Raw genomic sequence first — 57,671 nt, 5'->3', positions numbered from 1 at the left:
ATGTAGATGGTAAATTAAAGACTTCAGGGATTCATTTTAACCGTATTGAAGGAGATCTTGCGATGAAAGCGAAAGTTCGTGTGAGTGCAGATACCGTAACCTTTGATAACCAAGTTAAATTAAATGCTGGCAATAACATCGCAACACCATTTAGAACCAATTTTGCCATGTCGACCAATGGCAATATGCAGAATATCGCATCAATCGCACTGACGGGTGGCATGATTCGTAGCACTTTGGGCATTACACCACGTTAAAATCAGGAAGATATAATAATGAAAAAGAAATTATTAAGTGGTTTAATTTTTGCTGCATTGAATCTAAGCCATTATAGTCATGCAATGATCGTATTAGATGACAGCGAATTGTCGAAAGTTGATGGGCAGGCGTTATTAAATTTAGAAAATAGTTCAGATACTTCTCAAGGCTTAAATTTCCATAAGTTAAGTATTGCAGCATTGATGGAACTGAACGTCAATATTAAATCTCTGCAGCTAGGGTGTGGGGGCACTAACAACAGCATTAAAGTAGGCTGTGATATTGATATTTCCAACATCTCCTTAAGTGGGTTGAATACTGGTACCGATGCAAATGGTAGCCCTACATTTAGTGGTGATGGCCGTGCTGCTACGAGTGCCTCAATCACCAACCCTTTTATTGAATTTGCAATCAAAGGAAATACTGCTGCGACACGTGAAGTTGCCGGCTTCCGTCTAGGTGCACAAAATATTATGGGTCTCCTGACCTTAGGGACTGAAAACGGACAAAATCCAAGTGATGGTATTCAAAGTTTTACCGGCTATATGAAGATGGCGCAAACGGCAGGCGAATCAAAAACTAAAGCCACCAAATTTGGGTTGGCCGAAAATGAAAAAATTTCAGGTAATTTAAAGGCATTAGGGCAAACACGTGAATTTACCAGTAAGCCGATTACAAATGGTCAGCAGACAGAAGGTCATACCGGTATTACCGTACCATCGATGCGCGTAGAGTTTGTCATGCCAGAAACCATTGTGACCGGTTCGCGTATGAAATCGGCAACGGTATCGGGTATTCGTTCAAGTATTGCGAGTATTCCTTTGGCAGCACCGACTGCCACGATGCCTGCAAATGTCATTGGTAACCCGAACTTTACCAATGACCAACTTTTTGTAACCTTTGATCCCTTGATTAGTCTTTTGGGCCTGAATGTAGGTGAACATTCTTTTTTCAAAATGGATACCGGCTCTTCACTTGATAACTTGAACATGGACATTACTTTTGTTCAGGCACTGAGCATGATTCATAATATTCCATTGAACGGTACTGGTGGATATTTGTCTTTACAGAATCAGAACGTGAAATGGCAGGGTACAGATGCAGCCGATATAGCGCGCCCAGGTTGGTGGATGTCATTTAAAGACCCCATTCAATTGGGCTATTTGCAAACACAAGATGAAGTTGATATTTCTTACGTACTGCCGCAAGTTGCTACAGCAATATCAGACTTTTTATTAAGACCTGAAAACTTGATCAATGTGAGTTTGACTGAGGCTTTGGGAACAATTGCCGATGTTCCTGTAGTTAAAAAATTGAACATTAATGTGGGTGGTTTTACCAGCTATGACACTGGTCGACCTGCAAGCTTAACATTGCAGGATAAAATATTGAAAAACCAGACAGTTCCTACAAACTGCTTTGGTGGGCATAAATTCTGTTAATTTCTTTGTCTCATAAAAAATCCCGCCTAAGCGGGATTTTTTATATCAAATCAAAATTATTTTGCGAATTTCGCAAGTAACTCTTCTTTCGAAATATTCACAGATTCTGCATCAGTACGACCTTTATATTCAAAGGTGCCTGCATCCAAACCTTTCTCACCAATCACGATACGATGTGGAATACCGGTTAATTCAAGGTCAGAGAATTTTACCCCTGGACGTTCATTACGATCATCTAAAATAACGTCATAACCCGCAGCTTGAAGTTCAGCATATAGCTCTTCTGCCGCAACTAAAGCACGTGGTGATTTATGCGCGTTCATTGGCACAATTGCAACGTCAAAAGGTGCAATGGCAGCAGGCCAGATAATACCTTTATCATCGAAGTTTTGTTCAATGGCTGATGCAACAACACGTGTTACTCCAATACCGTAACAACCCATCGTTACAACCTGTGGTTTACCATCTTCACCCAGAACTTTACAGTCTAAAGCTTCAGAGTATTTTTTACCGAGTTGGAAAATATGACCGACTTCAATACCACGTTTAATAAGGATAGTACCTTTGCCATCTGGTGATGGATCGCCTTCAACCACATTACGCAAGTCATAAACCTCAGTGAATTTCGCATCACGTTCCCAGTTTACGCCAGTTGCGTGTTTATCTGCTTCGTTAGCACCCGCAACAAAATCAGACAATACAGAAGCTGCACGATCCACAATTACAGTTAAGCCTTTCTCAACTAAACCTTGAGGACCAATGAAACCTGTAGTTAAACCGAGTGCAGAAATTTGTTCTTCGGTTGCAAAAGTTAAAGGCGCAGCAATAGCAGCATGTTTTTCCGCTTTAATTTCATTGAGTTCATGGTCGCCGCGAAGGAATAATGCAACGACTGGAACATGGCCATTTTCGTCTGCGATACCTTGAACCAATAAGGCTTTTACTGAATCTTTGGTTTCAGTTTTAAGGAACGCAGATACGTCAGCAATAGTTTTTTGATTTGGTGTATCTACAAGTTTTAATTCTTGCGTTGCAGCTGCACGTTCACCAACAAGTACTGCTTCAGCCATTTCAACGTTGGCTGCATAGTCAGATTCGGTTGAGAAGGCGATATCATCTTCACCGCTTGAAGCCAGTACGTGGAATTCGTGTGAGCCTGAACCACCAATTGAGCCAGTATCCGCCTGAACTGGACGGAAGTCTAAACCTAAACGAGTAAAGATACGGCAATAGGTATCGTACATCACGTCATAGGTTTCTTGTAATGATGCTTGATCTATATGGAAAGAATAAGCATCTTTCATGATGAATTCACGTGAACGCATTACCCCAAAACGTGGACGAATTTCATCACGGAATTTGGTTTGAATTTGGTAGAAATTGATTGGAAGTTGTTTGTAACTTTTCAATTCGTTACGTGCAAGATCGGTAATCACTTCTTCGTGGGTAGGTCCAAGCACAAAATCGTTGTTATGACGATCTTTGAAACGTAGCAGTTCAGGACCATATTGCACAAAGCGACCTGATTCTTCCCATAAACTTGAAGGTTGAGTCACCGGCATGAACACTTCAAGTGAGCCCGCACGGTTCATTTCTTCACGTACAATCGCTTCAACTTTATTTAGCACACGTACGCCCATCGGCAACCAAGTGTATAAACCCGAAGCCAATTTACGAATCATACCCGCACGTAACATGAGCTGATGTGAAATGACTTCAGCATCGTTTGGGGTTTCTCTTAACGTAGCAAATAAAAAGCGACTCGCGCGCATGGAAGCTGTCCTAAAAATTAAGCCTTGAAAGCCAAGATTATACAATAAAAAATGAGGTGAACATTTCTGAATGTCACCTCATTGTGATGTCATAAATTATGCCATGATTTTTCGTATTTGGCGCGTCATAAAATTCTTAAAGTCATCTAAGTAAGTAAAGATCACCGGTACCACCACTAAGGTTAATAGGGTAGAGGTAATTACACCGCCAATCACGGCATGTGCCATAGGCGCACTTTGTTCACCGCCTTCACCTAAGCCTAATGCCAGGGGAATCATGCCCATCACCATGGCACTGGTGGTCATTAAAATAGGACGTAAGCGGGTTTTACCTGCAGCAATAATGGCATCGTAACGGTCTTCACCTCGATCCATAGCTTTCTTGATGAAGTCGATCAACAGGATGGCATTTTTAGTAACTAATCCCATCAGCATGATAATGCCAATAATGGAAAATAGGTTCATGGTTGAATTAAACAGGAACAATGCAAGAAAGACCCCAATCAGTGAAAGGGGTAGGGAAGCCATAATGGCAGCGGGGTGAATAAAGCTATTGAATTGTGATCCAAGCACAATATAGATAAATACAATGGATAGGGTAATTGCAGTCATGGCATAACCTGCAGATTCAGCCATATCTTTATTTGCGCCTTGGGTGACGAAACTATAACCCGGTGGCAAATCAAAGTTATCTTGAATCTTTTTAAGATCTTGGCCAATATCACCCGCAGGACGACCGGCAGTATTGGCTTTAACCAATACTTCACGGGCTAAATCGCGACGGTTAATTTGTGATGCACCCATACTTTCTTTAAATGATGCGACACTTGCCAGTGGGACTAAAATAGGCTGACCGGAAGCATCGGTTTTTTGTGAACTTAAATAAAGATTTTCGATGTCACTCGGCAAGCTGCGTTTATTTTCGGTCAGGCGAAGATTGACATCATATGTTTCACCTTTTTCATCTTGCCAAGTCGTCACATCATCACCCGCAAGCAATGGGCGAACGACATTGGCAATTTGATTGACTGAAAGACCTAAATCACTCGCCAGTAAGCGATTAATATGAACAGCTAAGGTCGGCTTTGGTTCTTTAAGCGAGCTTTCTAGATCGACAATACCATTCACTTTAGAAATTTCTGCAAGAAAACGATCCGAGATTTTTTGTAACTCATCCAGTTCGGGGCCTTTGATGGAAATAAGAACCGGTTTTTGCCCACCAGAGACGGTTTCATCGGCAGAGGCAACTGAAGTAATGGTAATGCCAGCGACGCTTTGCAAGCGTTGACGAAATTCATTGTTGAGCTGCGTCAGGGTTTTATTACGCTCTAAACGAGGAGTTACGCTGACCCGGATACTGACATGGTTTTTACCCCGATCAGTCACGCCGTTAATAATGCTGTAAGTGCTGAGTACATCCGGGTGTTGGCGAATAATATGCTCAACTTGCAATAACTTGGCTTGTGAATATTCCAACGAGGCATCCACTGGGGTTTCAAACTTAATTCGAATTTCGCTTTTATCAGGAACAGGAACAAATTCTGTACCCACCAGTTTGGATAGTCCTAATGCGCCAAAAAGTGATGCGACTGCAATCATGAGTGTAAGAATGCGGAAACGTAGCGCCAGTTTTAACAGTTTTTCGTAGTAGTGACTTAAATTATCAAGTTTGTTGGAGATCCAGTTAAAAAAGCGTTTGATTTTTCCCGGTTGCTTATTTGGATCATGCTTTTCAGCCCAGTGTGCAGAAAGCATTGGATCGAGGGTGAAGCTGACAAACATTGAAATCAGCACTGCAGCACTGACCGTTACCCCAAATTGATAGAAGAATTTACCAATAATTCCGCCCATAAAAGCAACGGGTAAGAACACCGCCACAATCGTCAACGTTGTGGCTAAAACCGCAAGCCCAATTTCTTTAGTACCATCCAATGCTGCGGTAACGTGGTCTTTGCCCATATCGGCATGGCGAACAATATTTTCCCGAACCACAATCGCATCATCAATCAAAAGACCAATACTCAAAGAAAGCGCTAATAGCGTCATCATGTTGATTGAGAAGCCGAAGGCCCAAATAAAGGTGAGCGTTCCGAGTAAGGCAATGGGAAGGGTTAAGCCGGTAATTATAGTAGAGCGTAATGAACCTAAAAAAAGCAACACAATGAGAACGGCTAAAACAGCCCCTTCAATAATCGTGCGTGCAACATCTTTAATGCTGCCGCGAATACTTTTAGAGCTATCCACCACGACTTTGGCAACGGTGCCTTGAGGTAATTGTTTTTCAATTTTCTCCATGGCTTTATAAGTTGCATCAACCACTTCAATGACATTGGAATCAGAGCTGCGCAAGATATCAATGGCAACGGCTGTTTTACCATTTAAATAGGCGCTTGATTCTAAGTCTGCTTGGCTGTCTTCAATTTTTGCCACTTGTTTTAGGAAAATAGGTGCACCATTTTTATTGGCAATAATTAAATCGCCAAATGATTGTGGGTGAAGCACCTTGGATTTGATTTCAACCACTAGTTCGGATGTTGGTTGTTTCAAAGTTCCGCCGGGAACTTCAATATTTTCACCTTTTAATGTGTTGATGACCTGATCAATCCCAATGCCGAAGCTTTGTAGTTTTTGTGGTTCGACTTCAATACGGATTTGACGTTGTGCATCACCGAGTAAATTGACAGCGCCTACGCCAGTCACAGTTTGCAATTGCGGGACAATACGTTGATCTAAATAGGAACTTAAGTCGCGTAACGGCATCGTTTCGGATTCAAAAACAATCGACATCACCGCATTGGCTGTTGGGTCATAACGCTCCACCACAGGATCCTGAATTTCATCACGAAATCCGGCTGTGACAGTAGAAATTTTATCGCGAATATCCTGTGCTGCGACGGTAGACGAAACATCCAGATTAAACTCGACAATAATGGTCGACAGCCCTTCACTTGACTGTGAAATCACCTGTTTTAAGCCTGAAATGGTGTTGATTCTTTCTTCCAATTTCTTGGTCACTTCAGATTCAATCATTTCCGGGGATGCACCAGGATAGCTGGTATAGACCACCACAAATGGAAAATCAACATCCGGGAATTCTTCAACGCTCATCCGTTGCCAAGACGCGAACCCCAACACCAGTAAACACAACATCATCATGATGGTGAAAACAGGATACTTAACACTAATTCGGGTAAACCACATAACAGCAATCCTGTGCTTATTTTTATTTTTGAGTGATTATGACTTCTTGATGAAGGTCTTGGTCATTAAATTTAATACGGCTGATTTGGTCACCGGGTTGCAGTCCTTGAACCACGGCTAAATTGTCGCGATAGCGCTGTTCTAAAATGACCAGATTTACTTTTTCGATTTTTTTCTGGCGGATCACCCATACATAAGGTTTATCTTTCAGATTCTGGATCACATCCAGCGGAATCAACTGGCCGTTAATTTGTGTAGAGGACAGAATACTGCCTTCGACAAAAGAACCAATACTGAGTGAGTTGATGGTTTCATTCGGCTTGGCAAAGAATTCAATTTGACGACTTGCAGGATCGGCAACAGGGGATATCCGGGTCAATACCGCCGTCAGTTGGGCAGGGTTCCCTTGAATGGTGTATTCAATTTTTTGACCGACTTTTAATGCTGCCTGCATGTCACTGGGTAATTTGCCTTGTATTTCTAAATGATCAGGATCCACGATTTCAAATAGGGTTTGGCCAGCCGCTACCGTTTGCCCAGATTCAACCTCACGTTTGGTGATGACACCCGAGATCGGACTCAAGATGGTTCCATCACGATCTGCTTTTTGAGCAATATTGACATTGGCCTGTTGTGCGCGCACATTTTCAAGTTGCGCTTGATAATCCACCGCTGCCTGTTCATATTCGACTTTGGAAATAAAACCTTGATCCAGTAAGCGCTTTTTTCGCTGCATCATGTTCTTTGCGAGACTGGCTTGTGCCTGAGTCGAACTAAGATTGGCTTGGGCTTGCGCAAGACGTGCAGCATTATCCTGATTATTTAAGCGAACCAAGACCTGACCTTTGGAAACGGCTTGTCCCACTTGTGCATTGACAGCCGTTGCGGTCGCAGTCACTTGAGCCTGTATGCTACTTTGATTCACTGCACGAAGTGTGCCGGTAAATGCTGTTTTAGCCACAGAAGAACCATCCTTGAATAAAACTAAATCTTGTTGAATTAATTCAATTTTATTTGTGGTTTCAACCGGCTGTTTTATTTCATTTTTTTGACAAGCACACAGCAGCAGACTCAAACAGAGGGTGCTATAGGTTAAATATTTCTTGTTGTGGCTTAATTTAGTTGTTTTTATAATACGCTGTCCAAATAGCATGCAGGCAAATCCTTTTTATTTATCGTGGCATAAATTAAGCCGTATTATAACAAATGCAATTTATTCAATAGCTTTTAAACGAGCGATGATTCTGTCGTATTCTAGCTGTGTATTTCGATAGTGCATTTGTAACGACTGAATACTTTCTTTTTTTGCTTCAATATTTTTTTGGTTGTTATCGAGGCTGTTTTTTAAAGTTGTTGGAAGGCTTTCGGCTTTACGTAAATGTTCAATTTGCTGACGTTTAAAGTAGATCCGGTCATTTTGCAGCTGTTTAAGCTGGTCTTGTTGAAAGGCAATTTGTTTTTTAACGTGCCTCAATGCATCATCGCGCTTGGTTGCCGCAATCTGACTGTTGGTATATGCCGTTTTAAGTTTTAAGTCCGCTGCATTTTGTCTTGCTTGTGCAGCACGTAGCGGTGCTTTTTTTATATCTGCTTCGGTGTTGTAGGCACGGTTACGTTGAATCACTTGCATGTTCTGGTCTAAGGCTTCATAACCATGACGAATGTGATTTGGCGTTACATTGGTACTAATATTAGCGACACCTTTACTATCATAGTAACGATACCATGTCGCTTTAGCTGGAGTCGTGGCAAAAATAGCGATCGATTGAAAAAACATCAAAACTAGAAACATGAATTTTCTAGTCATTTTTTTTTGCGCAATGAAAGCAAGTTTTTGTTTAAACTGACTTTGCATTGTAACCCCCAATTTAAAGTTGACTAAATTACTTATTTTTAAGTAATAAAAATGCTATATTAGACTCAAAATCATGAATAAAAAACCTCTCTTAGTCAAAAAAAAATCATTGGTCGACGGAAAGTGTGAAGCTGTTGTTGAAAACCTTGGAAAATGAGTCTTTGGGCAGAAAATGCGCATTGAAAACGCAAGTAAAGATATGTTAAAAATGTTTGTAACTTGTAATCAAACTTTCTACTCAAATTGTTTGTACATTCTAAAAATGGGAAGGGTCATTAAATGGACGATAAATTCCAAAATCTAAAAGTGATGGTGATTGATGATTCAAAAACCATTCGTCGTACAGCAGAGACATTACTCCAGCGTGAAGGTTGTGAAGTCGTAACCGCAGTAGATGGTTTTGAAGCATTGGCAAAAATTGCTGAAGCAAATCCAGATATCGTGTTTGTCGATATTATGATGCCGCGTCTGGATGGTTATCAAACTTGTGCCTTAATTAAAAACTCTCAAAATTATCAAAATATCCCGGTCATTATGCTGTCAAGTAAAGATGGTCTATTTGATCAGGCCAAAGGTCGTGTTGTCGGTTCAGATGAATATTTAACTAAACCTTTTAGTAAAGATGAATTGTTAAACGCAATCCGTAATCACGTAACAGCATAAGTTTATTTTTTGGGGAAAAGAAAGCATGTCACGTATCCTTATTGTTGATGATTCACCAACAGAAACATTTCGTTTTAAAGAGATTTTAACTAAACACGGCTTCGATGTTATTGAAGCAGCGAATGGAGCTGATGGTGTCACAATGGCACAAGCAGAGTTGCCGGATCTTGTGTTAATGGATGTGGTGATGCCTGGGGTAAATGGTTTCCAAGCAACACGTCAAATTGCACGTGGCGCTACGACAAAACACATTCCGATTGTGATTGTCAGCACCAAAGATCAAGCAACTGACCGAGTTTGGGGGAAACGTCAAGGGGCAAGTGATTATTTAACAAAACCTGTAGACGAAAAACAATTAATTGATGTGATTAAACAACACCTCAATGCAGGATAAGCTCTATGGCAGCTAATGGATTTATCGAATTACTTCGGCTTGCTAAACGTGGTAACAAAAACTACGTTTCAACTGAAAATGAAGTAAACCGATGGTCAGGCATTGCTTTTGAGATGATGGGGCAATACTTTGTTGCCCCCTTAGGTGAAGTATCTGAAGTGATTTATCCACCTAAATATACGCCGGTTCCGAATACTCAATCATGGGTGATGGGGCTGGCTAATATTCGGGGGCGGTTACTTTCAGTGGCTGATTTGGCTCAATATGTTTCCGGGCATCGAAGTCAGTTTTCACCCACTCAAAAAGTACTGTGTATTAGTCATAATGACCATTATGTCGGTTTGGTTGTAGATCAAGTTTTGGGGATTCAACACTTTAATAAGAAAAGTTTCTTTTCTAAACACAGTGAATTAGACAGCAATTTACAAGAATATTGTCAGGGATATTTTTATCAACATAATCAACACTGGCATGTTTTCTTATTTAGTCGTTTATTGCAAAACCCAAAATACATGAATGCATCTATAAAATTTATAAACTAATAGTCGCGCGCTGAAGAATGATGGCGAAAGTCGGGGAGAGGCTGGATGGGCTTTAAACTTAAAAAGAAAAATACAAGTGAAGGCAGCAACCGTAAGGTTGGTAATGCTTTATTGGCAAAGATTCAATCACAAACTGATCAATTATCACGTGTATTTGGTGACAGTGAGAAGTCCAAACCCTTAATTTTGGGCGCAGCATTCTGTCTGGTCGTCGCACTATTCCTATTGCTGTACTTATTCTATAGCGTGCCGCGTAACAATGAATTAACCCGTAGTGTGGGTGATTTACGTCTTTTATCACAGACGATTTCTCGTCAGGCAACCGAAGCAACAGCTTCAGGGACCAAAGAATCAATTGAGAAGTTAATAGAATCTCAAAAAGGTTTTACGGAAAACCTTGAAACAGTGAAGGATATTCATCCGCATACTCTAGCGTTGGATGAAGTTGAAAAGCAATGGAAAATGGTATCAGACGGTATTGATTTAATTTCCTCTCAACAAAAAATGATTAACCAGCTTTATGATACCAATATTGCCATTGGTGAAACGATTCCTGGGATTCAGGCTGAATATAACTTGATGGTTGACCAAATGGCCCGTCAAGATATGCCAAGTAACCAGGTGGTGATTGCGAAAAACCAGGTATTCATTGCAGAACGTATTCTTCGTTCAATCAGCTCGGTATTAACGGGTAGTGATAACTCTCGTGAGTCAGCAGATGACTTTAGTGCGGATACTGAAACATTTGGTTCTTATCTTGAAGCACAGTTGAATGGTAGTGCCGAACTTGGTGTGGAGCGTATTGCTGATCCAGCATTACGTGAGTCTCTAGAAGGCATTAAAGCGGAATATGATGATGTATTAAAATCAGCGTCCGCAACGATTCTTAAAAACTCGACTCAAATTGTAAAAGTACGTCAAGCCTCATCTTCAATTTTTGCGCAATCAGATGAATTGTTGGCCAACCTGAATAAGTTATCTGTCGGGTCAAGTTTGTCTATTGCTATTCCTGCACTATTTTTAATCTTGTGTTTAGTTGGTTTCTTGGTTTGTGTATTCAGATTACTGGGTTTACGTGGTCAGACAGATAAACAGCGTGTAGCCAGCCTACAAGAAGAGTATGACCGTAACCAGAATGCGATTTTACGTTTACTGGACGAGATTGCTGACTTGGCAGACGGTGACTTACGTTCATACGCGACAGTATCGGAAGACTTTACCGGTGCGATTGCCGACTCGATTAACTTCGCGATTGACCAATTACGTGACCTGGTATCGCGTATTACCGAAACTTCTCAAGAAGTTGCGCAATATACTGCGAACACGCAGGGCATTACCAACCAGCTTGCTGAAGCATCTGAACATCAGGCGCAAGAAATTGCCGGGGCATCTGCCGCAATTAACGAAATGGCAATGTCGATTGACCAGGTATCTTCGAATGCAACAGAATCTGCGGTCGTTGCGGAGCGTTCAGTAAAAATTGCTGCCAATGGTGCTGACGTTGTACACCGTTCAATTGAAGGTATGGACACGATTCGTGAACAGATTCAGGAAACCTCGAAACGTATTAAACGTCTGGGTGAATCTTCGCAAGAAATTGGTAACATCGTTGCCTTGATTAACGATATTGCCGACCAGACCAACATCTTGGCATTAAACGCTGCAATTCAGGCGTCGATGGCAGGTGAAGCCGGTCGTGGTTTCGCCGTGGTAGCCGATGAGGTACAGCGTCTTGCTGAACGTTCAGCATCTGCAACCAAACAGATTGAAGGCTTGGTAAAAACCATTCAGACGGATACCAACGAAGCTGTAATCTCGATGGAACAAACCACTTCCGAGGTTGTACGTGGTGCGAACTTGTCTAAAGATGCAGGTGTTGCACTGGATGAAATTCAAAACGTATCTACTAACTTGGCGAAATTGATTGCCAACATTTCGGATGCTGCAAAACTACAGTCTGCTTCTGCAGGTCATATTGCAACAACGATGAATGTTGTACAGGAAATTACTTCACAAACCACAACAGCAACGTTTGATACCGCACGTTCAGTATCTGAATTGGCAAATATGGCCGAATCGTTACGTGAATCTGTAACTGACTTTAAATTACCTGACTAAGGTAATACGAAAGCTTTGGGATGATGTGCCTTACTTTAGGGTAAGGCACATCAATAAATCACAGATAAAGCATCGACAAGATGAACTTAACCTCAAAGTTAGGTCTCGCGTGATGGTGACAATTAAGTTTGAGCGCCCTTCTTGGTGGCAGATAAACGTAAGAAGCCTAAGCTATGAAAGAAATATTAAAAAATTTAGTTGAAACGACTACGCTTCCTGAAGATAGTTATCTTGATCAAGATGCAGAAATTCTAGAAATTTTTGTTGAAGAAATCGAGGAAATCTTCGTTGAATTAAGTACTTTATTTCCAACTTGGTTTGCAAATCCCAATGACCAAGAAATTTTGAACACCATTCGCCGTCATTTCCATACGCTTAAAGGCTCTGGACGCATGGTAGGGGCGAAATCTGCCGGTGAAGTGGCTTGGGCAGTTGAAGACACTTTAAATCGTGTCATTTCAGGCGCTATGCCATTAGATACAACGGTTCAACGCTTCGCGCAAACTGTATTTAAAATTTATCAATATAAGTTATATCCAATTTTTAAAACTGTTCAGCTTACTGATATTGATTTGCGTCCTTTGGTTTTACTGGGTCAGCAAATACAGCAAAGATTAAGTTTAGAACCTGCTCTGGAAGAATTACTGGCGCTTTCTACCAGCTTGACTGCTGAAGATGGTGTGACTGGTTTAGAGTTGAATGATGAAGTATCAACTCAACTAGACACAGAAGTGGAAGTAGACACTGAAACAGAAGCAAATAATGATATCGAAGAAACTGTTGCTATCTTTATTGAAGAAGCTGAAGAGCATTTAGCAACTATTGATCAGTTCTTGAAAAATGAGCATGAAAATAAACAAGATTATAATGCTCTCATTCGTGCTTTACATACCTTGCGTGGCAGTTCATCAATGGCTCAAATCGAGCAGATTTTTGAAGCCAGTACCAAGGCAGAGCATTTATTTAAAACATTATTGCAAGAAGAAATTGTTTCGACCTCTAAGCAAACGGCTTTGCTGATTCAGTATGCCGAATTTGTGCGTGATTATTTGCATACCCTTAGACAAGGTGAAATGCAGAAACTTGATGCGATTTATGAAACCTTTAATACTGCATGGAATAACTATGGCTTCACTTCAGCTGAAGTAGATGAAGATGTTAATCCGCAAGGACTGGTTTCCAAGCTGATCGCATTGAATATTGATTTGTTATTAGATGCTGAATTCGAATTTGAAAAACGCGCCAAAGTTGAGTATCCAGAATATATTCAGGCCTTGAGTGAACAGGCTCAACAGTTATTGGATCATACTGATAATCGTGCTGCGGTGGGTATTCACCAGTTTACCAATGAATTAAAGTCAAGTTATGAAGCGCTGGTATTAAAGCCAGAGTTACTCAATATTGATTATGCATATGAGTTGTTTGGACAAGCACACCAAGAGTTTATTCATTTGTTTGATACTTTGGCCGCAGGGCAACGTGTCATATTAACCGATGAAGTTCAGAAAATATTGAGTGATCTTTCTGCCTTTGTTCAGCAAGACCTTGAACAGTTTGAAAATAGTAAATCTGTCGTTGAAGAACTGCTTGAAACAATACCAAATACAGCATCTACGACGGTTGATCTTGCACAGATTTCACAAAGAATGCGTTCTGATCGTGCTCAAATGCATGCAGCTGATGCAAACAGTGATTTCGATGCTGATTTACTTGGTATCTTCCTGGAAGAAGCAGAGGAGTTGTTGGGGGGGATTGACCAAGATTTAAATACTTGGAGCAAAGATCCAGCCAATACCACTGCACTGAATAATTTAATGCGTTATTTGCATACCTTGAAAGGGGGTGCAAATATGATTCAAGCGACTCATATCGGCTTAATTTCACATGAATTAGAGTCGATTTATGAGCGCGTGATTCGTCAACAAATTACAGTTACGCCACAGCTGATTAGTATTATCCGTTTAGTCCAAGATGACGTATCAGATCGAATTCAAACCATTCGTGAAGATAATATTGACTACTCTGGTGCTGAATCGATTGAGATTTTGCGTAATATCCAAGAGATTGCGCAAGGCACGTTTGCAAGTGCTGCTGTGGTTGAAAATGTTGCTGCTGAAATCGAGGGTCATGAATTAGCAGAACCAGTAGCTGAGATATTCGCTTCAGAAGTTGAAACAGAACAAAAATTTGAAACAGAACAAGAAGCTGTTTCACAAAATGTAGCAACGGTTGAGGATCCTGAGGATAGTATTCGCTTAATTGCAGAAGAAACCTTCCTAGAAGAAGCGGAAGAGATTCTGGAAGCTACCGATAATTTATTAAAACAATGGTTTGATCAACGAAGCGATCGTAGCTTGCTGCTTCAATTACAACGTGCCACCCACAGCTTGAAAGGTGGTGCGCGTATGGTTGAAAATGAACCTGTAGCTGCCATTTCCTATCAATTGGAAACCACCTTCGAGCAGTTCGCGGTCCATCACTTTAATTCAAATGCATACGACTTATTACTACAAACCACGTTTGCATGGTTAAAACAGGCCATCTTCGAACGCGATTATAGTAATTTTGATAGTCTAAAATTAAGTTTAGCGTCGATTGGATTTGTTGATGTAACCGTTCAATTGCCAAATCGTGTGACGCAATCCGATCTATTAACTACACCGAAAACCTTTGAATTTGTTCAAGGTGATGGTGCTGAACCACCTGCAATGCTGGGTGAGTGGGACTTAAGTTCGCAACAAGATAACAGCAATGAAATGATCCGTATTTCTGCCGACCTGGTAGAGAAGATGATCGATTTGTCTGGTGAAAATTCAATTAACCGTTCGCGTATCGAAATGGACTTGGGTCAACTCGGTAATACCTTGAACGAGATGGAATTGGCGATGAAGCGTTTAGCTGACCAATTACGTCGAATGGAAGGTGAGCTAGAATCACACATTATTGCAAAACATGGTTCGGAAAATTCGCGTTATGCCGATTTTGACCCATTAGAGATGGACCAATATTCATCTTTGAACCAATTGTCAAAATCTTTGGCGGAATCTGCATCCGACTTGGTTGACTTTAAAACAACGTTGGCCGATAAAATTCGTGATACAGAAGGTTTACTGTTACAACAATCACGTATTCAAGCCGAGATTCAAGAAAGCCTGATGCGTACGCGTCTGGTACCATTCGATCGCCTATTGCCACGTTTACAACGTATCGTGCGTCAAACATCGTCGACATTGAACCGTCCAGCAGAGTTGATTGTTCAAAATACTGAAGGTGAATTGGATCGTACCATTCTTGAGCGTTTGGTGACGCCATTTGAACATATGCTTCGTAACGCGATTGACCATGGTCTGGAAGATACTCAAGTACGACAAGAAGTACAGAAGCCTGAAGTAGGACGAATCGTCTTAAATATCAGCAGCCAAGGTACGGACGTACTGGTATCGTTTAGTGATGATGGTAAAGGGATTGATGAGTCGAAGATTAAAGAGAAGGCTTTAAACTTAGGTTTAATTAAGGCTGATCAATTCCTCGATAAACAGGAAATCCTGCAACTGATTTTCCATCCGGGATTCAGTACTGCGAAAGAAATTACCCAAATTTCTGGTCGTGGCGTAGGTTTGGACGTGGTTCAGAGTGAAATTAAAGCCCTCGGTGGGCATGTCTCTGTAGATTCAGAGCTGGGCAAAGGAACAACCTTTACCATTCGTGTACCAACTACAGTAGCGGTAAGTGATGCCTTGATGGTGAAAGCGGGCGATCAGCAATTTGCGATTTCACTGGCACAAATTGAACGTATTGTCCGAATTGCACCTTCTACCTTGGAAGAGTATTTCAATAGTAAAGATGACTTCTTCAAAATTGATAATACCAACTACAAACTGCGTTACTTATCCGAGTTTGTTTCAAACCAACCATTACCGCGTTTAAGTAATATTGCGCATTCTTTACCGGTGTTGCTCATTAAAGGCAATAGTGGTCAAACCATCGCATTATTGGTGGATCAGTTGATTGGTTCACGTGCACAAATTGTAGTGAAACCGATTGGTCAGCAATTCTCTAGCGTAGGTGTCGTTGCCGGAGCAACCATTTTAGGTGATGGTCAGGTCTGTCTGATTCTGGATGGTCAAAATATTGCTCGACAAATTCAAACCACGCAGCGCATTAAACACGTATCAGATCAGCGTGAGCTGTCGCGTCATAATAATGCACGTCGTTTAATTATGATTGTGGATGACTCGGTCACTGTACGTAAGGTGACATCACGTTTACTTGAACGTCATGGTTATGACATTGTGACGGCAAAAGATGGTGTCGATGCGATGGAACAACTGGAAAATGTGAAACCGGACTTGATGTTGCTGGATATTGAAATGCCGCGTATGGATGGCTTTGAAGTAACGAATTTGGTTCGTCACCATGAAGTGCATCGCGATTTACCAATTATCATGATTACTTCAAGAACGGGTGAGAAGCATCGTGAACGTGCATTCAGTCTGGGTGTCAGCCACTATATGGGTAAACCGTTCCAGGAAGCAGAATTGGTGAGCAATGTTGAAAACTTGTTAGAGACCAGTCAGGGGTAAATAAATGAGCCAAAATAGCATTTCAAACTCTGCTGCACATCAAATGACGCAACAAGAGTTACATCACCTTATTACCGTGTCGACTGGATTTATCGATGCTTATATTATCGATTGTTACGGTAAAGAGGCGATGTTGTTACCACAGAATATCGTCTTGTCAGCACTGGACAGTGCCACGCAAGTCCCATTTGTAGAATGGCATGAACTCAAGCTACCTGTCTATGCAGTGAATAACCCAGAACAGAAAGCAGGAGTGGCTTTGGTGATTGAAGGCGATGACGTGAGTCAGCGTTTTGCCCTGATGTGCAATGAGATGCCGAAAACCATTCGTCTACGTATTTCGGAAGTAGTCGATGAAGAACAGGCTTTAAATGATCCGGCTGTATTTCAATACGTGCGCATGGCCGATCAAGTTTTTCATATCCCTAATCTGGCGCAAATTCAATCCTCATTAGGATTATGATTTTAGCAATAGCTCAAATATGAGTGATAAAAAAAGGAACTTAAATAAGTTCCTTTTTTTTATTTGTTGGAGTTTTAGTTAGCCAATAAGCCTTCTAAAATCTGTTCGTAAATTTCAGCAAGCGGCTCTAAATCAGCCACATTTACATGTTCATCAATTTGATGAATGCTGGCATTTAAAACGCCCAACTCAAGCACTTGCGCACCGGTAGGAGCAATAAAACGGCCATCTGAAGTACCACCACTGGTCGAAAGTTCAGTTTCAATACCTGTCACATTACGAATCGCATTTTTTGCAGCATTGACCAGTTCACCGACTGGTGTAAGAAATGGTAAGCCTGAAAGCGTCCATGAAATGTCATATTCCACATTGTGACGGTCAAGAATTTCTAAAGTACGTGCCTTGAGTTCTTCTGCCGTGACTTCAGTTGAATAGCGGAAGTTAAACAACACGTTCATTGTGCCAGGAACAACGTTGGTTGCACCAGTACCGGCATTGATATTTGAAATTTGGAAAGAAGTTGCAGGGAAATATTCATTGCCATTGTCCCAAACTGTATCGCAAAGTTCAGCTAAGGCTTTAGAAGCGGTATGAATCGGGTTAATCGCAAGGTGAGGATAGGCTACATGCCCCTGTTTGCCTTTAACGGTCAAATTGGCATTTAACGACCCACGACGACCATTTTTAACAATGTCACCGAGTTGATTGGTGCTTGATGGCTCACCAACGAGACACCAGGTCATTTTCTCATTACGTGCTTCTAAAGCTTCAACCACTTTTACGGTTCCGTTAATCGACGGACCTTCTTCATCAGAAGTAATCAGAAACGCAATAGAGCCTTTATGATTTGGATGCTTTGCAACGAAGCGTTCAGATGAAACTACCATGGCTGCAAGTGCAGTTTTCATGTCAGCACTACCACGACCGTAGAGCTTACCATCTCGAATTTCGGGTACAAATGGGTCGGAGTTCCAGTCGTCTAAACTGCCTGTTGGGACAACATCGGTATGACCTGCAAAACATAAAACAGGCGCTTCAGTTCCTTTCCGTGCCCATAAATTATCGACATCTTCGAAACGCATCGATTCAATGTTAAAACCAATTTTTTCTAAACGATCCGCCATAATGTTTTGGCAGCTATGATCAATAGGTGTTACAGAAGGCTGACGTAACAGTTGCAGGCTTAAATCAAGGGTAGCGGAAGATGTCATGCGATTTTCATCAGTCGATAAATTTGTCAGCACTATAATAGGCGAATATGCCCTTGAATGTGAATGACTGCTATAAAATTGCCATAAAAAAACCCTATCTTATATAGGGTTCTGTGTGCATTAAAGACTAACTATCTTTTGTGGATTTCTTCAGAAGTTTTTTCTGCAGTATCGGTTACGGCATCTCCAGCTTTGGATACATCTTTACCCATGCCTTTAAATGTATTACAGCCAGTTAAAACAAATGCCATAATGAGGGAAGCAGCTAGAATTTTATTCATCATCATCTCCAAGTATTTCATTATTTTGATGTGGATTCAGGTTAAATAATACCCAGCGTAAAAAATATGAGTTTTTGATGGTAGAAAAGTAATCAATTGTTATAAAAGTAGACATTTCTCATAAAGTTAAGCATTCACCCTTTGAGAAAGGAGTGGGGCATTCCGGTACATATAGAAATTGGACTTATCTTTTTGCAGGTATAAACCATTGCCCCACCAATGTGCAGTTTCACTACTCAGATGGGATGCAGGGCATATCCATTCTTGTCGTTGTAAACGATAAAAATGTGCATTTTGAGGAGGAACATGGCTTCCCCAATAACCTAAACGCCGCTTGAGATTCACCCAAGCCGGAATAACTTGCTGGGTATGTTCAACAGGAAGATAGAGTTGACCTTTTAATATGGCGAAACGCTGATCAATTTGATGATCAAGTGCTTCCTCAAATTGAAACTGTTTTTGACTAAAGTGATTTAATTTTCGAATTAAGGTGTCGCTACGGTTTAAGCCATACCAATAGGCTAAAGAAAAATCCCGTTCAGCCAAATAATATTTTAAAGCAACTTCCCAGTGTTCAATTTTATTGGTTTCAGTATTGAGTAATAGAAAATCGAGTTCACCCAAGGTTTTAGGGCCAGCGATTTTCTGAATACTATGACCGAGTAATTCATAAGGATGATAATTTTGATCGAGCAGCCAAAACCAGATAAACATTTCAAAGCGCAAACCTAAACGGGTACTTTTCAGCTGTTGTAAAAAGATTTCCAGTTCTTGAGGATGTTGATCTAAATAAAGCAGTCTTGAATGATAATTCTGAAAATGCCTTGCCCATGTTTCGTTGGAATGTAATTGAAAAGAATGCTTGAGTACCAGTTCTGGTGGAATCGTTGCTAAAATATTCGGACTGGATACACAAAATGCCAGTTGTCGAACCAGTAAATTTTTAAATTGAAGCCAAGGTTCGTCAAGATCAGAGGCTTGATTTAAAGCAAACATAGAAACACCCAGCGCAAAATTAAAAGTGCAGAATTACAACGGATAATAGGTAAAAACGCTTTATACTACCGCAATTAGTCGTGTAGGGCAGTGCTATGAAGATGTTGTTTTGGCGAAGTTTGGTGATGATTTTCGTCATCCTGGGCTTTATCGGAGCACTTATACCGGGTATGCCAACAACAGTATTTCTTATTTTAGCCGCCTGGTCCGCCTCTAAAGGTTGGCCGCAAATGGATGCATGGTTACTTAATCATCCTAAATATGGGGCGACCTTGCGATCATGGCGTGAAAACGGCACTGTACCGCGTAAAGCGAAATGGTTCGCCAGTATCATGATGCTGATCAGCGCTATGATTATGCTTTTTACCTATGCGCCGTTATTGGTCAAGGTATTTACCGACTTGACCATGCTTTCAGTTTCAATCTGGCTGTGGCTACGTCCTGAACCCTCGACTGAACAGATAAAAGAAGCAGAGTGATACCCATCATGTCATATGCCTTAGAACAAGCAGATGTCTGGATTGATTTGGCTGAACAAAGCTTAACTTTGCCAAAGCATAATAAGTTTTATGTGATTTCTTCAGGTAAGAATGGTATTGGCGAGCAGGAAAATTCAGGCAAGACCCCTAGAGGCTGGCACAAGGTTGCACTCAAGTTTGGTCACAGTGCACCTGAAAATGCAGTTTTCAAAGCAAGACAGGAAACTGGCGAAGTCTATGATGAAGCATTAGCGGCACAGTTTCCTGAACGCGATTGGATACTCTCACGCATTCTCTGGTTAAGTGGTTTGGAAGAGAACTTTAATCAGGGTGAGGGCTGCGACACATTTAAACGTTATATCTATATTCATGGCACACCCGATACCGAACCTATGGGTATCCCGATGTCACATGGCTGTATTCGTATGCGTAATGATGATGTGGTTGAATTGTTCAACCTTATTCCTGAACAAGCATTGGTTTATATTTCTGAACACAGTTTGAATTTAATTGACGGAAAAATAAGCACAAACATTTAAAGCAACATCTTAATAGATGAAAAGTGAAAACTCCGCTATCGATGTTGGCTAAAAAATAGCATTATTTCCCGATTGTTCAAAAAACATGAAAGTTTTTGAGTCAAAACTACAGTATGAATTTGTAGTTTTTTGCATAAAATTCTAAATAAATTACAGAAATTGTTTGTTTTTATAGCGATTAACCTATTTTTTAATCACTCAAACGTAAAAAACCAAAAACAGGCAGAAAAGCGTTTGACAGGCTGCATAGATTCTCTATAATGCACCACACAAACGATGAAGTCGTAAAGGGCGCTTAGCTCAGTTGGTAGAGCGTCTGCCTTACAAGCAGAATGTCGGCGGTTCGATCCCGTCAGCGCCCACCAAGCCTTTACGTTAAATGTTTTAAGTGCAGCGGTAGTTCAGTTGGTTAGAATATCGGCCTGTCACGCCGAGGGTCGCGGGTTCGAGTCCCGTCCGCTGCGCCACTTAATTCAGATAACAAGTTGTTTGTACCACAATAGAGACATTGTGTAGATGCAGCGGTAGTTCAGTTGGTTAGAATATCGGCCTGTCACGCCGAGGGTCGCGGGTTCGAGTCCCGTCCGCTGCGCCATTTACATGATAGACCTTTTGAGGGCGCTTAGCTCAGTTGGTAGAGCGTCTGCCTTACAAGCAGAATGTCGGCGGTTCGATCCCGTCAGCGCCCACCAGATTTTTTGTGATGCAGCGGTAGTTCAGTTGGTTAGAATATCGGCCTGTCACGCCGAGGGTCGCGGGTTCGAGTCCCGTCCGCTGCGCCATCCCTAAAATCGAAAATGTAACACCCTTTAAGGGCGCTTAGCTCAGTTGGTAGAGCGTCTGCCTTACAAGCAGAATGTCGGCGGTTCGATCCCGTCAGCGCCCACCATATCTTCGGATATGAAACTTATTTATAAGTTTGCCGTGCAGCGGTAGTTCAGTTGGTTAGAATATCGGCCTGTCACGCCGAGGGTCGCGGGTTCGAGTCCCGTCCGCTGCGCCATTTTCTAGATTCCTTGTTCTAGATCATGGTTACATCCAGCAAGATTTCTTTCTTGCGTCATAAAAATGGCCATGCTATTTTTATTCCTCAAGGGCGCTTAGCTCAGTTGGTAGAGCGTCTGCCTTACAAGCAGAATGTCGGCGGTTCGATCCCGTCAGCGCCCACCATATATTCTCCTTGCTCAAATCCTGTTTTTTTCATAGAATCTCAAGACTATAATAATTTTAAATATTGAAAAACGATGAGAAATCCATATCAACGCAAAGCTGCGTCCAAAAATCTAAATAATACCTATAATGCTCAAGATATTTATAAACAATTCATTGAAACCATTGTTGCTCAAGGTTCTATTAGTGCTTTATATGATGACGGTTGGGCTTTATGTGCAACTCCTACAGGTCAGCGCGCTTTTGCAGTTTGGCAACATAAAAGTCTGGCAAAATTGCTAATAAAAGATAATTGGGAACATTATCAAATTCAGGATATTTCACTCAAAGATTTTGTTGAAAAAGTCATCCCTTTTTTACGCCAAGAAAATACCTGTGTGTCGATGGATTTAACGCCTGAAGGGCAGAATGTTCTGGTTGCCCCTGAAAAATTATTATTAGACATCAAAAATTATCTGTACCAGATCTATTTGCAAAAACCAGAATTATTTAAAGACACCAAGTTACCTATGCCACGTAGCATTCGTTTGAATTAGTTTGCCAGATCAATTATTTTTAAAGTTGTGCATCAGTTTAATATTCATTAAGTAGCCATCCACTCATAAAGGCAAAGTATTCTCTCAACCAAGAGTTATAGCGAATATATAAAGGAGTCGGGGCACTTATAGGGAGGATCTGCTGGTAGCCTTGATGTTTGGCGATGGCTTTGGCACGTAAAATATGAAAATCACTGGTGGCAATAACAATAGGTTGGTTCAGGCTAATCTGATGTTCTTTGAGTAAGGGTTGCACATTAAGCAGATTTTCTTCAGTACTGGTACTTTGATCTTCTAATAAAATTCGTGATTGATCTATTTGATGTTGTTTTTGCAGATAAGTGGACATCACCTCTGCTTCAGTCATTTGTTCTCTAAACTCTAAACCTCCAGTCATGATCAGGATAGCTTCCGGATATTGCTTGGCATAGGCTGCCCCGACATCTAAACGCTGTTTTAAAGTTGGAGAGGGCTGACCATTTTCTATGCCACTGCCCAGTACAATAATTGCGACTGCCGGTTGTGTTGTCGTGTTCTGCTGAATCGTATATTGCAGATAAGCGAAAAAAATCAACAATGTGCTGAGCCATAGAAAGAATGCTGCCCAAGCACAACGCCATAAAGTCTGTCGTAGCTTACTGGCTTGGATAAATTTTTGAATCCACTTAAAACATAGGGCATACAGGATTAACCCGATACCGATAATCACTGGAAGAATAATGCCTAAATGGATTTTATCAAGTGAAAGTAACCATAAGCCAACTAGTGCCAATAAACTGCCTATGATAAAACTGAAGCTGCGTTTTAGAGGGTCCGACATAAGCTGACTCTGGGTGAATGTTGCTGTTAGTTTAAACAATTTATATGTTTTAAGTATAAAAAACCGAGCGCTAAGGCTCGGTTTTTTATTGGCTTTAATATTTAGTACCTTAATATTTAGTAAACATCACGACGGTAACGACCTTGTTGACGAAGCTGATCGACTGTTGTCTCATCAAGAATATCAATTAGGGCTTGATCAACATCACTCGCCATGCCATTGATACTACCGCAAACATAAATCACAGCGCCATTATCGACCCAGGCTTTAAGTTCTTGGGCTTGCTCGCGTAGTTTATGGTGCACATAGACTTTTTCTTCTTGATCACGTGAGAAGGCTAAATCAAGGCGTTGCAGCATGCCTGTGGTTTGCCAAGCTTCAATCGTGCTTTGATAGAAGAAGTCATGTTCACGTTGACGTTCCCCAAAGATGAGCCAGTTTTGCGTATAGTTTTGACGGGTACGCGCATGTAACAAGCTCATTAATCCGGCAAGACCGGTACCGTTACCAATACAAATCACCGGACGGTTGTCATCAATCAGATGGAAAGATTCATTGGTGCGGATACGTAATGCAATCTGGCTATTTAATGCGGCATGTTGAGTTAGCCAGCCCGAACCTAAACCTAAGTGCCCTTGAGCATCCGATTGTTGACGCACCACTAAACGCAGCACTTGTTGTGATGGAATGCTGGCAATTGAATATTCACGCGAAGGCAGCGTATTTAGCTGTTCCAGTAAATGTTCTATATTGGCAAAAGGTTCAACTTCAACGGTTAAATCTTTATCCCACAATGCTTGCTCAATACTCACTTGTAACGAATCCACTTGCGTATGCGCAGGAATTTGATGCTTTTGCATAAAGGCTGCAATACGTTCAGCACTATTGCCCGGTTGAATCTCTGCAATATCACCGGCTTGCCAAATCACTTCATGTGTTGGCTTTAATTCGATATTAAAGGCAGGTGCACCTAAGCTATTTGGATTGAGCACATCACGTTTTGTGAGTGTCCAGGTATCGAATGTTTTTTCGATATTCATGATTTGTAACTCAAGTTTGGTCACTTTGGCTAAAGCACTATTCCAGGCCTGAATCTGTTGATTATTGGCATTATCCACCTCAATGGTGGCAAACAATTGTTGCGCGCCATTTTTCTTTAACCAGGCATCAATTCCATGCCCAAAACTACAGAAGGTGTCTGGATATTCGCTAGAACCCAAGGCTAAAACAGCATAGTGTAGATGGCTTAAATCAGCTTTTGTTGAAAGCACTTTCTTGGCAAAACTTGAAGCTAAATCTGGCGCTTCACCCGTGCCGTAAGTACTTGCGACAAACAAGACTTGGTCGGTATTTTTTAAATCATTCAAGCTTAAATGTTGTACGGATTTCACCGTTACAGGCTGATGAGCTTCTTGCAAGCTGGTTGCTGTACGCCAAGCCAGTTGTTCAGAAGTGCCGGTTTGGGTCGCATAAGCAATCAGCCAAGGTTTTTTATTTGGATCAATACTGACAGCAGTTAAGCTATTCCGCGCAGCTTGTGTGAGTTTCTTTTGTTTACGGCGTTTAAGATACAGCATCCAGCCCGTTACAAAGAACAATGGCATAGTCAGAGCGGCCAACATGGCCAGGAATTGGTACACGGGACCAAAGAAGCTACCGCGGTGAACCGGCAACATACTGCTCATGATTTTTTCATTTAACTTTTTATCTTCGTAAATTTCCATGTCTTTAATGGCTGAAGTTTTATAGTCAAATGTGGCTTTATTACGTGCACGTTCATGTTGTGGAACAGCATCTACAAAACTCAGTTCAACTTCACCATTGGCTTTTTTCGGCAAATTGACGGTCAGGCTTGAATAATCACGACCGACTTTTGCATTAAATCCAGCCCAGGTTTGGCTTAGGGCAAGATTGATTTGCTCAGGGCTTAGACCTGGTTTATCGCCACTTTCGCCACGAGAACCCTGTTTAGAACCTTCTCGATCTTTGTTACCTGATTGTGCCTGTTCAGCGCCACCACGTCCTTCACCGCTTGGGGCATTTCCGCGACTTTCTCCAGCGCCACGCTGTGGAGCTTCACCTTTTGATTCTTTTTGTTGTTCGACGCCCATCACGGTATACAGACCGCTACGCCACCAGCCATAAGACCAAGTTAAGCCGGTACATGCGATAATCAGGAAGAAAATAACCACCCAAGTACCCACCACTGCATGCAAGTCCCAAAGGAAATTACGGCCTTTCAGTTGCGGTTTAATCATCAACCATTGTTTGAAAGAGTGTTTTTTAGGCCAACGCAGGTATAAACCACTCAACACAAAGAACAGCAGCATGAGGGTACATGCGCCAGTAATCTGCTTGCCAACAGGACCAATGGTTAAGTTGCGATGTAACTGTTGGATAAACTGGAAGAACTCTCGACCCTTGATTTCTGGCAAAACTTCGGCCGTGTAGGGGTTAATCATCATGTTATAGCCCTTGCGTGCACCTTCTTTGACAATATTTAGGCTAGAAGATGCAGTGGGGTCTTTGGCAACAGTGATGCTATTAATTTTCATCTCTGGAGCAGCTTTATTAAAGTGCTGATACAGTTCTGCAGGTGTTAATTTGCCACGATTTTCTGCTTGTACGGTATAACTATCTGGATTCAGCCATTTTTGAATCGGTTGTTCATATGAATAAATGGCACCGGTAACCCCCATAATCGAGAGGATTAACCCAGCGCTAATCCCGAGGAACCAATGGATCTGAAAAAAGATTTTTTTTAACATAGCTGAAAAAAGATGCGGGAGGTGAATGGTATTAGCGCAAATTATAACTGAATTTTTGGCAAATCATATGGATTTTGCAGGTAATATTCATTCTCATTATCATTTATAGTTGTTTTATTAAAAAACCCCCAAAATTCTGGAGGTTTTTTATGCCAATTTTTTTGATTACAGCAGGGCTTAAACCTGTTTAGCTTCGCCCACTGTTTCAGTTAAATGCTTACGAATGGTGTTGAATGGAAAATTCTTTGAATCCATACGTTTTGGCAGAATATAAGCACCTTGCTGACCTTTCACTTTGAAATTAATCAACATAAAGTCAGGTGTATTATACCATTCATAAATATCTTTCCAGCCGATTGAACCAACACCTTCTTGCGCACCCATTTTTTGACGCATAATAATGCCGTGTGGCTGTACGCCTAAACGAATGCCTTTGATTTCCTGTACCGGGAATTCATTCATTTTACGTTTAACGTACCATTCCAGGCCGAATTTACGGATTAAGAAGTACGCCACGACGCAGACTAATGCAACCCAACAAAAAATAGTCGAATAGTTCTTTAATAAGATAATACCAACAATAGATAGAGCAGCCACGACAGCCATGATCGCCCATGTTTTAGTGCCGATTTTGTTGGTACTACGCCAGATAGCAAGTTGAGCTTGACGTTGTTCAGCCTCTGAAATTTCATAGTTCACAGGCTGTAGGGTATAAGCGTATAAATTTTTCGTGGTCATAGTGAATTAACAAATTTAGAACTGTAAAAAGTTTAGCATTATTTATACCAATTCAGTGAGTATATTGTTCCAAAATCATTCGAATTATAACGAAGCTAATTCGGTGGCTTTCTCATCACGGTCATGACTTAAACTTTGCTTTAACTGACTGAGTTGATTGAGAATACTTAACATCAAGGAGAGTTGCTGCAAAACAATCAGCGATTTCTGATCATCTTCATTATTGTGGGTTAAGCGTTGACGAATTGTATTCAACATATTTTGTGCTGTCAGATCCGGAACTTCATCTTTTAATAAAGAACCTTGAATATCCTCTAAAGCCAAGTCCAAAAGCTTTAACACTTCTTGATCTTGGATTTTTTCACGGTGCGCACCGAGCGCGGCAATATAGCTGAGCAGGGTGTGATTCAAACATAAGAATTCAAAGGCTAAAGTTTTTTGGGTCGGATCGAAATCAGGCTCAGTAGCTAGAGTTGAAATCAGGGAGGCAACTTCAGCATCATTATTATGTGCGGCACGACGAACCACACGATATTTCAAACCGTTATTACGACCTTGTTTATATTGTTCAATCACTTCGGTCAAATAGTCACATTGTGCCGTGAGAGAGCGATTAATGGTGCGCGACAGGCGACGGAATTTCCAGTCTGGGAAAATAAAACTGACTCCAAACCACGCCAAAGCACAGCCAATTAAAGTATCAATCATGCGTGGTAATGCTGCTTCAAAGCCCATCCCATCCAGATTAAAGTTAATCAGCGCAAGAATGGTAATAAACGCGGTGGCTTGCGCATATTGTTTACTGCGCAATTCAAAGAACAGCACACCACTGAACACCAATAATAATAATTGTCCTTCAATCGATGGGATAAAGTACAAAACGGCATAACCCAGAATAATACCGACTAAAGTGCCGACAATACGCAGGCGTAAACGACGTTTGGTGGCATTAAAGTTGGGTTGGCTAACAAAAAGAGCTGTCAATAAAATCCAGTAACCATATTCAATATTGGTCACTTGGACAAAAATATAGCCAATCAGCAAGACAATCGAGACACGGATCGCATGTCTAAACAGCACAGATTCCGGGGTTAAGTGCTGTTTGATGCGGATCACCACATCATTCCAACCTTTTAAGTCATCATCTTTCAGCTGGTTTTCAATATGTTTGGCTTTATCAAATTTGATATGACGTTCTGTTTCTACATTGCGTAGTTGCGCATCAATCGACTTTAAATTTTGATACAGGGAAAACAGGGCATTGACCCAGACTGGGTCATATTGTTGTTCAGCACGTAATTTCTCTAAAGAGAGTTTTAAATTGGCAAAAGTAGGCTTAAAGCGCTTGTTATGCTGATAGGTTTCGCGGTGCAAAATGCTGTAACTTAAATCTTTACAGGCTTTTGCTTGAAGGTATAAAACCCGTTGGAAGCGAAATAAAATATCACTATGTTCAAAAATTTTAACCAGTTTTTGATAGTCAATGTGCGCTGAATCGGCGCGTTCATGAATATCTTGTGCCACAAAATAATATTGTAAGCTGCGACGGGTATCTTTTTGCCCACGGTCACCCTTTAAACGGGTCAGGAGCGCAGTTTTCATTTCATTGAAAATGCCGACCAGTTTTCCATTTTCCAAAGACAGTTCAATCATGCTTTGTTGATAACTGCTCGGTGTCATGTCGACATCAAACAGATTCGATTTTGCAAACAGAAAATCGCCGAGTGATGAATAACACTGCGACAATTTATCTTGCACTTGGCGAACAGGGAACAATAAAAAGCTGATCGTTGAAATCAGACCATACCATGCAGCACCCGCAACCAACAGCAAGGCTTGGGTATACCAATTTTCAAATAGCTCAACACCCAACATCGAGTAAACTGAAATCACCAAGCAGCCATAGGAAATGGTGGCATAACGACGCCCCAATGATCCCAGTAGAATCCAGCCAATACAGGAGACAATCAAGCCTAAGGCAAATAAAATCGGGTAAGGAAACAAGAAATAAACAGAGCTGGCAGTAATAAAGAAACCGATATAGGTATAAATCAGGTTCATGATACGAACCGAAAAACGGTCATCAATATCACTTAAACCTGCGGCGACTACACCCAGTGTGAGCGGAATAGTCGCAATTTGATATCCCATAAAATAAGGAACAAAAGCCGTACCCGAAAACGCAATCACCATGCGCAGGTTATACATGAAGGTGGTGTTATACGTCGCTTGTTTAAGACGTGTGAGCCAAGATTTCAAATTATGTCCTTACCACAAAGTGATCTATGCATCAGCGAGGTGAATTGTGTGATTTTTCACTCTCAATTCTGGGAAATAATACTATGTACAGTGTAAGCTTGTCTTCAAGGTAGCCATTTAAAAATTAAATATCGATATGTCTGAACAGCAGTCTACTCAACAATATTCTACGGCATGGATTATGCTGTTGGCGTTACTGACCTCATTGGGTCCACTTTCCATCGATATGTACTTGCCGGCATTGCCACAAATGGCCAATGACTTTGGGGTAAGCACACAAATGGTGGCCAATACTTTACCTGCATATTTTTTAGGTTTGGCATTGGGACAGTTGATTTATGGGCCTTTGAGCGATCGAATTGGCCGTAAAAAGCCGCTTTATTTTGGTTTGGTGCTTTATATCGTGGCAAGCATGTTATGCGTTTTTGCGAGCAATGAATGGAGCTTAATTGCGGCACGTATTTTACAGGCCGTTGGGGGCTGTGTCGGGGTCGTTATTGCGCGAGCTGCCATTCGTGACCGTTTAGACATGCAAGCTTCGGCGCAGGCCTTTGCCAGTATGATGATTGTGATGGGGATTGCACCTATTATTGCGCCAAGTTTAGGAGCAATGGTATTAAAGTTCTTTTCGTGGCATGCCGTATTTGTGTTTTTAACGCTGATAGGTGTGATCTGCTTGCTGTGCGTACATTTCTTCTTTAAGGAAAGTCTAAGCCCTGAACGCCGTTTAAAATTGAATCTCAACCAGATAGGCAGTTTATATGCAGTCATTTTTACTGACCGTAGTTTTAGATTGCCAATGCTGGCGGGCTGTTTTTCGGGCGGGGTGTTGTTTTGCTATATCAGTTCATCGGCTTCAGTATTGATGGATGATTATGGCTTGAATCAGCAGCAATTCGGTTATGCCTTCGGTATGAATGCTTTTGGTATTGTGTTGTTATCAACTGTAAATAAAAGACTCGCGCATCAGTTTTCAGTACTCAGCCGTTTGAAAATAGGCGCTATGCTTCAGCTCATAGGCTCATCTATTTTATTCATTGCCGGTTTAATGGGGCAGATCCCGTTGTGGATTGTACTTTCAGGCATGTTTTTGGCGGTTGCGGGTATTGGCTTTACCGGACCAAATGCCATGGCCTTGGCGATGTCGGAACAAGGTTCGCGCGCAGGAACAGCCAGTGCCATTATGGGAAGCATGCAGTTTGCCTGTGGCTTGCTCGGTGGTGTGATCTTGAACTTCCTGATTTGGAACGCACTTGTAAATATGGGCTTGGTGATGCTTATGTTTGTAGTCGTGGCTTTTCTGGCCATCATGCAATTAAATATGCCTGTACATCATGAGCGAACAAACACTTAATATTGCAAAGAAAAGCAAAAATCGAATTAAAAAGAGACCTCATTCAGGTCTCTTTTTTGTTTTAGATGAAGTGAATCGATTTATTCATCAAATTTATTCGTCCAACTTATTCATCCAAGAATACGGTAAATTCTTCAACCGCAATACGCGGGGTAATAAAGGTATTGATGATATCGTCCGTATCGGCATAACCAAGCGCAACTGTGCAGACTAGTTCTTCATTTTCTGGAGCATTCAGTACATCCAGTACAATGGAATGAAAATGATTCCAGGCTGCTTGAGGGCAGGTATCCAGACCACGCGCTTTAGCCGCGACCATGACATTTTGAATCATCATGGAAATATCCATTTTAGCGCCAATACCCATGACTTTATTCACGGTGAAATATAGGCCAACAGGTGCATCAAATAACTGGAAATTACGCAGCTGTTGGCGCGCCATTTTTTCTTTGTCACCTTTTTGAATATTTAATAAACCATATAAACCCCAGCCATTTTCACGACGACGCTCAATAAAGGGTGAAATCCACGTTTCTGGATAATAGGCAAATGTTTCCTGGTACTGACTTGCAAGTTCTGGCTTGGTGAACTGTTCGACTTGTGCCTTATATACACGTTCAACCATTTCATCACGTTTTTTCCCAGTCACAACATAAACTTTCCAGGGTTGTGTATTGGTTCCAGAGGGTGCTCGACTTGCCACAGTTAAAATGTCTTTAATGATTTGCGGATCAACCGCTTTATTCAAAAAAGCACGTACTGAATGGCGTGAAGTCATTGCCTCATCAACATGACGAACTTGTTGCAAATTCATAAAAATTCCTTTTGAAATGAGTTTTTTAGCGCTTATGACTATATACATTAGTCGAATATTTGTACGTAAGACTTTGTGTGAATTTTTGCTAAGTTAAAGAATATATTCATTATTTTGAAATAATATCTAAAAACAAGATGATTTTTTAATCATTGTTCAATAAAACTGATTTTAATCAAGTAGAGAACTTGATAGATTGATGGCTACATATGGGTTACATATGTTGTACTTTTATAAAATTTCAAGCTTTTTTCACTGTACTGATAAGCAGAAAATGCAATGATTTTTGAAGCTTTTTAAAATTTTGAATCATGATTTTTTATTGATTGGTTGAGTTTTTAAGGGTCATTTATGCACGGATGCGAAATATTTAAATAGGAGATTAGAATGAGTCGCTTACTCAACGGTAAATTTATGGCTAAAAGTTTAGCCTTGGCAGTCACAGCTGTAATGGTAAGCACTGCACATGCGGGTAAAGCTGAGCAACAACAAATTCAAGAACTACGTCAAGAAGTTGAAGCATTAAAATCTTTAATTCAACAGCAACATCAAGTTCAACAACAGCAGCAAACTCAAATTGAGCAAGTTAAGGTGCAGCCTGTTCAACTTGCGGCAGCACCTGCAGCGAAGTCTGAATCAGCATTAACCGGCTTTAAATCCAAAGCGGGTGCAAGTGTAAATTTATATGGTTTTGTCCGTGGTGATGCCAACTATATCATTGAAGGTGCAGATGATGACTTTAATGCGGTACATAAAGTAAATGGGACGGGAACTACAGATCCTAAATCAGTAAATGACAAACTTCGTGCGACTGCTAAAACCACACGTATTGGTCTCGATTTTAATACCCCGGTAGGTGATGCAAAAGTAGGTGGTAAAGTAGAAGTTGACTTTGCAAGTGCAACTGAAAGCTTGCGTATTCGTCATGCTTATTTGACTTATAACGACTGGTTATTCGGTCAAACCACTTCTAACTTCCTATCCAATCATGCGCCGGAAATGATTGACTTCAGTACAAATATTGGTGGTGGTACGGCCCGTGTTCCACAAGTACGTTATGGTCTTAAACTTGCTCCTGCTACTCAGTTACTTATTTCTGCAGAAGAAGGGGATAGTTCAGGGACAGGAATTAAATATCGTCTACCGAATTTGACAGCAAAATTAACTCAAGGTTTTGCAGACGGTAAGGGTTCAGTATCTGCACGTGCATTGCTTGAAAATTATAAAGCGACTACAGCTGATGATGATCAAACGGGCTGGGGTGTTGCAGCAGGTGTAAATTATCAAGTATCTGAACCTTTAAAAGTTTCCGCTGATGTTTCACATGTCGTTGGTAACAGTAATTACTTATATGGCAGCAATTCAGCTTATACAGTTGATACTGTGAATAATAGTGTTGAGCAGAATGAATTTAATGCTGTTCAAGTGGGTGCAACTTATAAAATTTCGCCTAAGTTACGTTCAACATTGGCGTATGGTGCACTCTTTGCTGATGATGGTACTGACTATGCACGACTCAATACTGCAGCGAATGAAAAGGTTCAACAAGCATGGATTAACTTTATCTATTCACCGGCTGCACCGATCGACTTAGGTATTGAATACATCAACGGAAAACGTGATACCTTTGCTGGACAGTCATTCAAAGATAATCGTGTAGGCTTAATGGCAAAATATAATTTCTAATTAAAAACTAGAAATTTGAAAAAAGAGGCGAATAAATCGCCTCTTTTTTATTGAAAGTTTGAAAATATGAGTCATTGTTTGTAAAAGCTATTTATTTAAGAAATAAATATAAAAAAACTATAATTTACAGTGATAGATAAAATTGTAAAAAACTAAAGATTTCTTTCAAAAAAACTGCATAATGTCGCACTTTTATTCACATTCATATTGTTGAAGTCTTGATTTCATTGTGAATGTGAATGCTGCACTGATGGTAATTAGTGCTTTATGGATTAAATACCGATGACATAGAAATTCTATAAATCACATTGTGAAAGGGATTTCTTGCTGTCCGTTTGATTAAAATTTTGATTTTTAGATCGTGTTTTAGCGCATTGTATGCCTGTTAAATTTGGTGCGAAATCAACCAAATTTGTGTTTGTTATGAATTTTAGCTTAGTGTTATAGGGCACATTTTTTATCAAGAAAAGGTTCTATTTTTTGATTACTTTATAGGTTTTCTCCTGATCCATTGTAAAAAAGCTAAGTTAAGATTTATATCAATAGTGCATACGAAAGTGCAATTTTGGTCGTTTAGGAAAAAGTTATGGATTACATCTTAAGTCCAACATTCAGTTTAATGCTTGCTGTGTTGGTGCTCTATATGGGACGTATTTTAAACAAATACATTCCATTTTTGACCAAATATAATATTCCTGAACCTGTGGCTGGTGGTCTGGTGGGTGCAATTATTTTTTATCTTCTTCACCACTTTGCAGGCTATACCATTTCAGTTAACAAGCCGATGCAAGAAACATTTATGTTGATGTTCTTTGCATCGATTGGTTTAAGTGCAAATTTTGCCAAACTCAGGGAAGGTGGCAAACCTTTGTTAATCTTTCTGGTTGCAATTTCAGCCTTTGTTGTGGTGCAAAATGGCGTAGGAATGGCTGTTGCAAGTGCGGTGGGTCTTGATCCATTGATGGGGGTGATAGCAGGTTCGATTGCTTTAATTGGTGGTTTGGGTACAGCTGGTGCTTGGGGTCCAATTTTTGAAACCAAATATGCCGTTGAAGGCGCATTACCGATGGGGATTGCCAGTGCAACCTTTGGTATGGTGATTGGCGGTTTAATGGGTGGACCTTTAGCGCGCTATCTGATTAAAAAACATCAACTGGCTGCGCCATTAAATTATGAAGTACGTAAGGAAAAAAATGCAGCACCTTTAACTGAACATGAATATGCATTTGAAGCACCTTATAAAGTTCGTTTAATTACTGCCGATAACGCGATTGTCACTTTAGGAATGTTTGCTTTTGCTTTGGCATTTGCAGAAATTTTGAAAAATATGACAATAGGTACAGCATTTGAGCTTCCCACATTTGTTTGGGCATTGGCTGGCGGTATTCTGCTGCGTAATGTTGTAGAAACAGGCTTCAAACGTGAAATTTTTGATCGTTCAATTGATGTATTTGGTAATACTGCATTAGCTCTGTATTTAGCCATGGCCTTGGTATCATTGAAACTGTGGCAATTGGCTGATTTGGCGATTCCAATGATTATCTTGTTGATTGCTCAATCTATTGCAATGTGGGTGTTTGCTGTTTATATCTCATTCCGGGTGATGGGTAAAAACTACGACTCTGCTGTGTTGGCATCCGGTCTGTGTGGTTTTGGTATGGGCGCAACACCTAACGCAATTGCCAATATGCAGGCGATTACCAACATGTATGGACCATCGCATAAAGCATTCTTAATTGTTCCATTGGTCGGCGCATTCTTTATTGACCTTGTAAACGTCATTGTGATTCAAGGGATTTTACAAATCTTTGGTTAATTGATTGATGTTAAAAAAGCCCCAGAAAACTGGGGCTTTTTTAGTATTGAATATTATAAAAAAGTCAGGATAAGTTGGTAGCCTATGCAACTGCCAATTAGGCACAACCAGACGGGAAGTTTGGTTTTAAGTAATCCAATGACCACTGCAACAAATAAAAGATCAGTCAGCTGTACAATATAATGCTGCGCCATTTGTATGACCATGCACAGCAGCAATCCCACCACAGCCGCATTGATCCCCACAACCGCATGACGAATATAAGTTTGATTCATCAGCCATGACCAATAAGGCAGGGTTCCAAAAATCAGCAAAAAGGAAGGAGTAAATATAGCTAAGGTAGCGATACATGCATTGAGTATAGGAAATGGAGTTAAAGGTGTTAACGCACCAATATAGCTGGCAAAACTAAATAAAGGACCTGGCATTAGCTGGGCAAAGGCATAACCTAAATCGAATTTTTCTGCTGAAAGTAAACCTGTGGCAACGAAATCCTGATGTAAAAAAGGCAGAATGATATGGCCACCACCAAACACCAGCGAAGCTGTACGATAAAAACTTTCAACACTTTGAGTGAACATACTGCTGTGTAGCCAATTCATAACGGGAAAGATAAAAAAAGGCAGAATAAAAAATATTAACCAAAGATAAGCATATGATTTTTTTGTAGAAGAAATAGCGTCTGTTAAAGAAGAGGTTTCCACTTTATTTTCTTTTGTGGGAGTAATTTTTTGTGCGAAGAATATCCCCAACAATGCCGCGATAAAAATCACAATGATTTGATTCATCGGCAGCGAAACAGTATAAATAAAGAGGGTGGAACAGAGCATTAAAATGTATTGCCAAAGTTGGGTGCAAAAGCTGCGTAGCATTTGCCAGAACGCCCAAGCCACCACAGCCAAAACAATCAATTGAATACTATGAAAAAACGCGGAAGAAAGCAGTGGGAAAAATTGTTTGCCTAATAGGGCCACTAGGGTCATTAATAGGGCAGAAGGTAAAGTGAAACCCAGCCATGCGAGTATGGCACCCCAATAGCCTTTTTTTACATAGCCAATGGCTAAACCGACTTGACTGCTAGTTGGGCCAGGTAAAATTTGTGCCAATCCGACCAGTTGGACATATTGCTGGTCATCTAACCAATTTAATTGTTTTACAAAGGTTTGATGAAAAAAGACCAAATGTGCGGCGGGACCACCGAATGCCAGACAACCTAATTTTAAAAAAATCAGAAAAATAGTGCGATAATGAATAGATGGCATTGGCAATTTCACTAGGGTCAATTTTTTAAAGTCTAATATTTTTCGATGGCAGTTTAACGAAATACTACAATGTGAAAAACATATAGTTCTTAAACTGTACGACTTTTAAAAGATAAGCTTATTAATCTTTGGGTGATTCATGATAAATATCAAATTTGGTTATATTGCTTTAGCGGTAGTAAGTGTAGTGGGATGCCAAAGTGTTCCACACGCTAAGCTTACTGTTGGCTCTACAGGCTTATCTGAATCCCCAAGTGTAGATGCACAAGTACATGCTGACCGCATTGATTTTAAAAAATTAAAAAAACAGGAAAATCGTCCGATTGTAGCTTTGGTACTGGGTAGTGGTGGGGCACGCGGCTATGCACATATTGGTGTCATTCAGGTATTAGAACAACAAGGCATTCATCCTGATTTTATTGTCGGTACCAGCGCAGGAAGTATTGTGGGTTCAATTTATGCCAGCGGCAAAACCGCGGATGAATTGCGTGAAATTGCTTTAAATATGAAAGCCAATGATGTCCGTGATGTAAAACTGGATATGAAAGGTTTTTTTGACGGCAAAAAAGTTGAAAACTACGTTAATCAGCAAGTCAATAATACACCGCTGGAATTGCTTAAAACGCCAATGTATGTGGTTGCGACAGAATTAAAAGAAGGCAAAAAAGTGGTCTTTAATTATGGCAACACCGGACAAGCAGTACGTGCTTCCGTCTCTATTCCAAGTATGTTTGTACCCACTAAGATTGGTAAAGATGAATATGTAGATGGCGGCTTGGTCAGTCCTGTACCTGTGAATGTCGCACGTGAATTAGGTGCAGATATTATTATTGCAGTCGATATTTTGGCTCAACCAGTGAATACCGAAACCAGCAATGTCTGGGGCTTGTTTAACCAAAATATTAATATCATGCAGAACCATTTGGCCAGAGAAGAACTTAAACATGCAGATATTGTGATTCAGCCAGATTTAAGAGAAAAAGCACATATTTTTGATGTTAAAGGTCGTGAAATGACTATGCGAGCGGGCGCTGAAGCAGCACAAAATCAATTAAATGCCATTTCAACAGTATTCAATCAAAAGCACTATTCACCACTGAATAAAATTCAACAATTGAGTGCGCATGATTGAAGCTATAAATTAACTGAAATGATGAGTGAACCAAGAACAAGGCATCAATTTTTTACTGAATGAAGTCTTGTTCCTGCTTTCAATAGTGTCATGAATATTTTGATTTTGATTAATAAACGAGCTAATTAAGGTCGATTCTATTGTAAAGATTAATTAATCAATTGATATTGCTGAATAAAATCAATTAAGTGGCTAAAAGTTTCATACTATATTATTTTTATATTAATATGTTTTTGTTCAATGATTTAAGTTTACCGCTGGGTGGAAAGTCAATAAACTTCATTTCATTAAAGTCGATATCAAAACATATTTCTGTAAGGATAGTTAAATGAATAACAGCAGTATGAATATAGAAAAAATTAGCATAGGGCATAAAGTCAAAATGGCTACTATGGAACATCTTGTTTTTACTGTGATTGCAGAAAATGCGGACGGTACATTTAGTATTGAAACACAGCTTGATCAGCAGAATGTGCTCAGTTATGGCAATATTTCCAAAGAGATGTTACGTAAAATCGCTTCTTAATTTTATTTAATAGGCTGTATTTTATTTTTGAGCAATTAAATCCTTAAAATAATATCTGCAAATGGATTTGCATTGAGCCTTCATCAGACTAACCACAGCATTCATTTAAAATGGAATGCTTTTAAATGAATGCTGATGTATTTTTTGTAATCAGATTTTTGAGTATTTATTCTATAAAAACCGCAATAAATTAAAAAGATAGCAGATACAGCGTGTTAAACAGATTGATATATATTTTTTTGAATGATAGTGAAATCACTATAAATAATAATGATGATTTTATTGCCGATTTGGACATTCTATTTCGTAGAAAAACGATATAATAATGACTAAATACTATTGTCTATCCAAGAGTCTAGAGAACGCGATGTCCCCATTAGATCAAATTGCTCCAGCATTAGATGACCAGTCTGAATTAACTATGTCGGTTTTAATGACTCCAGATATGGCAAATTTTTCAGGTAATGTTCACGGTGGAACAATTTTAAAATTGTTGGATCAGGTCGCATACGCATGTGCCAGCCGTTATTCGGGTAGCTACGTGGTCACTTTGTCGGTCGATAAAGTCAATTTTAAAGAACCGATTCATGTCGGTGAATTAGTCACTTTCCTTGCTAGCGTGAACCATGTTGGACGTACCTCTATGGAGATCGGGATTCGTGTAGAAGCGCAGAATATTCAAAAGCGTACAGTACGTCATACCAATAGTTGTTATTTCACCATGGTTGCTGTGGATGAAGAGGGCAAACCTAAACAAATTCCTGCCTTAAAGCTAGACAATGACTGGAAACGCTGCCGTTTTGAAGCGGCTGAACATCGCAAAGTGGCACGTCTACAAGAAAGTCATCATCCATCATGCAGTATTTATAAGAAAACTTCACAATGCTAATAAGCATTGAATGAAAAAGACCGCTTTGAAGCGGTCTTTTTTTTGATATGAAAATGTGCTTCTGGTCTATACAGTAGCATTAAATCGGCATAATATAAAACGATACGTATCGTTTCGTTTTTGGTGGTGCTATGACTGAAGTAGAGGTTGAGAAAACTTCGCGCCGTAAGCAATGTATTTTGAAAGCTGTGATCGCAGCATTAGAAGAATATGACTACAGTCATTTAACTGTAGAAGACATTGCGGCACGGGCAGGGGTCGGGAAATCCACGATTTATCGCTGGTGGAAGCATAAGTCTGATTTGGTCTTTGATGCCTTCAAAGAACAAACCGCTTCAGTATTTGAATTGGATTTTCAACAAAGTCTGGAATTTAATCTCAATCAGCAACTTTTAAAGTTATCGCATGCATTGAATCATCCTGTTGGGCGAGCCTTGTTGGTGGTGATGGCTGAGCATCGCGAAGCTGCGGGTGAATTTTTTAAACAGTATTTATTACCGCGCCGTGAGCAAACCCGTAAGCTGATTCAAATTGCAATTGAACGGCATGAAATTATTGCTGACTATCCTTTTGAGCTGATGCTGGATGCGCTTTACGGGCCGATACATTATCAAATTATTTTCTTCAATCGCATGCCTGATGAAAGCTACATTCAAAATTTAGTGCATCTACTTATGCAACCCGCTCTTGTTCAAAAGTAGCCATGGCTACACAGAAAGTTGATCGTTATGACTACCACGAACACCGAGCGCTTATGGAATCGCTCTTTCATATTGTGTCTGTTCAATAACCTGTTTTTATTTACTTATTACTATGCGCTACTGACCATTTTGCCGATTTATATCATGAAAAATTTAGGTGGAACGGTCAAAGAAGCAGGTTTGGCACTGACTTTATTTCTGATATCTTCAATTGCAGTTCGCCCATTTTCTGGATTGATTGTCGAAAAATTAGGGAAAAAAATATCCTTTCGCGGTTCAGAATTTTTATTCGTCCTTTTTGCATTCAGCTATTTATTTGCCGATAGCATGTGGGCTTTATTGGTGATTCGTTTTATCCATGGAATTTGGTTTAGCATATTGACCACGGTGACCGTGCCGATTGCCAATGATTTCATTCCTGATCATCGTAAGGGTGAGGGCATGGGCTATTTTGTCATGTCGACCAACCTTGCAGTGGTATTTGGACCATTGATTGCCTTAACCGTGCTGCAATTTACTGACTTTATCAACTTGTTTGCAATATTGACCGCAGTGATTTGTCTGGGCTTTATTTTCTGTTTAATGGTTCCGGTACAAGAAAATAAACTCGACAAATTAACAAATAAAGTAGAAGAAAAAACTTTAGGTTTTCATGACATTATTGAAATGCGAGCAGTTCCGATTGGCTTTGTGGCTTTACTGACTGCATTTGCCTATTCCAGCATTATGAGCTTCATTACTGCTTATAGTGAATCTAAGGATTTACTGGCCTATACCAGTCTATTTTTTATTGTATTTGCAATTTCCATGATTGTAGTACGGCCTTGGGTCGGGAAAATTTATGATCGTAAAGGGGCCAGCGCCGTCATTTATCCTTCGTTTATTTTCTTTGCTTTAGGTTTGGTGGTGGTGAGCTTTGTTTCAAACCAATGGATTCTTTGGCTATCTGCTATATTTATTGGGATTGGCTATGGCTCATTATTTCCATGCTTTCAAACTCTGGCGATTCAGTCTGTGCCTAAGCAGCGAATGGGACATGCAATCTCGACCTTCTTCACATTATTTGATTTAGGCATGGCGATTGGTTCGGTGATTCTGGGTCTGATCATTGCCTATTATGGTTATCAAATGACTTATCTATTCTGTGCTGTCATTACTGTGGCAACTTTATGTGTCTATAAATACACCGTTTCAGCATCACTTAAACAACCCAAATAAAGAGGTACGGCCGTGGAATTACGTCATTTACGCTATTTTGTTGCAGTGGCAGAAGAGCTGAATTTTACCAAGGCTGCACAACGTATGTGCACGGTACAGCCTTCTTTAAGCCAGCAGATTAAAGATCTTGAACAGGAAGTTGGGGTGCAATTGCTGGTTCGATCGAACCGTAAAGTCGAACTGACCGAAGAAGGTAAAGCATTTTTAAAAGAAGCACTGTTAAGTCTGGAACATGCTGAAAAAGCCATTCAGGATGCACGTCAGATTGCCAACTTAAACAAAGATCAGCTCAATATTGGTTTTGTACCGGTGGCTGAAATGAAAATTTTCCCCTATATCATGCCGAATATTCGGGTGCATTTTCCAGAAATTAAAATCAACTTTCACAGTATGACCGATGCCAATCAATTCAAGGCACTCAAGAAAGGCGATATTGATATCGCTTTTACTCGCTATATTGATGAGTCCAGTGAACTTGAGCATGTACAAATTTTTAGTGAGCCTTTGGCTTTAATTGTTCCAAAAGATTCAGCGATTGCCGAGCAACGTCACGTCAGTATCAAGAGTTTTAACAACCAGGATTTTATTATTAGTGATGAAATTGCTTCACCTCAGTTGCATAAAATTATTACCGACTTCTTTAAGCAGTCCAAATTGAATGTCAATGTGGTGCAGCAATCCACCAATATTTTATTGAATGTCAATTTAGTCGGAATGGGAGTGGGCTGGAGCTTGGTGCCTGCCTATGTCATTCCATTGTTGGGCGACAAAATTGTGGTGAAAAAGACCATTGAGCCTTTACCGATGATTGACCTGTACGTAAGTTACCGTAAAGGTCAAAAAAATGAAGTGATTGAACTGATTTTGAAAATCTTAAAAGAACAATTTTATATGGGTTTCTTTTAAAAATTATCTCTATCACACGATGCTTTTCATTAAGTAAAAGCATCGTCGTCAAAGTCATGCCTCACATAACAATAATCAACACATCATCTAAAACGATTTATACTTAAAACCTAAAACAACAAGACAGGTCGAACGAAAATGATGAAGCTGTATAACAATTCACAATCACGTGGAATGACGCTTCTGCCTTTGCTGAAAGAGCTGGGTATTGAAGACCAGATTGAACAGATTCAAGTGCCTTATGAAGAGATGCATCAAGCTGAATATTCCAGCATTAATCCAATGGGGAAAGTCCCTTGTCTGGTGGATCAGGGTATCGTGATTTCAGAAGTTGCAGCCATATTTACCTATCTGGCAGATAAATATATTGAACAAGGTTTGGCACCCGCCTTGGATGATCCCAAGCGTGGCGCATATTTGAAATGGATGTTCTTTTGTCATGGTCCTTTGACTGAATATATGGATATAAAAGGCTTTCATATTTCTAATGAACAGATTGAAGCGAAAAGAAGCAGTTTGACCTTTGGGAATGAAGACAGCGTCTTTTTATTTCTAAAAAGTGGCATGCAACAGGCAAATCCGTATTTACTAGGTGAGAAAATTTCGGCAGCAGATTTATATTTGGCTTACTGGTTGGTCTTTGCAATTTCTTTTAAAATTTTACCGTATTTAGATGAATTTAAGCCGTTTATTCAACTCATCGGAAGCCGGGATTCGATGAAAGATGTGCCGTGGTTTCAAAAAATAAATGCTTAATGTTATTTGAACAGTGAAAAAACTGAATAAAAAAGACCACGCTTTCGCGTGGTCAGGCCTCTAAATATGATTCAGTTGATTTGTTATTTTACATGTAGCTTTTTGAATAGCTGTTGGCTGACGTGATCTAAGGTTTGTGGAATCGCAAGGGCGGCCACAAAACGGTCAGGACGTAAAATCACAACCGATTCAGACGTTTTACCAAACCATGTGCGGATATCGGTACCAATATCGCCAAGGGTAATCACGCCGTCAAATTTCTTACGGTTTTCATTGCCGAATTGAACTTCAGGAATGATCTGAATAAATTTAACACCTAAATTTTTCCAGACTTGCATAGTGGCATCTGAGAGTCCCCATTGAGGATCAACACCCCAAGCAATAATTGCGAAGTCGTTGCCAATCACATCATCCAGTAAAACTTTTTCACCAGACTCAAGTTTCAAATGTGGCTGGATAAACATCTTACCGACTGGAGATTCTTTTTTACCATCTGCTAGCAATGCACCATCGTTATATTTCGGCATAGGTTTGAAACGCATTTCAAGCAAATACTGTTTAATCGGCTTGATATAATTCAATGCGAAGGCAATACCGTCACGCACAAAACCTTGCCATTTTTTAGGTGGTGCAAGTACGTGACCTGCCATCACAGAAAGATCAATCATCGCTTTAGCATGGTCTTTACGTTCAATTTGGTAAGAGTCCAATAAATCTGGAGTCGCTTTACCTTGCACAACCAGCGCAACTTTCCATCCCAAGTTAAAGGCATCGCGCATACCGCTGTTATAACCCTGACCTTGCCATACAGGCATGATGTGCGCTGCATCACCGGCAAGTAAAATGCGGTCGACACGGAATTTATCGGCAATACGTGCATTGTGTGTGTAGACACGTTGACGAATCACTTCAATATTTTCAGCATTCGGTAAGACTTTAGACAGTAATTTGGCGATATTTTCTGGTTTGCTGAGCTCTTCCTGAGTTTCACCTGGCATCACCATGAATTCGAAACGACGAATGCCATGCGGAAGCGCAGCAGATACGTAGGGACGTACTGGATCACAGCATAAGTAAATGTGTGGTGTGGCTAATGGATCATTTTCAATGTCGATGACGATCCATTGGTTTGGTGCAGTTTTACCATCAAAAGCAATGTTTAAAGTACGACGTACAATTGAGTTGCCACCATCACAGGCAATTAAATATTTTGCTTGAACAGTTTCTTCTTTCTGGTTTTTATCTTGAATCTTAAGTGTTACGCCATTTGCATCTTGGCTAAACTCATTGAGCTGACGTGAAAAAAGCACTTCAGTTTTTTCGTATTGTTTTAAACCTTGCAGCAAGACATTGTCTACTTGAGGTTGAATAAATGCATTACGACGTGAGAAACCAAATTCACGGGTAAGTGGCTGAATATCTGCGAAACAGCGACCTTTAGGGGTCAAGAAACGCATCGCATGGTTCGGTGTGGTATGCGGCAAGACTTGATCGACTAAACCGAGTGATTGAATGGTACGTAAAGATTCATCATCAATACCAATGGCACGCGGATAGTCAATCAAACTATCCAGTTGCTCGATAATAGTGACTTGAACACCTTGTTTACTTAAATAGTTCGCAATCGTTAAACCAACAGGACCAGCGCCCAGGATTGCCACTTCAGTGGTGTAATTTGTTTTGTTGCTCATAGCGAATGTCCATTCAATCAATTCACATTTAAGTGTATTAACGGTGAAATTGAGGGGCTAAACAAGCTATGCCATAGTAGATATGTTGAATGAAAATAAAACAAATGAAATGCTATTAATTTATTAAGATATTGAAAAATAATAAATATATAAATATATAACTATACGGTTTTTTAAATGAATGATCATTTTTTTCTATCATTCATAGGAATCTTTGTTAAAAATAAAAAAGCTGAACTATTTAAATAATTCAGCTTTGATCTCTAAATCATTAACTTGAGTGAACAAGGTGGAGATAACAATTTGAGATTTTTTTTGAATATTATTGAGCAGGTTTAGCAGTTGCTTCTTCAATAGCGCCTTCTGAATTAGGTTGAGCTGATGTTGGCTTGGTTGCAGCACTTTCAGAGGGTGCAGCTTCAGGTTGTTCTTGGGTAGAAACAATCACTTTTTCTTCTTTTTTTTGTTTATCCGCAGTTGCAGCAAAAGTTGTTGCGGCAGCAATGGTAAAAGTAGAAGCAAGTAATATTTGGGTTAATTTCATTTTAAGCATCCTTTTATTCTTTAAAAATTATTTGTATTGGGTCTATATTTATCATCACCTAAATATGGACAGAGCTCATGCTAAAGAGCATGGGATTGAGGTGCAATCAAAGCAACAAAGTGAAACAGTCCTGTTAACCTGAGAAATACAACCCAGCCTTCACTGTTTATTTAGTGTAAAAAATGCTCAAAATGTTGCCGGAAAAATGTATGTAAATATTTCTATATAGGCTTTTATAAGACTTATTTTTCACCAATAACAAACAAAACCTGCCTAAATCATCATTTTTCAGTAGTTATGCTCTGGTATTAAATGTAAATAAATCTTTCAAATTAGGATGAGGTATTTCATCTACTTGGTCTTTTAATACAGTAAAAATAGCGTGTTGATACTGACTTTAAAATTTATATTTAATTCATTTATATAAGTAAAATTTAATAACAATGCTGTGTAAGTCCTTTTAAATAGTGTGAATACGTTGCCATAGCTCCAGGAAGAAATTAAAGTGGAGCAATATGCAGATTTTTGAGGTGGGTTGCTCTTACCACTGCATTGATTGATTTCCACCAAATGAATAGCGAGTAAGTTTTGAAACTGATTTCTCCCACACAAGCTGTCCCTACGCATATCATTTCTGGATTTTTAGGGGCTGGAAAAACCACCTTGCTCAAGCATTTACTCAGTGAAAAACCTGAAAATGAAGTTTGGGCGGTGTTGATGAACGAGTTCGGACAAATTGGTGTCGATCAGCAAATGTTACCGCAAACTCAAGGCTATGAAGTTAAAGAGCTATTGGGCGGCTGTCTGTGTTGTAGCAGTCAATTACCGATGCAAATTGCTTTATCTCGATTATTGTCTGAAACTAAACCGGATCGATTATTTATCGAACCGACCGGTTTGGGACATCCTGCACAATTACTGGACCAACTCACCGAACCGCATTGGCAACCGAGTATTGCCATGCATGCCTTAGTCACGATGGTGGATGGCTCGCGTTTGCATGATGCGGATTGGAGCAAGCAAAATCTGTATGCAGATCAGTTAAAAGCTGCGCAGATTATTGTGGTTTCTCATGCAGATCGTATGGATTTCGCAGATGATCAGGCTTTAGCAGCATTGAAGACTGAATATCAAGCCTATCAACAGATCTGGCTGATGAGTGGACAGACTGAAATTTCGCTTGAGCAAATTGATCTGCCTTATGTAGGCACTGAACGTAAGATTCAGCCTTTGCTGAAAATTCAAAAAACATTTTCTACCGGGCAAAGTCTGCCAGAGATTAAACAATTGCCTTATCACTATGTCGAAACCACTCAAGGCTATAGTGTGGCGGGTTGGAAGCTACCCAAGCGTTGGCAATTCGATTTTTATCCTCTATTGGATTTGCTTTGTGAACAAAAGGATTGGCTGCGGATTAAAGGAGTTTTTAATACCAACCAAGGTTGGAAAACCTTTAATTTTAATCCGGATCAATTTAATTATCAGTCTGCAGAAGAAGGCATTGATAACCGCATTGAAATCATTGTGCAAGATCAGCGTGATTGGCAACACTTTGAAGATCAATTATTTCAGTGTCAGCTGAATATGGGCGAAACTGATAAAACAACTCAGCAAAAGTAGTCCAAATCTTATATGCTAAGCGCCAAATTTGAGGACTTTTTTATGGCGCTTAAAGCAACGATTTATAAGGCTGATTTGAATATTGCCAATATGGATGATCATCAATATGCTGATTATCAATTGACGATGGCTCTACATCCCTCTGAAACCATTGAGCGCTTGATGGTGCGTATTTTGGCCTATGCGCGTTTTGCTGGTGAAGCTTTAGAATTTACCAAAGATCTGTTTGAAACCGATGAACCCGCTTTGTGGGAAAAAGACTTAACTGGTCAGCTGATCAAGTGGATTGAAGTGGGTAGTCCAGATGAAGATAAAGTCAAAAAAGCCAGCGCCCGTTGTAAGCAAGTTGCAGTGGTAACCTATGGTTCATCGGTTGATGAATGGTATAAGCGCAACAGCAAATTAAAAACTTTAAGTAATGTTCAAGTCTGGAAGCTTTCTACAGCAACCACAGATGCACTGCCACAATTATGCGAACGTACCATGCAGTTACAGTTAAACGTCATGGATGGTGAATGGACGCTGATTGGTGAGCATGCGCAAGTCCTGGTTGAATGGGAACAGTTACAGTAAATATAAGCAGGATGCGGGTTTAGGCTTGCATCCTGATCACAAAATTGCGTATACCTTAAAAGAATAACAATGAGAGGGCTAGATAATGCAGCCTGATTTATATCGTTTGCTTATAGCCCTGGGTTATTGGTTGCATTAGCGGTGTTGATCATTCTTATTTTTTTGATCTATGTTCATGAGCGTATAGAAGCCCTGAATCATGCACGCACCTATCGAATTATTTGTCCTTATCAACGCAAGACTTTAGATCAATATGAAGATTTATTTAGGGCTTATGACATGAAGGTGGTTCGCAGTGTGCAACATAAAACCGAACATCGAATTAGTGGACGCTGGATTTTAATCGGCTCCGCTGAAAATCATAAAAAACTGACCGCTTATTTAATGAATGACTCCAATATTCAAGAGCTGAGCTTTTAAATACTAAAAACCTTAAATCATAAAGAACTCACTTGAATCCGGTTTATAATAGCCATTGAAAAATTTAGTGCTCAGTTCAGGTAAATGACGATGACAAATGAATTAGAAATTATTGATTTAAAAGTGGGTGAAGGTAAAGAAGCAGTTAAAGGCGCGCTGATTACCACGCATTACACAGGCTGGCTGGAAGATGGAACCAAGTTTGACTCATCTATTGACCGTGGCAATTACTTTGAAACCGTGATTGGAACTGGTCGTGTAATTAAAGGTTGGGATCAGGGCATTATGGGAATGAAAGTGGGCGGTAAACGCAAATTGCTTGTTCCTGCACATTTGGCTTATGGCGAACGAAAAATGGGTAAAATCATTCCTGCTAACTCAAACCTTATTTTTGAAATTGAGTTATTCGACGTAAAAACACGTGATTAAAATTTATTAATTTCTGATGAAGAAATGATCTGCAAGATACAGGGATAGATCTTGCAAATAGATGAAAAATTGTTTGAGTTTTCTTTTTTTATCGTTACATTAGTTAATGAACAAGCGTAATTTAAGGATGATTCGCTTTTTGGATAAGAGCCATAATTTAATACATTTTTTTAAGTTTTTTCTTTTGGCTTGTGTATGCGTATTCGCGTGGCAAAAACCGGTATGGGCACACTATAATGCTGCGCCTGAATCTGATGATTTACAGCAAAAATTATTTAATCAGATTCAGTTTACTGAAAATAGCAGTACCCCCTTGCAGGGATTATGGCAGTATTATCCTGGGCAATTTATCACTCAACCCAGTTCCGTTCTAAAATCGACTAGCGTAAGTTTACCTATTTCTTTTAAAGAACTCACCGGTAGCAATGAAACCTACGGTACCTTCATTGGTCATTTTAAAATTCCCAAGGAATATATTGGGCGTCGTATTGCTATTTTTATTCCAAATCAATATGGCGCTTACCGCCTGTATTTGAATGGAGATTTCGTGCTGCGTTTAGGGGAAATTGGTAAAGATACAACCACTCACCTCACAGAAAATGCACCTCGAATTGCCTTTATGGTCGTCAAAAAAGAATATTTCACCCTGACCATTCAAGCCTCAAATTTTGATCCTTTACATGGTGGATTAGAAAATCCTATGCGGATTGGTACCTCGAAAACCATTACTCGACAGTTTGAGCAGCTGATGATGAGTATAGGTTTGGTTTGTGGTGCAGTATTGGGTGTTGGCATATTTACTTTAATGTTTTCCATTTTTCAAGGAAAAATTGGGCGCAGCAGTATTCGGGTATTTGTGTTTGGCATTTTTATCTTATTTTTGGCATTACATAATTTATTTTCTGCACCTTATGCCTACACAGTATTTACAGATATTAGCTGGATATGGGGAAGACGATTAGAGTTTCTATTTACTTATCTTGCAGTGGTATTTTTTCTGAGTTATATGATTTTACTCAACCAGCGCTATTTACATCCGATTATTTATTTTGTAGCAATGCTGGTGCTTGGAATAAATATTGTTGTAACTGTATTTACTAGCCCTGAAATTTTTGAACGTTTAGCATTTTATAGTTCACTCTTTAGTCTTGTGGTCATTTTGAATTTTGCCTATGGCTTTTATCTGACTCTAAAAACGAAAGAAAAATATTCTACGATTAATTTATGGGCTGTGGTTTTATTATGTGTGACATTTGTCCATGATTTTTTGTTGACGCTCAATTTAATTGAGTCCTTTAATCTATCATTTATCTCTACCAGTTTTTATGCATTGTTGGTTATGTTCCAGCAGTCTAGAAATTTTGCGCGACATACTTCTTATATTGAGCAATTGAATAATAATTTACTTGAGCTGAATAGTTCTTTAGACAACAAGGTGAAAGAACGTACCTTACAATTGCATCAGTTAAATGAACAGTTAGAACGACAAATTCAAATTGATGCATTAACTGGTGCGTTTAACCGCCGTGCTTTAAATGCCGAGATACAGCGTTTATTTACCCTGACACAAAATCACAGTAATAGCACCTTGGCATTTGCCATGTTAGATGTGGATTATTTTAAAAATTATAATGATTACTATGGGCACTTGAAGGGTGACGTGATTTTGCAAGACTTGGTTAAAATGATACAACAGGCCTTGCCACCTTCAGCTTATGTGGCACGCTATGGGGGAGAGGAGTTTGCGATTATTTTGCATAATGTTCCTAGTGAAGTGGTTTTAAAAGTGTTGCAACAGGTTTTAAATGCCGTAAGACAAGCACAGCTGGAACATGTAAATAGACCCGACCAAAAACAATATGTGACCTTAAGCATGGGGGTTGCATGGATGGATCGAAATCATCCCTATGCCGATATACATGAACTCATGAAGGCTGCCGATGTCCAGCTTTATGCAGCTAAAGGCGCCGGTCGAGATCAATACCAAGCGCTTGGCTCTTAAGCGTTAAGATAGTTAATGGGGCGATAGGTATTTTATTTGATGCAATCTGCATTCGTATTTTAAAGCTATATTCTTGATAAAACCTTCATCATAAAATCTGCTCTTGATTGATATTTTCTAAGCAAATTTGCATACGACTTTGACGTCGTTGATGCTCTTGAACACAGGATCGAATACCCGTATGAATGACCTGAATAATGTCGCGGGGATATCTGGAAGATCTTTAATTTCGGCAGCTTTAATCAGCATGGATTTTTTTATTAATTTAAGCAGTCTATTTAAATAGAATTACATTGCTTGCGAAATAGTCATATTGTTGTGTTTTTTAAAGCTTTTATTCCAATTCATCCGTGTTTTTTAAGATTCATTTCAGTTTGATTTGATAAAAAGGCAAGTTGAAACAACTGAATGTCATACATCAGGAAAGGCAAGATCCACATTTTATTGATGGAAAATGTGTGATATTCAGAGAATAAAATGATTTTTTGAGCACCATATTAATGAATACTCGCTTGCTTTCAACATTGCTCTCCACTTCTCTTTCTGCAGCTTTGTGGCAGATTCCTCATTTAGCCTGGAGTCAAAAGCCACCGCATAATCCGACACTGACCGTGATTGGTTATCATGAAATTATCAACACTAAAAATGCACTTATTCCTGAATATGCGGTGAGTACAACCCAATTTCAGCAACATATTGATTGGCTGAAAAAAAATGGTTTTCACTTTATTAATGTTGATCAGCTTATTCAAGCGCATCAAGGGAAATATAGCTTACCGACAAAACCGGTTTTATTGACGGTGGATGATGGCTATGCCTCTTTTTATCAAAATGCCTATCCGATTGTTAAAGCGAATAAAATTCCTGTGGTTTTGGCGGTGGTGGGTTCATGGTTAGAACCCAAAGAAGATCAAAGCATAGATTTTTCAGGAGAGCAGCTTCAGCGTAAAGATATGCTGTCTTGGGCAGAATTGAAAGAGATGCAAGACAGCGGTTTAGTGGAAATGGCCAGTCATAGTTATAATTTGCATCGCGGTATTGTAGGCAATCCACAAGGCAATCTTGAACCTGCGGCTGTCACACGCTTATATGATCCTAAATCTGCCAGTTATGAAGATGATAGCCACTATCAGCAGCGTATTTCCAATGATTTAAAACAGAATAATCAATTGCTGATTGAGCATGGTTTGAAATCACCACGCATAATGGTCTGGCCTTATGGCCACTATAATATGCAAACTGTAAAGATTGCCAAGCAGTTGGGTATGCCTGTTGCCATCAGTCTGGATGATGGTGCAGATTCGGCGAAAAGTTCACTGGGTCAGCTCAATCGTATTTTGATTGAAGGCAATATGACTACAGCGGATTTGGCGCGAGAAATTCAAAATCGTCAGCAACATTTGGGCGACAATAATCGTCCGCAAAAAATTATGCATATCGATTTAGATTACATTTACGACAAAGATCCGATTCAACAAGAACGTAATCTTGATCACCTGCTGGACCGGATTGTGGCCATTAAAGTGAATACCGTGTATTTACAGGCTTTTTCCGATCCGGATGCCAACGGCTCGGCGGATATGGTGTATTTCCCCAATCATTATTTGCCGATGCGCGCAGACTTGTTTAACCGTGTGGCCTGGCAAATTCAGACCCGAACCCAAGTGGGGCGTGTCTATGCGTGGATGCCATTACTGGCTTGGGAATTACCTAAAAATAATCCGGTGTCTAAAGATGTGGTTGAAACCCAGCAAAAGGAAGATTCAGAACATCTGAATATGGGATATCGCCGTTTAAGTCCATTTTCACCCGATGCACGAAAAACCATTAGCGGAATTTATCAAGACCTGGCCAAGTCGGTGCCTTTTAACGGTATTTTATTCCATGACGATACCACTTTATCTGACTATGAAGATGCCAGTCCCGAAGCTTTGAAAGCCTATGCAGCTATTGGTTTGCCGACAGATTTAGCTAAAATTCGTAGCAATGATGCCGATCTGCAAAAATGGACCGCTTATAAGACCAAGTACATTGATGACTTTGCATTGCAACTGGCACAACAAGTCCGTCAGTATCATCCTTTTTTACTGACTGCACGTAATTTATATGCGCAAGTTGCGCTTAAGCCGTATGCGGAAAATTGGTATTCACAGTCTTTAGAACAGTCCATCAATCGTTATGACTTCACTGCAATCATGGCGATGCCCTATATGGAACAAGCACCCAATAGCGATGCTTTTTATCGAGATATTGTCAATCGCGTGAAGCAATTTCCAAAGGGAATCAAAAAAACAGTCTTTGAATTGCAGGCAGTGAACTGGCGAACCAATCAAAAAGTTCCATCAGATGAGATGGCTCAAACCATTCAATCTTTATATGAACAAGGTGCAATGCACGTGGCTTACTATCCGGATGATCCGATTCAGGATCATCCCGATACGCGAGTGTTACGCAAGGCCTTTGATTTGAAATCAAGCAAACTTGTTCCTTAAAGGAATTCTATATGTCAACGCTGCAGCACTTTTGGCATTCTGCTTTGCACTTTGTCTTTTATTATCCATTATTTATGTCGTATTTATGGATGATTGGTGCACTGATTTTCTATTGGAAAGAACGACAAGATCCACCGTATCAACAACCGAAGCCACTTGCTGCTTATCCCAAAGTGGCGGTGCTGGTGCCTTGTTTTAATGAAGGTGATAACGCGGAAGAAACCTTAAGTCATGCCTTGGCACTGGATTATCCAAATTTTGAAGTGATTGCGATTAATGATGGCAGTTCAGACAACACCGCAGACGTCTTAAACCGTTTGGCTGTACAGCATGAAAAGCTGCGTGTGGTGCATTTGGCACACAATCAAGGTAAAGCCATGGCATTACAGGCGGGAAGCTTGTTGACCGATGCCGAATATTTGATTGGCATCGATGGTGATGCCTTACTCGATCCGCATGCAGCAACATGGATGCTGCGCCATTTTCTGAAAGATGAAACTGTCGCTGCTGTCACAGGCAATCCAAGAATTCGTACCCGTTCCACTTTAATTGGTCGTATTCAGGTCGGAGAGTTTTCTTCTATCGTGGGGATGATCAAACGTGCGCAACGTAGTTTTGGCCGACTGTTTACGGTTTCGGGTGTGATTACTGCATTTCGTAAAAGTGCGGTGCATGAAGTCGGTTATTGGTCACCTGACATGCTGACTGAAGATATTGATATCACCTGGAAGCTGCAACGTGCAGGCTGGAATATTCATTTTGAACCGAATGCCTTGGTGTGGATTTTAATGCCAGAGACCTTTAATGGTTTGTGGAAACAGCGGCTGCGTTGGGCGATGGGTGGGGCACAAGTGCTGATTAAAAATATGGATGTACTGTTTAAACCGAAACTGAATTTTTTATGGCCCTTATTGTTTGAACTGGTCTTAACGCTGGTGTGGTCTTATTTAATGCTGTTTATGGCGATTCTCTGGTTAATTCATTTTGTTGTTCCGCTTGGAATTAATGGGGCGGGTTCTCCATTTTTGCCTTATGGAACAGGCATGCTATTAGGGGCAACCTGTTTACTTCAGTTTGCGCTCAGTAAATGGATGGACAGTCGTTATGAACCCGGACTCGGTAAAAATTACTTCTGGATGATCTGGTATCCATTTGTATTTTGGTTAATTACGCTGTCTGCCAGTATTGTGGCATTTCCAAAAGTTTTGTTGCGTCGTGATGGTAAGCGGGCACGCTGGGTCAGTCCAGACCGGGGTATGCGTAATTCAACCGTCAATAATGAGAGCATCCGCAATGAAAAATAATTCTTTAATTATTGATTTACGCCGTTTCTTACCTTGGCATAAACGCTATGCTTCAAATACATCTACAGCAATGATGTGGGCAGTCTGGTTGTTTTTATGGCGTCCATTGTTAATTGTAATTGGTGTAGTAAGTCTGCAAAAACAACATGTCATTTATCAACTGTTTTCAGCTTTTGGTTTGGGGATTGAACATGGTGTGAGTGCATTATTGGCATGTGTGGTCGCATTATTATTGTGGACGAATTTTGTTCCTGCAAAAACAGTAAAGCCAAGCTCTGCCAAAAATATCTGCGATTATGAACAGCATTTTGATTTGCCTGTTCAGGACATTGAGCAGGGACGTCAACAAAAAGTCAGTGTGATCCATCATGATGATCACGGTAAAATTATTCGGATCGAATAATGAAACGTTGTTCGAGTAAATTTTCTATAAGCTCCCGAGTGAATATCACACCCGGGATCTTTTTATTTGATTGATGTAGTTATACGGATGGAATAAGAATATAAGGACAATCCCACACATATTAAAAACAGTCCAAGAATTAAATGTGGACTTAAAGCTTCATGATTAAGCCATGTGCCCCACAGTGTGGCGAGTACAGGTGTTATAATCGTAATTAGCATTAGGGTGGTTGGATTAACTGTGCTGAGCAGTTGATAATAAAAAATCATCGCCAGTACGGAGGAAAATAAAGCACTATAGATCAGTGCAATACTGGTTTGTAATGAAGGGAGCTGCGATGGCAGATCTGACCAGGAAAAAGGCAGTAAAGCACAATAGCCTAACCACGACATGATTGTCGCACCTGTCATTTGGCTGATCGGATGGAGGTTGGCAGCGACACCACGAACTGCAAATACAGAGAGTACATAAAGCATCATGGCGATGACTTCTAAACCTATCCCGAGATAATTTAGTACCAAGTTTTGCGAACTTAAGCCCAGTGAAAAATACAGACCGAGCATGCCCATCATTAAACCTGTGCATTGATAAACACTTAACTTTTCATTTTTAAAAATACAGGTCGCCAGCAAACCGGATACGAATGGGGCAATGCCGTAGATGATTGAAATAATGGTTGATGGAACTTTTGATGCGCCCATATAGCAAAAGGTCATGGACGCAAACAAGCCCAGTGCGCCTGCCGCATAGCTGAGTAAAGCTTGCGGGTGCAAGGGCACTTTGACTTTAAAGTAAGCCTGACAGACTAAGGCAATTGGAATAGCCAAGCTAAATCGGATAAATAAGCCCCACGCCCAATGAATTTCATGCACTGTCCAAACGGCTGCCAGCGGTGTCAGTGACCAAATCAGCACGACAGTAACAAATTGACCGGCTGTAGCGAAGCGTGAGTATCGGCTAAAAGAAGCTACAACCGGCTCGGACAGTGGCGAGGGAAAGTCATTTTTATTGGATGGCTGATTCATTGGTTTTTTCCTTATTTTTAGGCAATAAAAAAGGTCGCTGTTGAGGCGACCTTTGGATATTAATTTTAGTGATTATTCAAAGAAATGATCACGGTACAGATTCCAAGGCACCTCATGCAAAAAGTCCACCCGTCGTGAAGTGGCTTTGTTGACTTGAATGTCCAAAGCGAGCCAAATCGCAAGCGGATATTGAGGGTATGGAATAGCTAACATGAAGAAAAAGTCTCTGAATGAACATTTTTTATAGCATAATATTTTAAAAATTGTATGAATTTTATTCAAATTGTTTTATAAATATAAAGATAACAATTATTTACTCGTGAGAGTGTCGCTATGATAAAAATACTCTTGTGGTTGTGTCTTTTCATTGTTTTTATTGGACTTTGGAAAGTCATTTTTAAATTTCAGATCAATCAACATTTTCAACAATTCAAAATCAAGCAGTTAGCCGATTTAGACAAAACTGCCTCTATATCCACGAAGCCATTATCCGCCCATGAAGCACGTATCGATGAAGTGGAGGAATATGAACAACAATTATTTGATGATGTCTGCCAAATATTTTTTGAGCGCGAATTGGCTGAACGAAATTTGAGTCAGGCGATTGTGGTTCAAGAAGATGTATTAAGAAAAATGCCAGCCAAAACCCAAACCCAAATTCGCAAGCTGGATTTAGGGGAATGGTCTATTTATTGGACTTTCTATGACCAGTCTTTGGAATATTATGTAGGACGTTACGGGGTGTTTTATACCCATGTCGACCGTTTCGGGGAAGAACATAAATTTGAAATGAAAGATGAGCATAGCCACGTTTGATCAAAGTGATGCAGTTGAGTGCTAAATACTTTTGGCTAAAAGATGAAGGGATTTAAATCTTTATGCGGTTTTTAACTGTCTTAAAATGCGTTGCTTTACTTGAGCTAGATAGAACAGATCATCATTCAGGAAATCCATTAAAATTGCGCCTTCATAATCGGCCAGACTTTGTTTGGCTAAAATTCTGGCTTCATTTTCATCCAGATTTATTTTAAATAATTGATAGAACGCCATTTCCCCATCCTGAAAAATAGCGCGAATTTTTTCTAAAATATCGGCATATTAATACCGGACTTCAATAGAAAGAATTCCAACTAAACAATCTTTTATTTCATAACTAAAAAAACTGCACTGCACGCTCATGAATCTGTTCAAAATGCAGGGTCCAAAATGCCTATTTTCTAACTTATGCTTTAGATGGGGCATAGTAAACTCGTTTTTATTGGATTTAGACGACTAACTTTTGGATTATTCAATTTTAAATTATTGACCTTTAAATTCGGGCGCACGTCGTTGCAGCATCGCCATAACACCCTCCTGTACATCTTGAGTTTTTAACAGTGGAGTGAGGTGCTGTTGTAAATTGGCAAATGCTGTTTCTGCACCATGTTCAGCGGCCTCTTTGGCAGAGGAAAGCGTGGCTTGTACCGCTAGAGGCGCAGCTTGAGCAATACGTTCAGCCAGTTCAAGCGCTCGTTTGAGTGGTGCTTCAGCTGTGATTTCATTGATCAGGTTTAAGTCCAGAGCTGTTTGAGCATCGAATGCATCCCCCGTGAGCAAGTAGCGCATGGCTTTTGACCAGCCTGCTGCTTGGACAAAACGCACCGTTGCACCACCAAAAGGTAAAATCCCACGTTGCACTTCCATTTGTGCAAATTGGCTATTGTCCTGAGCAATCACAATATCGGCATTGAGCATCAGCTCGATCCCTGCGGTATAGCAATAGCCCTGTACTGCCACAATCACCGGTTTTTTTCGCTGACGTCCGCTGGTTCCCCATGGATTGATCTGATGTTCATTGTAGTTAAATATGCCACTACTCAGTTTGGGTTGTAACTCAACCAAATCCAAACCCGCAGTAAAGTGCTCACCATGGGCGAAAATCACTGCACAGCGTAACTCGGGATGATCTTCATATTTGGTTAAGGCGAGTGATAAGTCATGAATCAGATGACTATCAAAGGCATTTCGTTTTGTCGCACGGTCGAGTCCAATCAAGAACAGAGACCCGCGAATTTCCCGGCTGACTTTTCCTTGTTGTTGTGACATTTTTACTCTCCCAGTTTGATTGTTTTTTATATTCTTCAACGGTCGTTAGAAAACTGTCAAATCTATGTAGGCTACTTTTTAATTTGCATTGAAGTAACAGATCATAGTTCGAAACAGCTGTGTTGTCCGTCAGATTGTGTAGCTGAATTGGTACAATTTATCTTGCGTTCAGCGCTATTTTTTCCATAATAGCAGCACTGTTTACCTGCCTGTTTATTGCTATGTCACCTTTAGAAATTGTTGCCGTCATTATCAGTCTTATTGGGGTGACATTGACCATTAAACGGAATATGTGGTGTTGGTGGTTTAACTTCGCAGCCTTTGTTTTATATGCCTATTTATTTTACGAATTTAAGCTGTATGGCGAAACCATTTTGCAGTTCTTCTTTATCGTGGTGAACTTTTATGGTTTCTACCACTGGTTGAAGGGCAAACAGCAAGATCATGAAATTCGGATTGAACCGATTGCTAATAAAATAGTGATTTTCCAAATGCTGCTTGCAGCAGTGGGCGGTTTAATTTTCGGTTTAACTTTAAAAAATTTTACCGACGCTGCTGTGCCGATGCTGGATTCACAATTGGCGGCTTTTAGTTTACTGGCCACCTATTGGACCAGCCGTAAACATATTGCGACTTGGGTATTGTGGGTTTTCGTCGATATCGTTTATGTGGGCATGTTTATTTATAAAGATTTATTCTTGACTGCGGGTTTGTATGCAGCCTTTGTCGGATTGGCCGCTTTTGGCTGGTGGCAGTGGGAACAAGTGAAAAAGAAACAGGCAATCACTCATTTTAAGGGTGTATAAAGATATTTTATGGCGCACTTGGATTGACTGCTATGCTGATTGATTTCATTCAACATCAATTGAAGCAATTTGATGAAATGGCATCACGCATTCAAGCTGCGCCTGACCACTATATCCAGTTTGATTCAG

Annotated in this window: 51 protein-coding genes and 8 tRNA genes (2 of these 59 running past the window's edge); 40 read left to right on the top strand and 19 right to left on the bottom strand. The window is 40.1% G+C overall.

Going from position 1 to position 57,671, the window contains the following annotated elements; genetic code table 11:
- Both B9T23_RS08085 and B9T23_RS08080 read left to right on the top strand, forming a co-directional pair.
- Nucleotides 1-257: the end of a DUF6160 family protein gene (locus B9T23_RS08085; protein ID WP_086193730.1), read on the top strand. 2,047 nt of this gene lie to the left of the window's left edge; the window shows 257 of its 2,304 coding nt (coding positions 2,048-2,304); the start codon falls outside the window, past its left edge; it ends in the stop codon at nucleotides 255-257.
- An 18-nt stretch (nucleotides 258-275) separates the two neighbouring features.
- Nucleotides 276-1,700 (top strand): hypothetical protein, encoded by a 1,425-nt coding sequence (locus B9T23_RS08080; protein WP_086193729.1) that lies wholly within the window; start codon nucleotides 276-278, stop codon nucleotides 1,698-1,700.
- Nucleotides 1,701-1,756: 56 nt separating this feature from the next.
- Here B9T23_RS08080 and B9T23_RS08075 read toward each other — a convergent pair whose 3' ends face one another.
- The 4 genes from B9T23_RS08075 to B9T23_RS08060 form a co-directional block, all read right to left on the bottom strand.
- Nucleotides 1,757-3,472: a proline--tRNA ligase gene (locus B9T23_RS08075; RefSeq protein WP_086193728.1), complete on the bottom strand. Its 1,716-nt coding sequence runs from the start codon at nucleotides 3,470-3,472 to the stop codon at nucleotides 1,757-1,759.
- A gap of 96 nt (nucleotides 3,473-3,568) precedes the next feature.
- Complete coding sequence (locus B9T23_RS08070; protein WP_086193727.1) at nucleotides 3,569-6,673, bottom strand: efflux RND transporter permease subunit; 3,105 nt, start codon at nucleotides 6,671-6,673, stop codon at nucleotides 3,569-3,571.
- Nucleotides 6,674-6,695: 22 nt separating this feature from the next.
- Nucleotides 6,696-7,826, bottom strand: a complete 1,131-nt coding sequence (locus B9T23_RS08065; protein WP_086193726.1) for an efflux RND transporter periplasmic adaptor subunit — start codon at nucleotides 7,824-7,826, stop codon at nucleotides 6,696-6,698.
- A 60-nt stretch (nucleotides 7,827-7,886) separates the two neighbouring features.
- Nucleotides 7,887-8,528 carry a hypothetical protein gene (locus tag B9T23_RS08060; protein ID WP_086193725.1) on the bottom strand — a complete coding sequence of 214 codons (642 nt, stop codon included), beginning with the start codon at nucleotides 8,526-8,528 and terminating at the stop codon, nucleotides 7,887-7,889.
- 279 nt (nucleotides 8,529-8,807) lie between these two features.
- Here B9T23_RS08060 and pilG point away from each other — a divergent pair, with 279 nt between their 5' ends.
- The 6 genes from pilG to B9T23_RS08030 all read left to right on the top strand — a co-directional run bounded on the left by pilG (nucleotide 8,808) and on the right by B9T23_RS08030 (nucleotide 17,291).
- Nucleotides 8,808-9,191, top strand: a complete 384-nt coding sequence (gene pilG, locus B9T23_RS08055) for a twitching motility response regulator PilG (protein ID WP_067723812.1) — start codon at nucleotides 8,808-8,810, stop codon at nucleotides 9,189-9,191.
- 25 nt (nucleotides 9,192-9,216) lie between these two features.
- Nucleotides 9,217-9,585, top strand: coding sequence for a response regulator (locus B9T23_RS08050; protein ID WP_067723813.1), 369 nt, complete (start codon nucleotides 9,217-9,219; stop codon nucleotides 9,583-9,585).
- 5 nt (nucleotides 9,586-9,590) lie between these two features.
- Nucleotides 9,591-10,127 carry a chemotaxis protein CheW gene (locus B9T23_RS08045; protein WP_067723814.1) on the top strand — a complete coding sequence of 179 codons (537 nt, stop codon included), beginning with the start codon at nucleotides 9,591-9,593 and terminating at the stop codon, nucleotides 10,125-10,127.
- A gap of 45 nt (nucleotides 10,128-10,172) precedes the next feature.
- A complete protein-coding gene (locus B9T23_RS08040) occupies nucleotides 10,173-12,245 on the top strand; it encodes a methyl-accepting chemotaxis protein (protein ID WP_086193724.1) in 2,073 nt (690 codons plus the stop codon).
- A gap of 173 nt (nucleotides 12,246-12,418) precedes the next feature.
- Complete coding sequence (locus B9T23_RS08035; RefSeq protein WP_086193723.1) at nucleotides 12,419-16,828, top strand: hybrid sensor histidine kinase/response regulator; 4,410 nt, start codon at nucleotides 12,419-12,421, stop codon at nucleotides 16,826-16,828.
- Nucleotides 16,829-16,832: 4 nt separating this feature from the next.
- Complete coding sequence (locus B9T23_RS08030; RefSeq protein WP_086193722.1) at nucleotides 16,833-17,291, top strand: hypothetical protein; 459 nt, start codon at nucleotides 16,833-16,835, stop codon at nucleotides 17,289-17,291.
- A gap of 74 nt (nucleotides 17,292-17,365) precedes the next feature.
- Here B9T23_RS08030 and dapE read toward each other — a convergent pair whose 3' ends face one another.
- The 3 genes from dapE to B9T23_RS08015 all read right to left on the bottom strand — a co-directional run bounded on the left by dapE (nucleotide 17,366) and on the right by B9T23_RS08015 (nucleotide 19,779).
- On the bottom strand, nucleotides 17,366-18,502 hold the full coding sequence (gene dapE, locus B9T23_RS08025; RefSeq protein WP_086193721.1) for a succinyl-diaminopimelate desuccinylase: 1,137 nt from the start codon (nucleotides 18,500-18,502) through the stop codon (nucleotides 17,366-17,368).
- Nucleotides 18,503-18,633: 131 nt separating this feature from the next.
- On the bottom strand, nucleotides 18,634-18,783 hold the full coding sequence (locus B9T23_RS08020; protein ID WP_086193720.1) for an entericidin A/B family lipoprotein: 150 nt from the start codon (nucleotides 18,781-18,783) through the stop codon (nucleotides 18,634-18,636).
- A 126-nt stretch (nucleotides 18,784-18,909) separates the two neighbouring features.
- The gene (locus B9T23_RS08015; RefSeq protein ID WP_086193719.1) at nucleotides 18,910-19,779 is read right to left on the bottom strand and encodes a DUF1853 family protein; all 870 of its coding nucleotides are present in this window, start codon (nucleotides 19,777-19,779) and stop codon (nucleotides 18,910-18,912) included.
- Nucleotides 19,780-19,874: 95 nt separating this feature from the next.
- On the opposite strand from B9T23_RS08015, the gene B9T23_RS08010 reads away from it, so the two are divergent.
- The 11 genes from B9T23_RS08010 to B9T23_RS07960 all read left to right on the top strand — a co-directional run bounded on the left by B9T23_RS08010 (nucleotide 19,875) and on the right by B9T23_RS07960 (nucleotide 22,503).
- Nucleotides 19,875-20,258 (top strand): YbaN family protein, encoded by a 384-nt coding sequence (locus B9T23_RS08010; protein ID WP_067723821.1) that lies wholly within the window; start codon nucleotides 19,875-19,877, stop codon nucleotides 20,256-20,258.
- An 8-nt stretch (nucleotides 20,259-20,266) separates the two neighbouring features.
- Entirely contained in the window at nucleotides 20,267-20,797 is a 531-nt protein-coding gene (gene elsL / locus B9T23_RS08005; RefSeq protein WP_086193718.1) for a cell wall-recycling L,D-carboxypeptidase ElsL, read from the top strand.
- 289 nt (nucleotides 20,798-21,086) lie between these two features.
- Nucleotides 21,087-21,162: transfer RNA gene (locus B9T23_RS08000), tRNA-Val, on the top strand.
- A 25-nt stretch (nucleotides 21,163-21,187) separates the two neighbouring features.
- Nucleotides 21,188-21,264, top strand: a tRNA-Asp gene (locus B9T23_RS07995).
- Nucleotides 21,265-21,315: 51 nt separating this feature from the next.
- Nucleotides 21,316-21,392 (top strand) — tRNA-Asp (locus tag B9T23_RS07990).
- Nucleotides 21,393-21,413: 21 nt separating this feature from the next.
- Nucleotides 21,414-21,489: transfer RNA gene (locus tag B9T23_RS07985), tRNA-Val, on the top strand.
- Between the two features lie 13 nt (nucleotides 21,490-21,502).
- Nucleotides 21,503-21,579 (top strand) — tRNA-Asp (locus B9T23_RS07980).
- A 31-nt stretch (nucleotides 21,580-21,610) separates the two neighbouring features.
- Nucleotides 21,611-21,686 (top strand) — tRNA-Val (locus tag B9T23_RS07975).
- Nucleotides 21,687-21,723: 37 nt separating this feature from the next.
- A tRNA-Asp gene (locus tag B9T23_RS07970) sits at nucleotides 21,724-21,800 on the top strand.
- Nucleotides 21,801-21,891: 91 nt separating this feature from the next.
- Nucleotides 21,892-21,967, top strand: a tRNA-Val gene (locus B9T23_RS07965).
- A 74-nt stretch (nucleotides 21,968-22,041) separates the two neighbouring features.
- Nucleotides 22,042-22,503: a DUF2750 domain-containing protein gene (locus B9T23_RS07960; RefSeq protein ID WP_086193717.1), complete on the top strand. Its 462-nt coding sequence runs from the start codon at nucleotides 22,042-22,044 to the stop codon at nucleotides 22,501-22,503.
- A gap of 37 nt (nucleotides 22,504-22,540) precedes the next feature.
- Here B9T23_RS07960 and B9T23_RS07955 read toward each other — a convergent pair whose 3' ends face one another.
- The 4 genes from B9T23_RS07955 to yccS all read right to left on the bottom strand — a co-directional run bounded on the left by B9T23_RS07955 (nucleotide 22,541) and on the right by yccS (nucleotide 29,088).
- A complete protein-coding gene (locus B9T23_RS07955; RefSeq protein ID WP_086193716.1) occupies nucleotides 22,541-23,323 on the bottom strand; it encodes a YdcF family protein in 783 nt (260 codons plus the stop codon).
- Between the two features lie 116 nt (nucleotides 23,324-23,439).
- Nucleotides 23,440-26,091 carry a PepSY domain-containing protein gene (locus tag B9T23_RS07950; protein ID WP_086193715.1) on the bottom strand — a complete coding sequence of 884 codons (2,652 nt, stop codon included), beginning with the start codon at nucleotides 26,089-26,091 and terminating at the stop codon, nucleotides 23,440-23,442.
- A gap of 177 nt (nucleotides 26,092-26,268) precedes the next feature.
- Nucleotides 26,269-26,829: a YcxB family protein gene (locus tag B9T23_RS07945; protein WP_067723826.1), complete on the bottom strand. Its 561-nt coding sequence runs from the start codon at nucleotides 26,827-26,829 to the stop codon at nucleotides 26,269-26,271.
- Nucleotides 26,830-26,913: 84 nt separating this feature from the next.
- Nucleotides 26,914-29,088 (bottom strand): YccS family putative transporter, encoded by a 2,175-nt coding sequence (yccS, locus tag B9T23_RS07940; protein ID WP_086193714.1) that lies wholly within the window; start codon nucleotides 29,086-29,088, stop codon nucleotides 26,914-26,916.
- Nucleotides 29,089-29,224: 136 nt separating this feature from the next.
- Between yccS and B9T23_RS07935 the strand changes: the two genes are divergently transcribed.
- Nucleotides 29,225-30,442, top strand: a complete 1,218-nt coding sequence (locus B9T23_RS07935) for a multidrug effflux MFS transporter (RefSeq protein WP_086193713.1) — start codon at nucleotides 29,225-29,227, stop codon at nucleotides 30,440-30,442.
- A 106-nt stretch (nucleotides 30,443-30,548) separates the two neighbouring features.
- Here B9T23_RS07935 and B9T23_RS07930 read toward each other — a convergent pair whose 3' ends face one another.
- Nucleotides 30,549-31,256 (bottom strand): nitroreductase, encoded by a 708-nt coding sequence (locus B9T23_RS07930; protein WP_086193712.1) that lies wholly within the window; start codon nucleotides 31,254-31,256, stop codon nucleotides 30,549-30,551.
- 387 nt (nucleotides 31,257-31,643) lie between these two features.
- Between B9T23_RS07930 and B9T23_RS07925 the strand changes: the two genes are divergently transcribed.
- Together B9T23_RS07925 and gltS are read left to right on the top strand one after the other, a co-directional pair.
- Nucleotides 31,644-32,942, top strand: a complete 1,299-nt coding sequence (locus B9T23_RS07925) for a DcaP family trimeric outer membrane transporter (protein ID WP_086193711.1) — start codon at nucleotides 31,644-31,646, stop codon at nucleotides 32,940-32,942.
- Between the two features lie 586 nt (nucleotides 32,943-33,528).
- Complete coding sequence (gene gltS, locus B9T23_RS07920; RefSeq protein ID WP_086193710.1) at nucleotides 33,529-34,758, top strand: sodium/glutamate symporter; 1,230 nt, start codon at nucleotides 33,529-33,531, stop codon at nucleotides 34,756-34,758.
- Nucleotides 34,759-34,811: 53 nt separating this feature from the next.
- Here gltS and chrA read toward each other — a convergent pair whose 3' ends face one another.
- On the bottom strand, nucleotides 34,812-36,020 hold the full coding sequence (chrA, locus tag B9T23_RS07915; RefSeq protein ID WP_086193709.1) for a chromate efflux transporter: 1,209 nt from the start codon (nucleotides 36,018-36,020) through the stop codon (nucleotides 34,812-34,814).
- A gap of 139 nt (nucleotides 36,021-36,159) precedes the next feature.
- On the opposite strand from chrA, the gene B9T23_RS07910 reads away from it, so the two are divergent.
- The 7 genes from B9T23_RS07910 (at nucleotide 36,160) to B9T23_RS07880 (ending at nucleotide 42,148) form a co-directional block, all read left to right on the top strand.
- Nucleotides 36,160-37,152: a patatin-like phospholipase family protein gene (locus tag B9T23_RS07910; protein WP_086193708.1), complete on the top strand. Its 993-nt coding sequence runs from the start codon at nucleotides 36,160-36,162 to the stop codon at nucleotides 37,150-37,152.
- A gap of 328 nt (nucleotides 37,153-37,480) precedes the next feature.
- The gene (locus B9T23_RS07905; protein WP_086193707.1) at nucleotides 37,481-37,678 is read left to right on the top strand and encodes a hypothetical protein; all 198 of its coding nucleotides are present in this window, start codon (nucleotides 37,481-37,483) and stop codon (nucleotides 37,676-37,678) included.
- Nucleotides 37,679-38,045: 367 nt separating this feature from the next.
- Nucleotides 38,046-38,567, top strand: a complete 522-nt coding sequence (locus B9T23_RS07900; RefSeq protein WP_067723834.1) for an acyl-CoA thioesterase — start codon at nucleotides 38,046-38,048, stop codon at nucleotides 38,565-38,567.
- Between the two features lie 131 nt (nucleotides 38,568-38,698).
- Complete coding sequence (locus B9T23_RS07895; protein WP_086193706.1) at nucleotides 38,699-39,268, top strand: TetR/AcrR family transcriptional regulator; 570 nt, start codon at nucleotides 38,699-38,701, stop codon at nucleotides 39,266-39,268.
- Nucleotides 39,269-39,295: 27 nt separating this feature from the next.
- A complete protein-coding gene (locus B9T23_RS07890; protein ID WP_086193705.1) occupies nucleotides 39,296-40,486 on the top strand; it encodes an MFS transporter in 1,191 nt (396 codons plus the stop codon).
- Nucleotides 40,487-40,498: 12 nt separating this feature from the next.
- Nucleotides 40,499-41,392, top strand: coding sequence for a LysR substrate-binding domain-containing protein (locus B9T23_RS07885; RefSeq protein ID WP_086193704.1), 894 nt, complete (start codon nucleotides 40,499-40,501; stop codon nucleotides 41,390-41,392).
- Between the two features lie 141 nt (nucleotides 41,393-41,533).
- Nucleotides 41,534-42,148, top strand: a complete 615-nt coding sequence (locus B9T23_RS07880) for a glutathione S-transferase family protein (protein WP_067723840.1) — start codon at nucleotides 41,534-41,536, stop codon at nucleotides 42,146-42,148.
- A gap of 83 nt (nucleotides 42,149-42,231) precedes the next feature.
- Here the strand turns inward: B9T23_RS07880 and B9T23_RS07875 are convergent, their stop codons facing one another.
- Together B9T23_RS07875 and B9T23_RS07870 are read right to left on the bottom strand one after the other, a co-directional pair.
- Nucleotides 42,232-43,839, bottom strand: a complete 1,608-nt coding sequence (locus B9T23_RS07875) for a bifunctional 3-(3-hydroxy-phenyl)propionate/3-hydroxycinnamic acid hydroxylase (protein ID WP_086193703.1) — start codon at nucleotides 43,837-43,839, stop codon at nucleotides 42,232-42,234.
- A gap of 322 nt (nucleotides 43,840-44,161) precedes the next feature.
- The gene (locus B9T23_RS07870) at nucleotides 44,162-44,383 is read right to left on the bottom strand and encodes a hypothetical protein (RefSeq protein ID WP_086193702.1); all 222 of its coding nucleotides are present in this window, start codon (nucleotides 44,381-44,383) and stop codon (nucleotides 44,162-44,164) included.
- Nucleotides 44,384-44,971: 588 nt separating this feature from the next.
- On the opposite strand from B9T23_RS07870, the gene B9T23_RS07865 reads away from it, so the two are divergent.
- The 8 genes from B9T23_RS07865 to pgaD all read left to right on the top strand — a co-directional run bounded on the left by B9T23_RS07865 (nucleotide 44,972) and on the right by pgaD (nucleotide 53,626).
- Nucleotides 44,972-46,003 (top strand): CobW family GTP-binding protein, encoded by a 1,032-nt coding sequence (locus B9T23_RS07865; RefSeq protein ID WP_086193701.1) that lies wholly within the window; start codon nucleotides 44,972-44,974, stop codon nucleotides 46,001-46,003.
- 42 nt (nucleotides 46,004-46,045) lie between these two features.
- The gene (locus B9T23_RS07860) at nucleotides 46,046-46,576 is read left to right on the top strand and encodes a YaeQ family protein (RefSeq protein ID WP_086193700.1); all 531 of its coding nucleotides are present in this window, start codon (nucleotides 46,046-46,048) and stop codon (nucleotides 46,574-46,576) included.
- Nucleotides 46,577-46,717: 141 nt separating this feature from the next.
- A complete protein-coding gene (locus B9T23_RS07855; RefSeq protein ID WP_213033033.1) occupies nucleotides 46,718-46,996 on the top strand; it encodes a hypothetical protein in 279 nt (92 codons plus the stop codon).
- A gap of 90 nt (nucleotides 46,997-47,086) precedes the next feature.
- Entirely contained in the window at nucleotides 47,087-47,425 is a 339-nt protein-coding gene (locus B9T23_RS07850) for an FKBP-type peptidyl-prolyl cis-trans isomerase (protein ID WP_067724328.1), read from the top strand.
- A 127-nt stretch (nucleotides 47,426-47,552) separates the two neighbouring features.
- Complete coding sequence (locus B9T23_RS07845) at nucleotides 47,553-49,427, top strand: sensor domain-containing diguanylate cyclase (protein WP_086193699.1); 1,875 nt, start codon at nucleotides 47,553-47,555, stop codon at nucleotides 49,425-49,427.
- Between the two features lie 500 nt (nucleotides 49,428-49,927).
- Nucleotides 49,928-51,919: a poly-beta-1,6-N-acetyl-D-glucosamine N-deacetylase PgaB gene (pgaB, locus tag B9T23_RS07840; RefSeq protein WP_086193698.1), complete on the top strand. Its 1,992-nt coding sequence runs from the start codon at nucleotides 49,928-49,930 to the stop codon at nucleotides 51,917-51,919.
- Between the two features lie 11 nt (nucleotides 51,920-51,930).
- Nucleotides 51,931-53,223 (top strand): poly-beta-1,6-N-acetyl-D-glucosamine synthase, encoded by a 1,293-nt coding sequence (pgaC, locus tag B9T23_RS07835; RefSeq protein WP_086193697.1) that lies wholly within the window; start codon nucleotides 51,931-51,933, stop codon nucleotides 53,221-53,223.
- Nucleotides 53,213-53,626: a poly-beta-1,6-N-acetyl-D-glucosamine biosynthesis protein PgaD gene (gene pgaD / locus B9T23_RS07830; RefSeq protein ID WP_086193696.1), complete on the top strand. Its 414-nt coding sequence runs from the start codon at nucleotides 53,213-53,215 to the stop codon at nucleotides 53,624-53,626. Before pgaC ends, pgaD begins: the two co-directional genes overlap by 11 nt.
- A 62-nt stretch (nucleotides 53,627-53,688) precedes the next feature.
- Here pgaD and B9T23_RS07825 read toward each other — a convergent pair whose 3' ends face one another.
- Complete coding sequence (locus B9T23_RS07825; protein WP_086193695.1) at nucleotides 53,689-54,651, bottom strand: DMT family transporter; 963 nt, start codon at nucleotides 54,649-54,651, stop codon at nucleotides 53,689-53,691.
- A 72-nt stretch (nucleotides 54,652-54,723) separates the two neighbouring features.
- Complete coding sequence (locus B9T23_RS16785) at nucleotides 54,724-54,864, bottom strand: hypothetical protein (RefSeq protein ID WP_155859815.1); 141 nt, start codon at nucleotides 54,862-54,864, stop codon at nucleotides 54,724-54,726.
- A 120-nt stretch (nucleotides 54,865-54,984) separates the two neighbouring features.
- Here B9T23_RS16785 and B9T23_RS07820 point away from each other — a divergent pair, with 120 nt between their 5' ends.
- Nucleotides 54,985-55,467, top strand: coding sequence for a hypothetical protein (locus tag B9T23_RS07820; protein WP_086193694.1), 483 nt, complete (start codon nucleotides 54,985-54,987; stop codon nucleotides 55,465-55,467).
- Between the two features lie 60 nt (nucleotides 55,468-55,527).
- On the opposite strand, the gene B9T23_RS16875 is transcribed toward B9T23_RS07820, so the two are convergent.
- Both B9T23_RS16875 and B9T23_RS07810 read right to left on the bottom strand, forming a co-directional pair.
- Nucleotides 55,528-55,701 (bottom strand): hypothetical protein, encoded by a 174-nt coding sequence (locus B9T23_RS16875; RefSeq protein WP_213033032.1) that lies wholly within the window; start codon nucleotides 55,699-55,701, stop codon nucleotides 55,528-55,530.
- A gap of 249 nt (nucleotides 55,702-55,950) precedes the next feature.
- Entirely contained in the window at nucleotides 55,951-56,736 is a 786-nt protein-coding gene (locus B9T23_RS07810; protein ID WP_086193693.1) for a crotonase/enoyl-CoA hydratase family protein, read from the bottom strand.
- 221 nt (nucleotides 56,737-56,957) lie between these two features.
- On the opposite strand from B9T23_RS07810, the gene pnuC reads away from it, so the two are divergent.
- Complete coding sequence (gene pnuC / locus B9T23_RS07805) at nucleotides 56,958-57,542, top strand: nicotinamide riboside transporter PnuC (protein WP_086193692.1); 585 nt, start codon at nucleotides 56,958-56,960, stop codon at nucleotides 57,540-57,542.
- A 32-nt stretch (nucleotides 57,543-57,574) separates the two neighbouring features.
- Nucleotides 57,575-57,671 carry the 5' portion of a hypothetical protein gene (locus B9T23_RS07800; RefSeq protein ID WP_086193691.1) on the top strand. Its footprint extends 179 nt past the window's final position, so the window shows 97 of its 276 coding nt (coding positions 1-97); the start codon lies at nucleotides 57,575-57,577; its stop codon lies off the right edge, out of view.

Source organism: Acinetobacter terrae (assembly GCF_002135195.1).
GTDB classification, from domain to species: Bacteria; Pseudomonadota; Gammaproteobacteria; order Pseudomonadales; family Moraxellaceae; genus Acinetobacter; species Acinetobacter terrae.
The sequence above is the reverse complement of the archived record's forward strand: the minus strand, read 5'-3'. Positions and strand labels throughout refer to the sequence as shown.

What these genes read in the sequence shown, in the direction of transcription:
- B9T23_RS08080 (WP_086193729.1), top strand. Translation starts at nt 276, where the DNA reads ATGAAAAAGAAATTATTAAGTGGTTTAATTTTTGCTGCATTGAATCTA.
- B9T23_RS08075 (WP_086193728.1), bottom strand. Translation starts at nt 3,472, where the DNA reads ATGCGCGCGAGTCGCTTTTTATTTGCTACGTTAAGAGAAACCCCAAAC.
- B9T23_RS08070 (WP_086193727.1), bottom strand. Translation starts at nt 6,673, where the DNA reads ATGTGGTTTACCCGAATTAGTGTTAAGTATCCTGTTTTCACCATCATG.
- B9T23_RS08065 (WP_086193726.1), bottom strand. Translation starts at nt 7,826, where the DNA reads ATGCTATTTGGACAGCGTATTATAAAAACAACTAAATTAAGCCACAAC.
- B9T23_RS08060 (WP_086193725.1), bottom strand. Translation starts at nt 8,528, where the DNA reads ATGCAAAGTCAGTTTAAACAAAAACTTGCTTTCATTGCGCAAAAAAAA.
- pilG (WP_067723812.1), top strand. Translation starts at nt 8,808, where the DNA reads ATGGACGATAAATTCCAAAATCTAAAAGTGATGGTGATTGATGATTCA.
- B9T23_RS08050 (WP_067723813.1), top strand. Translation starts at nt 9,217, where the DNA reads ATGTCACGTATCCTTATTGTTGATGATTCACCAACAGAAACATTTCGT.
- B9T23_RS08045 (WP_067723814.1), top strand. Translation starts at nt 9,591, where the DNA reads ATGGCAGCTAATGGATTTATCGAATTACTTCGGCTTGCTAAACGTGGT.
- B9T23_RS08040 (WP_086193724.1), top strand. Translation starts at nt 10,173, where the DNA reads ATGGGCTTTAAACTTAAAAAGAAAAATACAAGTGAAGGCAGCAACCGT.
- B9T23_RS08035 (WP_086193723.1), top strand. Translation starts at nt 12,419, where the DNA reads ATGAAAGAAATATTAAAAAATTTAGTTGAAACGACTACGCTTCCTGAA.
- B9T23_RS08030 (WP_086193722.1), top strand. Translation starts at nt 16,833, where the DNA reads ATGAGCCAAAATAGCATTTCAAACTCTGCTGCACATCAAATGACGCAA.
- dapE (WP_086193721.1), bottom strand. Translation starts at nt 18,502, where the DNA reads ATGACATCTTCCGCTACCCTTGATTTAAGCCTGCAACTGTTACGTCAG.
- B9T23_RS08020 (WP_086193720.1), bottom strand. Translation starts at nt 18,783, where the DNA reads ATGAATAAAATTCTAGCTGCTTCCCTCATTATGGCATTTGTTTTAACT.
- B9T23_RS08015 (WP_086193719.1), bottom strand. Translation starts at nt 19,779, where the DNA reads ATGTTTGCTTTAAATCAAGCCTCTGATCTTGACGAACCTTGGCTTCAA.
- B9T23_RS08010 (WP_067723821.1), top strand. Translation starts at nt 19,875, where the DNA reads ATGAAGATGTTGTTTTGGCGAAGTTTGGTGATGATTTTCGTCATCCTG.
- elsL (WP_086193718.1), top strand. Translation starts at nt 20,267, where the DNA reads ATGTCATATGCCTTAGAACAAGCAGATGTCTGGATTGATTTGGCTGAA.
- B9T23_RS07960 (WP_086193717.1), top strand. Translation starts at nt 22,042, where the DNA reads ATGAGAAATCCATATCAACGCAAAGCTGCGTCCAAAAATCTAAATAAT.
- B9T23_RS07955 (WP_086193716.1), bottom strand. Translation starts at nt 23,323, where the DNA reads ATGTCGGACCCTCTAAAACGCAGCTTCAGTTTTATCATAGGCAGTTTA.
- B9T23_RS07950 (WP_086193715.1), bottom strand. Translation starts at nt 26,091, where the DNA reads ATGTTAAAAAAAATCTTTTTTCAGATCCATTGGTTCCTCGGGATTAGC.
- B9T23_RS07945 (WP_067723826.1), bottom strand. Translation starts at nt 26,829, where the DNA reads ATGACCACGAAAAATTTATACGCTTATACCCTACAGCCTGTGAACTAT.
- B9T23_RS07935 (WP_086193713.1), top strand. Translation starts at nt 29,225, where the DNA reads ATGTCTGAACAGCAGTCTACTCAACAATATTCTACGGCATGGATTATG.
- B9T23_RS07930 (WP_086193712.1), bottom strand. Translation starts at nt 31,256, where the DNA reads ATGAATTTGCAACAAGTTCGTCATGTTGATGAGGCAATGACTTCACGC.
- B9T23_RS07925 (WP_086193711.1), top strand. Translation starts at nt 31,644, where the DNA reads ATGAGTCGCTTACTCAACGGTAAATTTATGGCTAAAAGTTTAGCCTTG.
- gltS (WP_086193710.1), top strand. Translation starts at nt 33,529, where the DNA reads ATGGATTACATCTTAAGTCCAACATTCAGTTTAATGCTTGCTGTGTTG.
- chrA (WP_086193709.1), bottom strand. Translation starts at nt 36,020, where the DNA reads ATGCCATCTATTCATTATCGCACTATTTTTCTGATTTTTTTAAAATTA.
- B9T23_RS07910 (WP_086193708.1), top strand. Translation starts at nt 36,160, where the DNA reads ATGATAAATATCAAATTTGGTTATATTGCTTTAGCGGTAGTAAGTGTA.
- B9T23_RS07905 (WP_086193707.1), top strand. Translation starts at nt 37,481, where the DNA reads ATGAATAACAGCAGTATGAATATAGAAAAAATTAGCATAGGGCATAAA.
- B9T23_RS07900 (WP_067723834.1), top strand. Translation starts at nt 38,046, where the DNA reads ATGTCCCCATTAGATCAAATTGCTCCAGCATTAGATGACCAGTCTGAA.
- B9T23_RS07895 (WP_086193706.1), top strand. Translation starts at nt 38,699, where the DNA reads ATGACTGAAGTAGAGGTTGAGAAAACTTCGCGCCGTAAGCAATGTATT.
- B9T23_RS07890 (WP_086193705.1), top strand. Translation starts at nt 39,296, where the DNA reads ATGACTACCACGAACACCGAGCGCTTATGGAATCGCTCTTTCATATTG.
- B9T23_RS07880 (WP_067723840.1), top strand. Translation starts at nt 41,534, where the DNA reads ATGAAGCTGTATAACAATTCACAATCACGTGGAATGACGCTTCTGCCT.
- B9T23_RS07875 (WP_086193703.1), bottom strand. Translation starts at nt 43,839, where the DNA reads ATGAGCAACAAAACAAATTACACCACTGAAGTGGCAATCCTGGGCGCT.
- B9T23_RS07870 (WP_086193702.1), bottom strand. Translation starts at nt 44,383, where the DNA reads ATGAAATTAACCCAAATATTACTTGCTTCTACTTTTACCATTGCTGCC.
- B9T23_RS07860 (WP_086193700.1), top strand. Translation starts at nt 46,046, where the DNA reads ATGGCGCTTAAAGCAACGATTTATAAGGCTGATTTGAATATTGCCAAT.
- B9T23_RS07850 (WP_067724328.1), top strand. Translation starts at nt 47,087, where the DNA reads ATGACAAATGAATTAGAAATTATTGATTTAAAAGTGGGTGAAGGTAAA.
- B9T23_RS07845 (WP_086193699.1), top strand. Translation starts at nt 47,553, where the DNA reads ATGATTCGCTTTTTGGATAAGAGCCATAATTTAATACATTTTTTTAAG.
- pgaB (WP_086193698.1), top strand. Translation starts at nt 49,928, where the DNA reads ATGAATACTCGCTTGCTTTCAACATTGCTCTCCACTTCTCTTTCTGCA.
- pgaC (WP_086193697.1), top strand. Translation starts at nt 51,931, where the DNA reads ATGTCAACGCTGCAGCACTTTTGGCATTCTGCTTTGCACTTTGTCTTT.
- pgaD (WP_086193696.1), top strand. Translation starts at nt 53,213, where the DNA reads ATGAAAAATAATTCTTTAATTATTGATTTACGCCGTTTCTTACCTTGG.
- B9T23_RS07825 (WP_086193695.1), bottom strand. Translation starts at nt 54,651, where the DNA reads ATGAATCAGCCATCCAATAAAAATGACTTTCCCTCGCCACTGTCCGAG.
- B9T23_RS16785 (WP_155859815.1), bottom strand. Translation starts at nt 54,864, where the DNA reads ATGTTAGCTATTCCATACCCTCAATATCCGCTTGCGATTTGGCTCGCT.
- B9T23_RS07820 (WP_086193694.1), top strand. Translation starts at nt 54,985, where the DNA reads ATGATAAAAATACTCTTGTGGTTGTGTCTTTTCATTGTTTTTATTGGA.
- B9T23_RS16875 (WP_213033032.1), bottom strand. Translation starts at nt 55,701, where the DNA reads ATGGCGTTCTATCAATTATTTAAAATAAATCTGGATGAAAATGAAGCC.
- B9T23_RS07810 (WP_086193693.1), bottom strand. Translation starts at nt 56,736, where the DNA reads ATGTCACAACAACAAGGAAAAGTCAGCCGGGAAATTCGCGGGTCTCTG.
- pnuC (WP_086193692.1), top strand. Translation starts at nt 56,958, where the DNA reads ATGTCACCTTTAGAAATTGTTGCCGTCATTATCAGTCTTATTGGGGTG.